Annotated in this window: 61 protein-coding genes (1 of these 61 running past the window's edge); 1 reads left to right on the forward strand and 60 read right to left on the reverse strand. The window is 45.2% G+C overall.

Annotated features, from left to right (window positions below; translation table 11 throughout):
- The 51 genes from gpAD87_RS15025 to gpAD87_RS15275 form a co-directional block, all read right to left on the reverse strand.
- A protein-coding gene (locus tag gpAD87_RS15025) for a phosphatidate cytidylyltransferase (protein ID WP_063566383.1) crosses the window boundary here: on the reverse strand, positions 1-326 show its start. The gene continues 469 nt to the left of window position 1, outside the view; the window shows 326 of its 795 coding nt (coding positions 1-326); its start codon is at positions 324-326; its stop codon lies off the left edge, out of view.
- 16 nt (positions 327-342) lie between these two features.
- Positions 343-1110: an isoprenyl transferase gene (locus gpAD87_RS15030; protein WP_063566384.1), complete on the reverse strand. Its 768-nt coding sequence runs from the start codon at positions 1108-1110 to the stop codon at positions 343-345.
- A gap of 89 nt (positions 1111-1199) precedes the next feature.
- Positions 1200-1754 carry a ribosome recycling factor gene (gene frr, locus gpAD87_RS15035; RefSeq protein WP_053783820.1) on the reverse strand — a complete coding sequence of 185 codons (555 nt, stop codon included), beginning with the start codon at positions 1752-1754 and terminating at the stop codon, positions 1200-1202.
- Positions 1754-2482: a UMP kinase gene (gene pyrH, locus gpAD87_RS15040; RefSeq protein ID WP_024630245.1), complete on the reverse strand. Its 729-nt coding sequence runs from the start codon at positions 2480-2482 to the stop codon at positions 1754-1756. Before pyrH ends, frr begins: the two co-directional genes overlap by 1 nt.
- Before the next feature lie 229 nt (positions 2483-2711).
- On the reverse strand, positions 2712-3362 hold the full coding sequence (gene tsf, locus gpAD87_RS15045) for a translation elongation factor Ts (RefSeq protein ID WP_017689154.1): 651 nt from the start codon (positions 3360-3362) through the stop codon (positions 2712-2714).
- A 115-nt stretch (positions 3363-3477) separates the two neighbouring features.
- The gene (gene rpsB, locus gpAD87_RS15050) at positions 3478-4176 is read right to left on the reverse strand and encodes a 30S ribosomal protein S2 (protein WP_017689155.1); all 699 of its coding nucleotides are present in this window, start codon (positions 4174-4176) and stop codon (positions 3478-3480) included.
- 241 nt (positions 4177-4417) lie between these two features.
- Positions 4418-5050, reverse strand: coding sequence for an endolytic transglycosylase MltG (locus gpAD87_RS15055; RefSeq protein WP_064639051.1), 633 nt, complete (start codon positions 5048-5050; stop codon positions 4418-4420).
- A 3-nt stretch (positions 5051-5053) separates the two neighbouring features.
- A complete protein-coding gene (locus gpAD87_RS15060; RefSeq protein WP_063566387.1) occupies positions 5054-5626 on the reverse strand; it encodes a DUF6115 domain-containing protein in 573 nt (190 codons plus the stop codon).
- 66 nt (positions 5627-5692) lie between these two features.
- Positions 5693-6007, reverse strand: a complete 315-nt coding sequence (locus gpAD87_RS15065; protein WP_063566388.1) for a hypothetical protein — start codon at positions 6005-6007, stop codon at positions 5693-5695.
- A gap of 52 nt (positions 6008-6059) precedes the next feature.
- Positions 6060-7469, reverse strand: a complete 1410-nt coding sequence (locus gpAD87_RS15070) for a DUF342 domain-containing protein (protein WP_064639052.1) — start codon at positions 7467-7469, stop codon at positions 6060-6062.
- Positions 7470-7543: 74 nt separating this feature from the next.
- Positions 7544-8332, reverse strand: coding sequence for a FliA/WhiG family RNA polymerase sigma factor (locus gpAD87_RS15075; RefSeq protein WP_064639053.1), 789 nt, complete (start codon positions 8330-8332; stop codon positions 7544-7546).
- Positions 8333-8347: 15 nt separating this feature from the next.
- Entirely contained in the window at positions 8348-8791 is a 444-nt protein-coding gene (locus gpAD87_RS15080) for a hypothetical protein (protein WP_064639054.1), read from the reverse strand.
- A 3-nt stretch (positions 8792-8794) separates the two neighbouring features.
- Positions 8795-9292 carry a chemotaxis protein CheD gene (locus gpAD87_RS15085; protein ID WP_063566391.1) on the reverse strand — a complete coding sequence of 166 codons (498 nt, stop codon included), beginning with the start codon at positions 9290-9292 and terminating at the stop codon, positions 8795-8797.
- A complete protein-coding gene (locus tag gpAD87_RS15090; RefSeq protein ID WP_157258533.1) occupies positions 9285-9905 on the reverse strand; it encodes a chemotaxis protein CheC in 621 nt (206 codons plus the stop codon). Before gpAD87_RS15090 ends, gpAD87_RS15085 begins: the two co-directional genes overlap by 8 nt.
- Before the next feature lie 10 nt (positions 9906-9915).
- Positions 9916-10377 (reverse strand): chemotaxis protein CheW, encoded by a 462-nt coding sequence (locus gpAD87_RS15095; protein ID WP_063566392.1) that lies wholly within the window; start codon positions 10375-10377, stop codon positions 9916-9918.
- A gap of 42 nt (positions 10378-10419) precedes the next feature.
- The gene (locus tag gpAD87_RS15100) at positions 10420-12495 is read right to left on the reverse strand and encodes a chemotaxis protein CheA (protein ID WP_064639056.1); all 2076 of its coding nucleotides are present in this window, start codon (positions 12493-12495) and stop codon (positions 10420-10422) included.
- A gap of 32 nt (positions 12496-12527) precedes the next feature.
- The gene (locus gpAD87_RS15105) at positions 12528-13964 is read right to left on the reverse strand and encodes a protein-glutamate methylesterase/protein-glutamine glutaminase (RefSeq protein WP_064639057.1); all 1437 of its coding nucleotides are present in this window, start codon (positions 13962-13964) and stop codon (positions 12528-12530) included.
- Positions 13965-13997: 33 nt separating this feature from the next.
- On the reverse strand, positions 13998-14885 hold the full coding sequence (locus tag gpAD87_RS15110) for a MinD/ParA family protein (protein ID WP_064639058.1): 888 nt from the start codon (positions 14883-14885) through the stop codon (positions 13998-14000).
- The gene (gene flhF, locus gpAD87_RS15115; RefSeq protein WP_064639059.1) at positions 14882-16237 is read right to left on the reverse strand and encodes a flagellar biosynthesis protein FlhF; all 1356 of its coding nucleotides are present in this window, start codon (positions 16235-16237) and stop codon (positions 14882-14884) included. The genes gpAD87_RS15110 and flhF overlap by 4 nt, the downstream gene beginning before the upstream one ends.
- Complete coding sequence (gene flhA / locus gpAD87_RS15120; protein ID WP_063566397.1) at positions 16234-18267, reverse strand: flagellar biosynthesis protein FlhA; 2034 nt, start codon at positions 18265-18267, stop codon at positions 16234-16236. Before flhA ends, flhF begins: the two co-directional genes overlap by 4 nt.
- Positions 18268-18292: 25 nt before the next feature.
- The gene (gene flhB, locus gpAD87_RS15125) at positions 18293-19375 is read right to left on the reverse strand and encodes a flagellar biosynthesis protein FlhB (protein ID WP_063566398.1); all 1083 of its coding nucleotides are present in this window, start codon (positions 19373-19375) and stop codon (positions 18293-18295) included.
- A gap of 23 nt (positions 19376-19398) precedes the next feature.
- Positions 19399-20187, reverse strand: coding sequence for a flagellar biosynthetic protein FliR (gene fliR / locus gpAD87_RS15130; RefSeq protein ID WP_063566399.1), 789 nt, complete (start codon positions 20185-20187; stop codon positions 19399-19401).
- Between the two features lie 10 nt (positions 20188-20197).
- Positions 20198-20467, reverse strand: a complete 270-nt coding sequence (fliQ, locus tag gpAD87_RS15135) for a flagellar biosynthesis protein FliQ (protein ID WP_024630226.1) — start codon at positions 20465-20467, stop codon at positions 20198-20200.
- A 25-nt stretch (positions 20468-20492) separates the two neighbouring features.
- Complete coding sequence (fliP, locus tag gpAD87_RS15140; protein WP_064639060.1) at positions 20493-21248, reverse strand: flagellar type III secretion system pore protein FliP; 756 nt, start codon at positions 21246-21248, stop codon at positions 20493-20495.
- Positions 21245-21781 carry a flagellar biosynthetic protein FliO gene (locus gpAD87_RS15145; protein WP_064639061.1) on the reverse strand — a complete coding sequence of 179 codons (537 nt, stop codon included), beginning with the start codon at positions 21779-21781 and terminating at the stop codon, positions 21245-21247. The genes fliP and gpAD87_RS15145 overlap by 4 nt, the downstream gene beginning before the upstream one ends.
- Positions 21782-21792: 11 nt before the next feature.
- On the reverse strand, positions 21793-22158 hold the full coding sequence (locus gpAD87_RS15150) for a response regulator (RefSeq protein ID WP_017689175.1): 366 nt from the start codon (positions 22156-22158) through the stop codon (positions 21793-21795).
- A gap of 28 nt (positions 22159-22186) precedes the next feature.
- Entirely contained in the window at positions 22187-23449 is a 1263-nt protein-coding gene (gene fliY / locus gpAD87_RS15155; RefSeq protein WP_063566402.1) for a flagellar motor switch phosphatase FliY, read from the reverse strand.
- Entirely contained in the window at positions 23439-24437 is a 999-nt protein-coding gene (gene fliM, locus gpAD87_RS15160; RefSeq protein ID WP_024630222.1) for a flagellar motor switch protein FliM, read from the reverse strand. Before fliM ends, fliY begins: the two co-directional genes overlap by 11 nt.
- Positions 24438-24476: 39 nt before the next feature.
- Positions 24477-24938, reverse strand: coding sequence for a flagellar basal body-associated FliL family protein (locus gpAD87_RS15165; protein ID WP_064639062.1), 462 nt, complete (start codon positions 24936-24938; stop codon positions 24477-24479).
- Complete coding sequence (locus tag gpAD87_RS15170; protein ID WP_024630220.1) at positions 24938-25159, reverse strand: flagellar FlbD family protein; 222 nt, start codon at positions 25157-25159, stop codon at positions 24938-24940. Before gpAD87_RS15170 ends, gpAD87_RS15165 begins: the two co-directional genes overlap by 1 nt.
- 66 nt (positions 25160-25225) lie before the next feature.
- On the reverse strand, positions 25226-26044 hold the full coding sequence (gene flgG, locus gpAD87_RS15175; RefSeq protein WP_064639063.1) for a flagellar basal body rod protein FlgG: 819 nt from the start codon (positions 26042-26044) through the stop codon (positions 25226-25228).
- An 82-nt stretch (positions 26045-26126) separates the two neighbouring features.
- Positions 26127-26510: a TIGR02530 family flagellar biosynthesis protein gene (locus gpAD87_RS15180; protein ID WP_064639064.1), complete on the reverse strand. Its 384-nt coding sequence runs from the start codon at positions 26508-26510 to the stop codon at positions 26127-26129.
- Positions 26507-27052 (reverse strand): flagellar hook capping FlgD N-terminal domain-containing protein, encoded by a 546-nt coding sequence (locus gpAD87_RS15185; protein ID WP_064639065.1) that lies wholly within the window; start codon positions 27050-27052, stop codon positions 26507-26509. The genes gpAD87_RS15180 and gpAD87_RS15185 overlap by 4 nt, the downstream gene beginning before the upstream one ends.
- A gap of 19 nt (positions 27053-27071) precedes the next feature.
- A complete protein-coding gene (locus tag gpAD87_RS15190) occupies positions 27072-28442 on the reverse strand; it encodes a flagellar hook-length control protein FliK (protein WP_064639066.1) in 1371 nt (456 codons plus the stop codon).
- Positions 28443-28484: 42 nt separating this feature from the next.
- Positions 28485-29420 carry a MotE family protein gene (locus gpAD87_RS15195; RefSeq protein WP_064639067.1) on the reverse strand — a complete coding sequence of 312 codons (936 nt, stop codon included), beginning with the start codon at positions 29418-29420 and terminating at the stop codon, positions 28485-28487.
- Positions 29421-29462: 42 nt separating this feature from the next.
- On the reverse strand, positions 29463-29915 hold the full coding sequence (gene fliJ, locus gpAD87_RS15200; RefSeq protein WP_064639068.1) for a flagellar export protein FliJ: 453 nt from the start codon (positions 29913-29915) through the stop codon (positions 29463-29465).
- Positions 29916-29926: 11 nt separating this feature from the next.
- Positions 29927-31246, reverse strand: coding sequence for a flagellar protein export ATPase FliI (gene fliI / locus gpAD87_RS15205; protein ID WP_053783794.1), 1320 nt, complete (start codon positions 31244-31246; stop codon positions 29927-29929).
- The gene (locus gpAD87_RS15210; RefSeq protein ID WP_064639069.1) at positions 31233-32093 is read right to left on the reverse strand and encodes a FliH/SctL family protein; all 861 of its coding nucleotides are present in this window, start codon (positions 32091-32093) and stop codon (positions 31233-31235) included. The genes fliI and gpAD87_RS15210 overlap by 14 nt, the downstream gene beginning before the upstream one ends.
- A complete protein-coding gene (fliG, locus tag gpAD87_RS15215) occupies positions 32086-33102 on the reverse strand; it encodes a flagellar motor switch protein FliG (RefSeq protein ID WP_063566412.1) in 1017 nt (338 codons plus the stop codon). Before fliG ends, gpAD87_RS15210 begins: the two co-directional genes overlap by 8 nt.
- Positions 33103-33113: 11 nt before the next feature.
- On the reverse strand, positions 33114-34697 hold the full coding sequence (fliF, locus tag gpAD87_RS15220) for a flagellar basal-body MS-ring/collar protein FliF (RefSeq protein WP_064639070.1): 1584 nt from the start codon (positions 34695-34697) through the stop codon (positions 33114-33116).
- A 137-nt stretch (positions 34698-34834) separates the two neighbouring features.
- Positions 34835-35146: a flagellar hook-basal body complex protein FliE gene (gene fliE, locus gpAD87_RS15225; RefSeq protein ID WP_064639071.1), complete on the reverse strand. Its 312-nt coding sequence runs from the start codon at positions 35144-35146 to the stop codon at positions 34835-34837.
- A 57-nt stretch (positions 35147-35203) separates the two neighbouring features.
- Entirely contained in the window at positions 35204-35656 is a 453-nt protein-coding gene (gene flgC / locus gpAD87_RS15230; protein ID WP_063566414.1) for a flagellar basal body rod protein FlgC, read from the reverse strand.
- 5 nt (positions 35657-35661) lie between these two features.
- Positions 35662-36069 (reverse strand): flagellar basal body rod protein FlgB, encoded by a 408-nt coding sequence (gene flgB / locus gpAD87_RS15235; protein ID WP_053783790.1) that lies wholly within the window; start codon positions 36067-36069, stop codon positions 35662-35664.
- A 989-nt stretch (positions 36070-37058) separates the two neighbouring features.
- On the reverse strand, positions 37059-38459 hold the full coding sequence (hslU, locus tag gpAD87_RS15240) for an ATP-dependent protease ATPase subunit HslU (RefSeq protein ID WP_064639072.1): 1401 nt from the start codon (positions 38457-38459) through the stop codon (positions 37059-37061).
- 138 nt (positions 38460-38597) lie between these two features.
- Positions 38598-39140, reverse strand: coding sequence for an ATP-dependent protease subunit HslV (gene hslV / locus gpAD87_RS15245; protein ID WP_024630205.1), 543 nt, complete (start codon positions 39138-39140; stop codon positions 38598-38600).
- Positions 39141-39166: 26 nt separating this feature from the next.
- A complete protein-coding gene (gene trmFO, locus gpAD87_RS15250) occupies positions 39167-40504 on the reverse strand; it encodes an FADH(2)-oxidizing methylenetetrahydrofolate--tRNA-(uracil(54)-C(5))-methyltransferase TrmFO (protein WP_064639073.1) in 1338 nt (445 codons plus the stop codon).
- Between the two features lie 29 nt (positions 40505-40533).
- A complete protein-coding gene (topA, locus tag gpAD87_RS15255) occupies positions 40534-42624 on the reverse strand; it encodes a type I DNA topoisomerase (RefSeq protein ID WP_064639074.1) in 2091 nt (696 codons plus the stop codon).
- Positions 42625-42744: 120 nt separating this feature from the next.
- The gene (gene dprA, locus gpAD87_RS15260; RefSeq protein WP_064639075.1) at positions 42745-43875 is read right to left on the reverse strand and encodes a DNA-processing protein DprA; all 1131 of its coding nucleotides are present in this window, start codon (positions 43873-43875) and stop codon (positions 42745-42747) included.
- Between the two features lie 247 nt (positions 43876-44122).
- Positions 44123-45052: a succinate--CoA ligase subunit alpha gene (gene sucD, locus gpAD87_RS15265; protein ID WP_063566419.1), complete on the reverse strand. Its 930-nt coding sequence runs from the start codon at positions 45050-45052 to the stop codon at positions 44123-44125.
- A gap of 79 nt (positions 45053-45131) precedes the next feature.
- Positions 45132-46292: an ADP-forming succinate--CoA ligase subunit beta gene (gene sucC, locus gpAD87_RS15270; RefSeq protein ID WP_064639076.1), complete on the reverse strand. Its 1161-nt coding sequence runs from the start codon at positions 46290-46292 to the stop codon at positions 45132-45134.
- Positions 46293-46543: 251 nt separating this feature from the next.
- Positions 46544-46999, reverse strand: a complete 456-nt coding sequence (locus gpAD87_RS15275) for a MarR family winged helix-turn-helix transcriptional regulator (RefSeq protein WP_063566420.1) — start codon at positions 46997-46999, stop codon at positions 46544-46546.
- Positions 47000-47526: 527 nt separating this feature from the next.
- Between gpAD87_RS15275 and gpAD87_RS15280 the strand changes: the two genes are divergently transcribed.
- A complete protein-coding gene (locus gpAD87_RS15280; protein ID WP_064639077.1) occupies positions 47527-49131 on the forward strand; it encodes a YifB family Mg chelatase-like AAA ATPase in 1605 nt (534 codons plus the stop codon).
- A 220-nt stretch (positions 49132-49351) separates the two neighbouring features.
- On the opposite strand, the gene gpAD87_RS15285 is transcribed toward gpAD87_RS15280, so the two are convergent.
- The 9 genes from gpAD87_RS15285 to lepB all read right to left on the reverse strand — a co-directional run bounded on the left by gpAD87_RS15285 (position 49352) and on the right by lepB (position 57631).
- Positions 49352-49903, reverse strand: a complete 552-nt coding sequence (locus gpAD87_RS15285; protein ID WP_064639078.1) for a nitroreductase family protein — start codon at positions 49901-49903, stop codon at positions 49352-49354.
- Positions 49904-50172: 269 nt separating this feature from the next.
- On the reverse strand, positions 50173-51384 hold the full coding sequence (locus tag gpAD87_RS15290) for a carboxypeptidase-like regulatory domain-containing protein (RefSeq protein WP_064639079.1): 1212 nt from the start codon (positions 51382-51384) through the stop codon (positions 50173-50175).
- Between the two features lie 64 nt (positions 51385-51448).
- Positions 51449-51610, reverse strand: coding sequence for a paeninodin family lasso peptide (locus tag gpAD87_RS31830; RefSeq protein ID WP_231952583.1), 162 nt, complete (start codon positions 51608-51610; stop codon positions 51449-51451).
- A gap of 496 nt (positions 51611-52106) precedes the next feature.
- Entirely contained in the window at positions 52107-52505 is a 399-nt protein-coding gene (locus tag gpAD87_RS15295) for a YraN family protein (protein ID WP_064639080.1), read from the reverse strand.
- Positions 52499-52807 carry an EscU/YscU/HrcU family type III secretion system export apparatus switch protein gene (locus gpAD87_RS15300; protein ID WP_064639081.1) on the reverse strand — a complete coding sequence of 103 codons (309 nt, stop codon included), beginning with the start codon at positions 52805-52807 and terminating at the stop codon, positions 52499-52501. Before gpAD87_RS15300 ends, gpAD87_RS15295 begins: the two co-directional genes overlap by 7 nt.
- On the reverse strand, positions 52804-54846 hold the full coding sequence (locus gpAD87_RS15305; RefSeq protein ID WP_064639082.1) for a hypothetical protein: 2043 nt from the start codon (positions 54844-54846) through the stop codon (positions 52804-52806). Before gpAD87_RS15305 ends, gpAD87_RS15300 begins: the two co-directional genes overlap by 4 nt.
- Before the next feature lie 30 nt (positions 54847-54876).
- Complete coding sequence (locus gpAD87_RS15310; protein WP_082935136.1) at positions 54877-55581, reverse strand: ribonuclease HII; 705 nt, start codon at positions 55579-55581, stop codon at positions 54877-54879.
- A 399-nt stretch (positions 55582-55980) separates the two neighbouring features.
- The gene (gene ylqF, locus gpAD87_RS15315; RefSeq protein ID WP_063564655.1) at positions 55981-56844 is read right to left on the reverse strand and encodes a ribosome biogenesis GTPase YlqF; all 864 of its coding nucleotides are present in this window, start codon (positions 56842-56844) and stop codon (positions 55981-55983) included.
- A 166-nt stretch (positions 56845-57010) separates the two neighbouring features.
- Entirely contained in the window at positions 57011-57631 is a 621-nt protein-coding gene (gene lepB / locus gpAD87_RS15320) for a signal peptidase I (RefSeq protein ID WP_063564656.1), read from the reverse strand.
- Positions 57632-57671 lie beyond the last annotated feature (40 nt).

The raw sequence follows: 57671 nt of genomic DNA on the forward strand, positions 1-57671 counted from the left end.
AGCATGGCAACAGTGTTTACAGGAATCTTGTTTTTAGTTACCACAGAGGCCGTCATTAATACAAGCATCACAAGCCATCCGATCTGGAATAACGTTAGTGGTCTGGCTTCCCAAACCATTTCCCAAGGAAACACAATCGCAAAGATACCTGCATAACCGATTAGGGCTACACCTGAAAAAGGCTGTACCCCGGTCATTTTTACAAATTCATAATAACCGATGAGAGCCATAAGCAGTACCAAGCCATGGTACCAGGGTCCGCCCAGCATGCAAAAACCCAAAAACAATACACCTGCTATGATTCCTGTCGTTAATCGCTGTTTCAACGGCTTCATCCTCCATCTATTTCAAACCGCCGTAACGCCTTGTTCTGCGCTGATATTCGGCTACTGCTTCAAGCAAATGCTTTTTGCCAAATTCGGGCCAGTATATATCCGTAAACCATAATTCGCTATATGCAAGCTGCCAAAGCATGAAATTGCTTAATCTCAACTCTCCGCTCGTCCGGATCAGCAAATCCGGATCAGGCATATCTCCAGTGAGCATATGTCTGTCAATGAGTTCAGGCGTAATGTCGTCTGCCGATAGTTCCCCCGACTTTACCTGCAGAGCGATCTGTTTGACACAGTCCGTCATTTCGCGACGACTTCCGTAGTTCATTGCAAAATTCAAAACAAGCCCTGTGTTATGTTCCGTAAGACGAATAGCTTCACGCAAAGCATTAATGGTATGGGAAGGCAAATGCTCCTCCTGGCCCATCATACGGATGCGCACATTTTTTTCTATAAGTTCATCCAGCTCTATCGCCAAAAATTCTTGCGGAAGCCGCATCAGAAAATCCACTTCTTCTTTTGGACGCGTCCAGTTTTCTGTCGAAAAAGCGTACATCGTCAGATATTTGATGCCCAGTTCATCCGCCGCGATGGTCGCACGTTTGACCGCCTTCATCCCATTCTGGTGGCCAGCTATTCGTGGGAGACCCAAACGTTTCGCCCATCGTCCATTGCCGTCCATAATGATGGCGACGTGCTGCGGGATATTATCCTCGGATATAGTCAGCGTTTCCTGCTTGTCAGCCCCATTCCACCACGACCGAACCCGTTTGATCATTCCTGTTCCTCCAAAATCCCTGAAGTTTCTTCACCTGAAGCTTGGAAAAAGAGACAAAACCCCACCGTATTGGAGGGGCTGCGCTTGTCTTACACTTCCATGATTTCTTTTTCTTTGGCAGCGAGTACCTTATCGACTTCAGCAATAAACTTGTCGGTCGATTTTTGGATGTCGTCTTGATGTCTCCGGGACTCGTCCTCGGAAATGTCTGACTTCTCCATTTTTTTAATATCATCATTCGCATCACGGCGAATATTACGAATGGCTACTTTGCCTTCTTCACCGAACTTTTTCGTCAACTTCACCAGTTCTGATCTGCGTTCTTCCGTAAGTGCCGGAATGGACAGACGAATCATAGTTCCGTCGTTCGCTGGCGTAAGGCCAAGATCGGATTTCATAATCGCACGCTCAATGTCCCCCATGGAGGATTTATCCCAAGGCTGGATCATCAGTGTCCGGGAATCCGGTGTACTGATATTAGCCAATTGGTTGAGCGGAGTCATTGCACCGTAATACTCCACTTGAATCCGGTCGAGAAGAGCCGGAGTTGCACGACCTGCACGCAAAGTGGCAAGATCACGTCGTAACGCTTGAATCGCTTTATCCATACGTTCTTCGGCATGTTTTTTAACCGCTTGTGGCATTAATCTACACTCCCTTTAACGATTGTCCCGATGCGTTCACCAAGAACAACACGTTTGATGTTACCTTGTTCCGTAATGGCAAATACAATCAACGGAATGTTGTTGTCCTTACAAAGTGAAGACGCCGTTGAGTCCATTACACCAAGATCTTTGTTAAGTATATCCATGTAAGTCAACTGATCAAACTTGACAGCCGTGCTGTCTTTAAACGGATCTGCTGAGTATACACCATCAACTTTATTTTTGGCCATCAAGATGACTTCTGCTTCGATCTCTGCTGCGCGCAGTGCTGCTGTAGTATCGGTGGAGAAGAACGGGTTACCTGTACCTGCTGCAAAAATAACGACCCGGCCTTTCTCCAGATGACGAATAGCTCTACGACGAATATAAGGCTCTGCAATTTGTTGCATGGCAATCGATGTCTGTACGCGTGTAGGCACTTCAATCTGTTCCAGTGCATCTTGCAGGGCGAGCGAGTTCATAACCGTCGCCAGCATCCCCATATAATCGGCAGTTGCTCTATCGATGCCGTTTTCGCTACCGGCAATTCCGCGCCAGATGTTTCCGCCGCCGCATACGATAGCAACCTGTACACCTAGTTCAACTACTTCTTTTACTTGCTGGGCAATCGACGAGATCGTCTCTGCATCAATACCGTAGCCATTTTGACCGGAAAGAGACTCTCCGCTGACCTTTAAGACAACACGTTTAAATACTGGCTGTTCCAATTATTCACCCTCCACTTTGAATTGAACACCCTCGGCGTTCAACCAACAAAACTTCTCGCGCATGGCCTCCTGCTTAAAAAGAAAGGAACACAGTTGTGTTCCGCTCTTTTAGGAAAAACGTTCACCCGGTAAGGCATTGTTTTCCTAGGATATAAGGGAGTAGCGCTTCGAAGTTTCATCATTCTTATATCTTCGAAAATCATTCTTGCTTGCCGGTTTGAAAACCGTCTTATTTGTTTACTTGGGACATTACTTCTTCTACGAAGTTGTCTACTTTTTTCTCAAGACCTTCACCCAGTTCGTAACGAACGAAACGACGGATGGAGATATTTTCACCAATTTGGCTGATTTTTTCGTTCAGCAATTGGGAGATCGTTTTGTCTGGATCTTTAACGAAAGTTTGTTCCATCAGGCAGTACTCTTCGTAGTATTTACCGATACGGCCTTCAACCATTTTTTCAATGATTTTCTCTGGTTTGCCTTCATTAAGAGCTTGAGCTTTCAGGATTTCTTTTTCTTTTTCCAGCTCATCTGTAGGAACTTCTTCGCGTTTAACGAATTTAGGATTAGCTGCAGCGATTTGCATAGCTACATCTTTAACGAAATCCTTAAATTGATCCGTTTTACCAACGAAGTCAGTTTCACAGTTAACTTCAACCAAGACACCAATGCGTCCACCAGCGTGGATGTAAGATTCTACAACGCCTTCAGTTGCTGCACGGCCTGCTTTGCTTGCTGCTGCAGAAAGACCTTTCTCACGCAACAATTCAGCTGCTTTTGTTACATCACCGTTTGCTTCTTCCAGTGCTTTTTTACAATCGAGCATACCAGCGCCCGTTCTTTCGCGAAGTTCTTTTACTGCACTCGCATTAACTGCCATTATAAATTCCCTCCAACATTAAGTATTGTACGTACACTCTAAAAAAAGGGCAGTGAGAGGTTATCCACCTGCCAACCACCCTTTTCATTTAGTTTATAACATATGTTCGAATCTATTAAGCGGAAGTTTCTTCGCCTTGGTTAGCTTCGATTACTGCGTCAGCCATTTTACCTGTCAGCAATTTAACAGCGCGGATCGCGTCGTCATTACCTGGGATAACATAATCGATCTCGTCCGGATCGCAGTTAGTATCAACGATACCTACAATTGGGATACCCAATTTGCGAGCTTCCGCAACAGCGATACGCTCTTTGCGTGGATCGATGATGAACAGGGCGCTTGGCAGGCCTTTCATATTTTTAATACCGCCCAAGAATTTCTCCAGACGATCTTTTTCTTTGCGAAGCAAGATTACTTCTTTTTTAGGCAATACAGCGAATGTACCGTCTTCTTCCCAAGCTTCCAACTGTTTCAAACGATCAATACGTTTTTGAATAGTTTGGAAGTTAGTCAGGGTACCGCCGAGCCAGCGTTGGTTAATGTAGAATTGACCAGCACGTTCAGCTTCTTCTTTAACGGAATCTTGAGCTTGTTTCTTAGTACCCACGAAAAGAATTTTACCATTCTCTCCTGCGATTCCTTTAACGAAATTGTAAGCCTCTTCGACTTTTTTCACCGTTTTTTGCAAATCGATGATGTAAATTCCGTTTCTTTCAGTGAAGATATAACGATCCATTTTTGGGTTCCAACGACGAGTTTGGTGACCGAAGTGTACCCCAGCTTCGAGAAGCTGCTTCATGGAGATTACTGCCATCTTCACACACCTCCTAATATGGTTTTTATTGTGTCCTCCGCCGGCATCATTTTTCGCCAAGACTCTCCATCAGGAAAGCACCCTCAACAAAATTAGCACATGCGTGTGTTTTAACACCGTTATCTAATATAGCATAACTGATTGCCTGATGCAACAGTCTTTCAAAGCAAATTTCCGTTCCTTCATGGCGACACAAAACTTGTCATTATTTATACAAAAAAACCGCCCTGCCTGAGCGCACTCAGTTTGACGGTTCTTTTGTAATCTTGGCAATAATAGATTTGAAACTTTCGCCTTTTTCCAAGTCATAGGTCCCGACTTGTATTTTGGTATTAATTCGCTCTGCTCTGCCAGCCTTAATAAAAGCTTGTGCACTATCTACAATACCGGCTTTCTCCAAATTCCCCGCCACAATGGCCAGACTGTTTCCTGAACGTACTTTGAAAGATACGGTAGCCGCAACTTCGGGACTGTTAAGAGTTGACGGCTCGATCGTCTCTGGCTGAGTGACTTCGTTCTGTTTGTCGCTTTCATTGTTGACAGGTTGCTTTGGATTGTCGGGTTGCTCCGGTTTCACAGCAGAATCTGTGGCTTCAGGTGCCGTTGCCGTTTTTCCCTGTAGTTCACTGCTTTCCTGTTTCTTCTTATTTACCCACTCAGCCTCTGTATACAGCTCATCATCAGAAGCTACAAGCTTCATATCCATGCTCTTGGCGGCCGCTTCCAGCTGTTCCTTCGTCAGGTTGGCTGTAGCCAGCTCGGGGTCGAGACTACTCTCAGACAATGCGTTTTGTCCAACCGTTGCCAGCTGCAGCAATACCGCACCAACAATCATGCCACTTCCAAGTCCAATCCATAAGGAGCGCTTGTCCATCTGTTAGCTCTCCTCCCGTTCTGCCAGCTGCAAAATCAGCTGTACTTCTCCACGTTGTATGCCCGTCTGCTTGGCAATAGCATCCACTGACTTTCCTTCGGCATATAAATTAAACAACTCTGCATATCGGTCCTTAATGGATTCACGTAGAGGCGTAGATTCTTGTTCAGAGGTCTGCTCTTCTGCTTCTGACACCTGTTGGGCCGAATCTGCTCGCACACTGTCTACAAGCGCTTGAGCTTGCAATCCGCTTGTGCTATGTACCGGAATTATATTGGAGGATGCGTCTGCTTCTGTCGTTTTACTTTCTTCCAGTTGATCCAGCCTCCGCTGTAATTCCTGAAGCTGTGATTGCATACGCTGATCTGCCGCCGTCGCCTCACCCTTCATTTCAGCAACACGCTGAATGAGAGCATCATTGTCGTTTTCTATCTCAGCCATATAATGTTCAAGCGTAGATTCCATCTCTTGCACCAGGTGATGCCCAGGCTCCTGCACTTTGTTTTTCTTGGGCATGATAAGCGCATATGCAATTGCGCAGGCTCCTAATATGACAATAATGATCCATGGTGACAAATTGGGTTCTCTCCTTTTAATGCAGCCATCGGTGCTCAAGACTACATGTGAGTCACATGTCATCCATTACAACGACAGGTCAATATGTTTTCCTTTGTATGGATGCTCGGCAGGTTTGACAGTTTCCAGCGCTGAAGTAGCTTCAGGTTCGTTGGAGCCGCTCTGCTGCTCTTTGTTTCTAGATTGACCATCGCGTACATCTGTGTGCGCTGTTTCATCCAGCGCCTCGCTTCGTTGCCTTGCTTCATTTGCTTCTTTGGCCGTTTGTTCCGCTAGCAGGGTCTGGTCAATGACCGGTCTCTGCTGGGCTTCATTCTGATAACGCCCCGCCTCACTTGTTCTAGGTACGGCAATCTGCAACTCAACCGCTTTGAAACTCATACGCTCACCTCACGGTATCGAATGGATTTCTTCATGTGCTTGAATGCTGTACTTAAACGAATGGAACCATTGTTATATCCCCATCATGATAATAAAAAGATATTCGACTTACCGGATCTTTAATAAATTTGGTGTATCTGCCGATAACTATTCTAGAGCCTCCATAAATCATCTTATGAATATCAACGCGAGCCCTGCTTGTATCTTCAAGAACCTTCTCAATTTCAAAGATACGTGTTTTGGTTTCCTCGCTAAGACGAAGGGCAGATTTTTGTGTAGCACTCAGTTTGATTCGCATGGACATTCTATCCGGGCTCAGTTGGCCTGCAGCAGCTAACTGATCCAATAATGTCAAAGCTTTTTTCGTTTTATCCAAAGCATCCATCTGCTCTCTGACTTCCTTACGCAAGTCACTCAACTCATTACGGAGTTTAGGCAATACCCCTACTTCAATGGAAGTCACAGTAGACATACTGTTGCCGACGACGCGTGCTGAGACGTTTTCTCCAGCCTGGATCGACCCGCCAACGATAAGTCCTTTGGTGCCTTCACAGATTACCGCATGACCTGCACGAATCGTGGAATGCATAATACTTTGGGATACCAGGACATTTTCAGCCGCATCGACGTTGCCTTCTTGAATAAAGGTACATTTCACATTATGTCCTGCTTGTATAAGCCCTTTGTTATAACCAATAATACCGCCGGTAATTTCGACAGAGCCACCTGCTTCCAGCTCCGCTCCCTCGACACCTCCGACGACACGTATATCCCCTGCCGCTTTTACTTTAAATCCGGTAAGCACATTGCCGCGAATGACAACTGTACCCACAAAATCGATGTTACCGGTGTTATAATCCACATCGCCATTGACCTCGTATACCGGAAACACATTCAATTTGTTGCCGTCTGTTTTGGTAACCAATCCATCCAGGGCGGCATACATAGCAGATCCATCAGGGTTAACGACAACATTTTTCCCCACTTTGAAGCGTGCTTCTTTCCCTGGACGAAATGGTATTTCTTCACCTGTTACAGCCCTTCCCACCGTGCCGTCCACAGGAGGAATTCGTTCGGCAATGATTTGACCTGTTCGAACATTGTTTAAGCGAGTCACTTCTTTGTAATCGACTGTTCCGTTTTCTGCTTCCAAAGGTCGCCGTTCATTGGAATCGTCCATGCCCACTAGCACTTTAATAAAGCCATTCGTTCCCGGTACTGGTTTAATACCTTCGGCAATCTTGTATTGATCCTTCACATAAGTCTCAGGATGACTCACAAAAACAAGCAACGCTTCGCGCAGCACACCATACTTAATACCCTGACTCGCTATAAATTTTTCGAGTTCATCCGGTGTACAGGTAAAACCTTCTTCCTGTTTGGAAAATTCAAGGTAGGCCGTACTTTTATCATCTGATAAAACAATGCTCAAACACTGTTCCAAAACAGTCTGCTGTGTCAATGCATTTCTTCCCCCTTTAGACTTTCCACTCCCCAATATCCAATGTTAAAGCTCTCTATTCATATATTACTATATTAATCTTTACGCATAAGCAAGTCTTTCTGTTTATCCAATGTTCCACGTAACCGTAAGATGGCCTTTGAGTGCAGCTGCGAGATACGTGACGGAGAAAGAGACATTACCTCAGCAATTTCACTAAGAGAGAGATCTTCATAATATAAAAGTGAAACAACCGTTCTCTCTTTGACCGTCAATTTTTCAAGCCCTTGCACTAAAGCTTCTTTTAAGTAGAATTCATTTACTTTATAATCCGGGTTTTTGGCTTTTTCATCGACCATTAATGAAAGTCGAGTCTCAGACTCTTCTTCACGAATCGGGTCTTCCAGAGAGCAAAGCGACATAACAGCCACTTCCTGAAGCATATGTTGAAAGTCTTTCGTAGACACGTCGAGATATTGACTCATTTCTTCGTCACTAACAGAGCGCAAATATGTCTGCTCTAGTTGCTGGTAAGCATCTTCAATCCGCTTCGCTTTCTCCCGCACGGAACGAGGAACCCAATCTCCCTGACGCAAACCATCAAGGATTGCACCGCGCACCCGCCAGGATGCGTACGTCTCAAATTGAAGACCACGTTCATAGTCAAATTTCTCCAACGCATCAATCAATCCCATAACTCCATTGCTCTCCAGATCATCTTTCGGGACATTTTTGGGCAGACCGACAGCCAAACGCCCGGATACATAGTTTACAATATGAAGATATTTTTCGATCAAACTTTTCTTGGCATCAAGATCGCCTTGTTCTTTCCACTTTTCCCACAAGTCAGCATGGTTCAAATGTGAAGCTTTACGCTCGTTCAATTGCTTTCACCCTCCTTATTTGTCTGTCAGGTGACGAACGGCCTGCGCCAACTCCTCCGGATCTTTGGTCCGGACAAGTTTAGGCGGATCCAAAGGGGCAAATCCCGTTGGAGCTTTCGTCTCAGATGGTGGAAGGTTCTCCCCAGAGGAGGCGTTCTGTCCATGTTTGAGCAAGTCGTTCAGCTCTTGTCCATCGTCTTCGAGTTTAATGTCCACCTGTGAACCTCTTAGTTCTTGAGCGCCCGGTGAATCATAACCATACCCATTCCCCTCTGATGAAGGGTTCAGCAGCAATCCCAGTCCCCAGCGTAAACCATAAGCAAGGACAAACCAGGCTACAAAGCCGATCAACCCGCGTATTAAGCTGGTCATCAACACATTGCTGCTGTATGCTACAAAAAAAGTCAGAATAAATCCGACTATGCCTGCTCCAAGATTAATACGGTAGTTTCCTATCATGTCTTATAGTTCCTTTACACCCATTTGGACACTTCGAATAGTCAAAAGTCCAGTTTCACAGTCCATTTCAATCGTTCGTCCGTAATTCCCACCGGTATCTTCGGCAAGAAGTGGAATCCCAAGCTTTTCTAACCATTCCCGACAAGAATCCGCATTCCTAGGTCCGATACGCATCGTATCCCCTGCCCCCGCGAAGGCAAACATCTGAGACCCTCCAGCCATTTTGGACACAATACGTGAACGAGATGCACCGAGTTGTATCATTCTTTGTAACAATTCCGGCAATGCCGTATCCGCATATTTGGCTTTGTTCAACGTTCCTTCACGAGCTATCTCTGAAGTGGGGAGCATGACATGCGCCATTCCGGCAAGCTTCAAATGCGGGTCATACATCGTTAATCCCACACAAGAGCCCAAGCCAGTCGTACGGATTACGCCGGGTAGATGAGCAATGTTCAAATCCGCCATACCGACTTTAACGACGCTTTTGTCTTCAATCATGATCCAGTGGCACCCCTAGAGATTCAAATATCTTAGCAAATGAAGGCGGATCCGGAATCAGGAAAAATTGACCCTCTACCTGATCTTCACCTTCAAAGAAAGAAGTGTCAATCAATAATGCATCGTCGCCCATTTCACCAAACTGCAACAGACCATAACTCAAAATGGCACCTGCCATATCAATAGCAAGTCCGGGAACGGTCGGATACATAGATAGTTTCGTGAAATCTGCCAAAGAAGAAAGGTATGAACCGGCCAATATATTCCCGATTTCGGATAGAGCCGATTGTTCCATTTCCGTGAATGCAAGGCCTTCCTTCAAATCAAAACCGGCAAGCCGGTTCAGCAGCATTTTGGCAGCCTCAGGTGCCATCATAAAGAACAGATTGCCTGGTGCTTCGCCTTCAACACGAAGAAATACGGTAACAACAATACGTTCATCTCCGCCCACTTTTTCAGCAACTTCTTCAAAAGGAAGCATCTGTACTGTAGGTACACCCATGTCAATCGGTCTATTGAGAAGCTGAGACAACGCCGTTGCGGCGTTGCCTGCTCCAATGTTACCGACCTCTTTGAGCACATCCATTTGGAATCCCTCAAATCGGTTGAACATTTCCACGGTGTTAGCCCTCAATACTTTCCAGCTGTACAACCTCGCTTTTATTTAATACTTCGTTCAGGTTAAGCATAATCAACAAGCGCGCATCCTCCAACTTGGCTACACCGCGCAGGTATCTTGCTTTAACTCCACCAACCACTTCAGGCGGACTATCAATAGCATCACGCTTGATGTCAATAACATCATTGGCAGAGTCAACGATAAAGCCAACTTGCATATCGTCCACACCTACAATGACAATACGAGTTTGATCGGTGTATTCTGTTTCTGGTAAAGAGAATCGACCACGTAGATCAATGACGGGAATAACGACACCACGTAAGTTAATAACTCCTTTTACAAAAGAGAAGGTCTTGGGTACACGGGTAATTGGCATCATACGCTCAATCGTCTGAACCTTGTCTACTTCAATACCGTACTCTTCGGAACCTAATTTAAAGACAATGACTTTCAACTCTTCTTCCATGGAAAAAACCTCCCTATTAAATGTAAGACTTATCTTGCGCGCTTATTTAATAAATGCATTAGGGTCAAGAATCAGAGCTACTTGTCCATCTCCCAGAATCGTTGCACCAGAGATTCCTTCAATGGCAGGAAGATAAGTACCCATCGATTTAAGAACAATCTCACTCTGTCCAATAAATTCTTCAACGGCTACAGCTGCAAGACGTTCACCTTTGCGAATGACCACGATCTCAGTTTCTTGTTCGTCCGCATCATTGAAATCAGGCACTCCGAAAACTTCGCTCAATGATAGGTACGGAATTAGAGACTCACGGAACGTAATCATTTTATTGCCATGAATATTACGAACCTGTTCGCGCTGTACAATGGCTGTCTCTACAATGGAAGACAAAGGAACGGCGTATTTCTCGGATCCAAGTCGAACAAGCATCGCAGCGATAATGGACAGAGTCAATGGTAACTGAACAGAGAAGTTGGTGCCTTTACCCGGTGTCGAATGAATGGTTACATTACCACCAAGAGAAGTGATTTTGGATTTCACAACATCCAATCCTACTCCACGGCCGGAGATATCCGAGATTTTATCAGCGGTACTGAAGCCTGGTGCAAACAATAGCTGGTTCACTTCATCATCGCTCATCTTGGCACCTTGTTCTTCGGTAACAACCCCACGTTTGACCGCTGTTCTCAAAAGGTTATCGCGGTAAATGCCTTTACCGTCATCTTCGATTTCGATAAATACATGATTTCCGCTGTGGAAAGCCCGAAGATTAACTGTTCCCAATTCCGGTTTACCAGTTGCCACACGCTCTGCGATCGATTCAACACCATGGTCAACTGCATTACGCAGCAAATGCACCAGCGGATCGCCGATCTCATCAATTACCGTCCGATCAAGTTCCGTTTCGGCACCCGTAATGACCAGATCAATCTTTTTGTCGAGTGTTTTAGCCAGGTCACGAATCATACGCGGGAAACGGTTGAAAACCGTATCCACAGGAACCATCCGCAATTTCAGTACAATATTTTGCAAATCTGTACTCACTCTGCTCAGATGAGCTACCGTATCCGATAAATCATTATTACCCGTCTCGCTGGCCAACTGCTCCAGTCGTGAACGATCGATCAGTAACTCGCTGAACAAGTTCATCAGTACATCCAGACGTTCTATATCTACGCGGATGGTACGTGAAGGTGCAGCAGCTTGTTTAGGTGCAGCTGTTTTGGTGGCTACTGGTTTCTTTGGTTCTTCTTTCGATGAAGAACTCGGTTCCGATGATGCTTCTACTGGAGCAGGAACAGGTGCAGCTTCCACTTCAGCTGTTGCCGCTGCCTGATTGGTCATCTGCTGAAGAGTCTCTTGATCCAGCTGAATGACTTTGGCACTCTCAATTTCAGAGATGCTCATAATGCCTTTTTCAAGTTCCTGCGCCTCTTTGGTCGTTATGTAATACAACGAGAAACTGCGCTCAAACTTCTCTTGCTCGATATCCTGAACTGTTGGGAATGATTTAACAACCTCACCCGAGCGTTCTAATAGATCGAAGACCATATAAGCACGTACGCCCTTCAGCTGGCTCTGCTCGCTGACAAGAACTTCAACATAGAGCACACGGTGGCCTTCGGCTATGGACTGATCCAATACGGAGTACTGGAATTCGTCCAGTTCAACCGCACTTGGTGTTGCTGTACTTGGTGATTGGTTTACTGCGGCTACGGGAGCAGTACCTCCCGTCCATTCACCACTCTCAATGGCTTGGAGAGAAGCTACGATGGAGGAGACATCCGCTTTACCCTCTCCGCCTTCGGTAATATCCTGAACCATTGTTTCCAAAGCATCCAAACTCTTGAACAGGGTATCAAAAATGAAATCCTGCATTTTTAACTTTTCGTTGCGCACCAGATCCAGCACATTTTCCATTTTGTGCGTCAATGATGCCAAATCCTCAAAACCCATTGTAGCAGCCATACCCTTCAACGTATGAGCAGAGCGGAATATAACCTGAACAATTCCCAGATCCTCCGGACTGCCTTCGAGTTGAAGCATATTTTCGTTAAGGGACTGCAGATGATCATTAGACTCATCAATAAACATAGACAAATATTGATTCATGTCCATTGTGAGGCACCTCCTCCATGAGTTAACTCCGTTTATTTCACAGCTTGAACAAGTTTAGGCGCAATCTCCTGCAATGGCAGAAGATAACGCACGCATTGCAGCTCTACAGCAGAACGCGGCATACCATACACAACACAAGTTTCTTCATTCTCTGCAAAGGTTGATGTGACACCCGCTTCATACAATTTTTTCATCATACGAGCGCCATCACTGCCCATCCCTGTCAGTAAAACCAGATGTCTTTGCAATGACGTGTACGGCAGCAGCGACTCAAACATCGTATCGACTGAAGGCCTGTGTCCATTGACTGGTTCTTCCTCTGTCAGTTTTATGGTGAACCTTCCATCTGCAGTTTTGTTGACTTTGACATGAAAGCCGCCAGGAGCAATATAGGCCGTTCCTTTTCGTAGAACCATGCCTTCCTCAGCTTCAACCACATGCAGTTCACTGAACGTATTCAATCGCTGGGCAAGGGATCGGGTAAAGTTGGGCGGCATATGCTGTACAATAATGACTGGAGCAGGTAAATCACCTGGCAGTTGCTCCAGCAAAGTCTTGAGGGCTCTCGGTCCCCCAGTTGAACAACCAATAGCCACAAGTTTGTTAAATGATCCTTCCGGTCCTCCTGCTCCCTTATGAGACGGGATTACCTTGGCAATATCTTTGGATGGTTCAGCTGAAGCTGAAGCTATCTCCTGTTCTGCCAATCGAGAAGACAAACGGTTTTCCTTGGGAGATTGCGTTGGCTTGTTTGCCTTAGCTATTCTGTCAGTACTGGCATCTGGAGCTCGATTTGAATCTCGCAAAGGCTCCAGCTTTTTGTCCAGACGTCCCGTATTCTGCTTCGTCAGTGGAACAGTAGGTTGCTTCGGTTTTGCTCGTAAGGATTCAGTTTGTCCACTGCCAAATCGTGCTCCTGGCTGGGCAGGTTCTATTTTTTTCTTCAAAGCACCTTTTCGGTCTTGTAAAGGAGATGGATCAACCTGAACTCGCTGGGACTGTTGCAGCAGTTTGCTCTGTGCTTCATCCCGTTTCTTCATCGATGCTTCACGATCGGCTTTTCGCTTGATTTCATCCATAGCTGCTCGCATCCGCTCAACCAGTGCTTTACCTACTTGGGCAATATCCTGATCATGCACAATCGATGGCTTACGAATGAAGTCAAACGCACCGGCCTCGAGCGCCATGATGGTCTCTTTCATGCCTTGTTCATTGATACCCGAGAGCATAATCACCGGGACGAAAGATTGCTTCATGATCGATTTTAATGCGTCCAATCCATTCATTTCAGGCATCTCAACGTCCATTGTAATAACATCGGGCTTCAAATCTATTGCTTTTTGAATAGCTTCCTTACCATTTGATGCTGTTGCCGTAACCTTAAACTCCGAATCTGTTTCAATTAAATCCGAAACAATTTTACGCATAAAAGCGGAATCATCGACAACCAATACTTGATACACCGCCATGTTGTTTCCACCCCTGTTTCCTTTATTCAGAAATCATGTTGTCCGCTTCAGCCACTTTTTCATAAATCCTCTGATTCCTGTCAAGGTTTCGGATCCCGGAGCAGCAGGTGCAGCCAAATAGTGATGTACGAGTTTCTCTATATCCCTGGAAGCTTTTGCATTCGGATATGCCAGACTGTATGGCACTTGCCTTTTAACTGCCTTTACAACCTGAGCATCTTCGGAAATATATCCAAGCAGCGGGATATCGATCTGTAAAAATCTCTTTGCCACTCCAGCTATTTTATCCGCCACCCGTTCCGCCTCTTGCTGGTCTTCAACCCGGTTAACGATCATCCGAAAGGGTGTGGCATTTTCCTGGCCATGCATAACTTTAACTAAAGCATAAGCATCGGTTATTGAAGTCGGTTCAGGTGTGGTGATGATCAGACATTCATCGGCTGCACCGATAAATTTCATATTTTCTCTGGAAAGTCCTGCTCCTGTATCAAAAATGACATAATCCATCTCCTGTGCAATCTCTTCAACTTGTCCAGCAAAAAACTCCAGATCTCGATCTGACAATGAGAACAATTCTTTCATCCCCGAACCTCCGGCGATATAAGGCAACCCGCTTGCACCAAGCTGTATGATTTCCTGTATGGATTTCTGTCGGTATAACAGATGGTACAGATTGTAAGGAGAAGAGGTTCCCATTAGGACATCAATATTCGCCATCCCTATATCTGCATCAAACACCAATACCTTTTGCCCCATTGCCTGTAAGCTCAGTGCAAAGTTAAGTGTAAAGTTGGATTTACCAACCCCTCCCTTTCCACTGGCAACGGTTATGATTTTGGAGGAGCGTGAGTCACGTCCTCTTCCCTCCACTCCGTTAGGCATGGAGACCATACTTCTGAGTGAGGCTGCCTGGTCCTTCATCGTACAAGCTCTCCTAACAATTGTTTGGTCAGCGAATCCGCATCAGGCTTGAGTAGATCATCCGGCACATTTTGTCCGTTAGCCACATAAGCAAGTTTAAGTGGAAAACGATGCAGCAGGTTAAACATCGGGCCACAGCTTCCGGTCTCATCCATCTTCGTAAAAATGACCTTATCCAGCCCATATTTGCTGAAATGCTCCGTTATTTGAACCATATCGGCACTTTTGGAAGTCATGCTCAAAACCAAAAAAGTTTCACTATTTTCCACAGGCGCGAGTAAGCTTTGCAGTTCTGAAACAAGCAACTCATTTCTGTAGTTTCTTCCGGCTGTATCCATGAAGATTAGATCACATTCCTCAAGACGGGAGATCGCACGTTGTGTATCACCTGGGGACTGTACGACCTCAAGCGGGACATTTAAAATGGATGCGTACGTTCTAAGTTGTTCTACCGCTGAGATACGATAAGTATCCGAAGTGATGAACCCTACCTTTCGCTGATTGTTGAACATCTGTTCAGCAGCCAGTTTGGCAATGGTCGTTGTTTTACCAACGCCAGTTGGCCCAGCTACATAAACAATGCGTGTAGTTGGCAAAATACCCACGTCGATACGTTTCTCCAAAAAATGTGATATTTCCAATTGCACTGCCTGAACTGCTTCTGCTTCATCTAATTCTTTTTCAGAGAGCTTCGTCTGAACAACGTCAAACCAAGATTCCCATACTTCTGGCCAAATGTCTTGCTCCATCAACCTTTCTCGAAGAGCGTGGAACTCCTCTGGTAACGGATCTGCCGTTGCTCCTTGCTTAGACAACTTGGTCATCATCAGTTTGAGCTCCTGCAATTCAGACATCAGTTGGCCCTGCTGCGGATCGTTCGCCTGCTCCTGCTGCCCACTGGCGGATGTTAAACCCGAAAAATCCGCCCCTTGCGGTCGCGGTTTATGCTCGATACTCAAAGAAGATCTGCCGTTGCTCATGTCTGAACCGAGTTTACTCGATTCAGACACAGCTGTGGCATCCGTAGTTTTCTCTTGCACATTTTTTTCAGCGATACTCGCAGCCGATTCGTCAGAAGCAACGACAAACGAACGAGCCGTTTGTCGATATGCTTCAGGTACAAATGCGCGAGGTACGGGTGTAAATTGGTTTTGCACTTGCTTTGTTGCCTGTTTTTTTTCTTCCTTATCCACTGCTGCTACAACTTCGATCCTTTTCTTACGGAACATCCCCAGCACACCGCCCACCTTGATTTCCTTGGTGGACAGAATGACGGCATCACTTCCCAGGTCTTTGCGAATTTGAAGCATAGCTTCGGGCATGGTCTCAACGACGTATTGTTTTACTCTCATAAGTTCACCACCCCGACACTTTGGATTTCAACATTCGGCTCCAACTCACTATAGGAAAGTACTGGTATATCCTGCATGGTGCGTTCAATCACCTGGCGCAGATACATACGAATGGTTGGAGAAGTTAATACAACAGGCTGCTGGCCCGACTGGATCAATCGATTAACTTGTTCAGTCAACTTTTGATATACACTTTGTGTTGAAGCTGGATCTAATGCAAGGTAACTGCCTTGATCCGATTGCTGTACACTCTCAGCAATTTTCTTCTCTAGACCAGGTCCAACAGTTATTACTCTGAGAGTCTCCCCTTTTTGGGAGAATTGCTGGGTAATCTGACGAGAGAGGGATTGTCTCACGTATTCCGTCAGCACATCCGGGTCTTTGGTATACGTTCCGTAGTCCGCCAGTGTCTCGAAGATTGTAACCATATCACGAATGGAAACTTTCTCACGCAACAACTTGGCGAGCACTTTCTGTACATCTCCGATGGACAGGACGGATGGGATGAGTTCATCCACCAGCGCAGCATAATTCTCTCTGAGATTATCCACAAGTGCTTTCGTTTCTTGTCTGCCAAGTAACTCATGCGCATGCTTCTTAATCAATTCAGTCAGATGTGTGGCTACAACTGAAGGAGGATCTACAACTGTATATCCTGCAAGTTCAGCTCTGTCTTTGGTTACTTCATCTATCCATAACGCTGGAAGACCAAAAGCTGGCTCTGTCGTTTCAATCCCTGTAACAGATTCTTCTTCATAACCCGGACTCATGGCCAGATAATGATTCAACAACAGTTCTCCGCCGCCAACAACATTACCCTTAATTTTGATGACATATTCATTCGGTCTTAATTGGATATTATCCCGAATCCGGATAACCGGAACGACTAACCCCAGTTCAAGAGCACATTGCCTACGAATCATAATGATCCGATCCAATAAGTCTCCGCCCTGCTGGTTGTCTGCCAGAGGAATCAAACCGTAACCAAATTCAAACTCAATAGGGTCAACCTGAAGAAGGTTGATTACACTCTCCGGACTTCTAACTTCTTCAATCTGCTGCTCCTCTTCCATTTGCTCCTCTGCCTCTTGCTTCTGATTCAGATTATTCTGCATCCTCCATCCAGCAAAAGCCAGCAAACCTGCAAGCGGCAACGTTGTAATAATATGAATCGGTGTGAAAAAACCGAGCATTGCTATTACAAAAGCTACAATATAAAGGAGCGTCGGGTATGTAAACAATTGTCCCGTAATGTCATCGGCCAAATTCCCTTCCGATGATGCTCTAGTTACAATAAGACCTGCTGCTGTAGATATCAGGAGTGCAGGAATCTGGCTTACCAGTCCATCCCCGATCGTTAACACAGAGTAGGTAGACAGTGATTCTGCAAAATCGAGACCATGAACCGTCATTCCGATGATAAATCCACCAATGAGATTAATCAGGAGAATAATGATGCTCGCAATAGCGTCTCCTTTTACAAATTTACTCGCTCCATCCATGGCGCCGTAGAAGTCAGCTTCGCGTTCAATTTTGGAACGACGTTCACGTGCTTGCTGCTCGTTGATCAGACCAGCATTCAAATCTGCGTCGATACTCATCTGTTTACCAGGCATCGCATCGAGGGTGAATCGTGCTGCGACTTCAGCTACACGCTCTGATCCCTTCGTAATAACGATAAATTGAACCACGACGAGAATCAGAAACACAATGAATCCAATTGCGATCTGTCCACCAGCTATCCAGCTACCAAAGGTAGCGACTACCGAACCTGCGTCTCCTTCTCCCAGAATCAGTTTCGTTGTCGATATATTGAGTGCTAATCGAAACAACGTCGTGATCAGCAACAATGCAGGAAAGATGGAAAATTGCAGTGCCTCTTTGCTGTTCATTGCAACAAGCAATATCATCAGTGCAATTGAGATATTGATGACAAGCAACATATCCAACAACCAGGTTGGGATCGGGAGAATCATCATCAACACGATGCCGATGATACCCGCAAGGACAGCTATATCTTTTGTTTTCAATGAATGTACGGCCTCCGATCCCTTGTTATTTCGTTCTGCCCTTTAATTTATATACATAAGCCAGCACTTCGGCTACCGCTTGAAACAAATCAGCCGGTATGGCGTCACCAATCTCGGCTCTCTGGAACAATGCCCGTGCCAGCGGCTTGTTTTCCATTGTAATGACACCGTGCTCTTTGGCAATTTCCTTAATACGTAAGGCGACGTAATCCTGACCTTTGGCTATAATCTGCGGCGCTTCCATCTCCGAGCCTTCATACTTAAGCGCAACGGCAAAGTGAGTTGGGTTGGTGATAATCACATCCGCTTTGGGAACTTCCTGCATCATACGCTGAACAGCCATACGACGCTGACGCTCCCTGATTTTCCCCTTGATCAGTGGGTCACCTTCCATTTTTTTGTATTCGTCCTTGATGTCTTGCTTGGACATCCGAATGTTTTTCTCATAATCATACTTCTGATACATGTAATCGAATACTGCAAGTACCAGGAGTGCTACGGCAATTTTAATTCCCAAGTTTAAGGTAATCGAAGCAGCAAAATGAAGAATCGCATCCAGTGAAAAATGTGATAGTGAAGCAATATCTGATTGGTAACTTGTGATTGTACTGTAAACGAGAAAACCGATAATTGACATTTTTAGAATCGATTTAGCGAATTCCACCAAAGAACGGAGAGAAAAAATATTTTTGAACCCTTTGATCGGATCCAACTTCTCAAGTTTTGGCTTCAAACCTTCCCCTACAAGAAGAAAACCAACCTGCATGTAATTAACGATTAACGCAACAAGTACCGCACCTAGCAAAGCAGGAGCAAGCAACAGCATTATCTCGATACCATATCGCATCATCAGAGCGACAACATTCTCCCCGGTGATCTCCATACTGAGTCGATTTATGAAGATGTCCGTAAACAGTCGAACTATTCGTTCTTTATAAAAGTTACTGAACATCATCATGATCAAAAACGTAAATAGGAGAATGGATGCGCCGGACAGCTCCATACTTTTGACAACCTGTCCTTTTTTTCGCGTATCCTGTCTTTTTTTCGGGGTAGCCTTCTCTGTTTTTTCCCCCGCAAACATCTGGAGGTCGAGTTGATATTTCATTCGAATCTTGTCCTCCGTTTCACTCAGCCCGGCCTCTGTCCAATGGTCCCAAGCAAGTTTTCCATGGATCTGAACATTACTTCGAACAATTGACTAAACACAAAGGCAAAACTGGGAACCAGCAAAAGCAAAATAGCAAGCCCTACGAGTACTTTAAGTGGCATTCCGACGGCAAATACGTTAAATTGAGGAGCCGTCTTTGCTAAGAATCCCAATCCTACATCTGTCAAAAACAGAGCAACTACAATCGGCGCAGACATCTGAAAAGCCAACATAAATGATTGGCCTAATGTACGCACCAAAAATTCAGCAATACTTCCATCTGCCAATCGTAGAAAGAATACATTCGACAACGGAATCCAGCGATAACTGTATACAATGGCATCGAGCAGATAATGATGTCCGTTCATTGTCAGAAAGAGCAATACCGCAAAAGCATATTTGAAGTTACCTGTAAGTGGTGCAGAAGCGCCTGTCATTGGATCATATACATTGGCCATACCAAAACCAATCTGAAGATCAATAAAGGTTCCTGCGGTCTGTATAGCCGTCATTAACAGATAAGCAACAAAGCCTAAGAGCAAGCCAATCAATATCTCTCGGATAACCAGCAGGATATAACTCAGATCTGTAGGTACAACCTGGTCTATGCCGTATACCATATACACAGTAAAGGTTACGAATGCCGATAAACCAATTTTAAGAGAATTCGGCACATTCCGAGCCGAGAAGACCGGCGCAGTTACAAAAAATGATGCTATTCGACAAAACATAAGCAGAGCGACAGGAAAACTTTGCAACAATGTCTCCATCTGCAACAGCCTACCCTATGTATCTGTATAAATTATCGAGAATGTTATACGTGAAATCGACCAGTATATTCAATATCCAAGGACCAAACAAAAGTACTGCCAGAAGTACAGCAATGATTTTAGGCACAAAGGCCAGGGTTTGCTCCTGAATTTGAGTAGTTGCCTGAAACACACTGATAATGAGTCCTACAACCAGAGCTAGAATAAGCATGGGTGCGCTGGCCAGCAGTGAAGTATAGACCGCTTTCCCGGCCAGACCGATAATAAACTCCGAAGTCATGACCGTCCTCCTTTAATATGCCGGCTCAAGTGTTAAAACTCAGCAACAGTGACTTCACGACCAGATACCAGCCATCGACAAGTACAAATAGCAGTATTTTGAAAGGTAATGAGATCATGACAGGTGGAAGCATCATCATCCCCATAGCCATGAGTGTACTCGCAACTACAATGTCTATAACCAAGAATGGAATAAAGATCATGAATCCCATCTGGAATGCTGTCTTCAACTCACTGATTGCATATGCCGGTACCATCACAGTAATCGGAATATCCTGGTATGTGTTTGGCTTTTCCGTTTGATTGTACTTCATAAACAGCAATAGGTCTTTCTCCCTAGTGTGGGAGAACATAAACTTCTTCATGGGGTCTGCAGCTTTTTCCAACGCTTCGGTTTGTGTGATGTCACCCTTGAGATAGGGCTGAAGCGCTACCTGATTGATGGATGACAACGTCGGAGACATGATGAACAGTGTTAGAAAAAGTGCCAAACCGACCAGCACCTGATTGGGTGGCATTTGCTGCGTACCCAAGGATGTCCGCACAAAACCGAGAACGATAACAATCCGGGTAAAGCTGGTCATCAGTACCAGCAAAGCTGGTGCGATACTAAGTACCGTGATCAGCAGGATAAGGGACAGTGAACTCGTGCTTGGTGTGCTCCCATCTCCGTTTCCAATTTGAATATCAATATTCGGAATCGGTTCGGCAAAGGCAACAGTGACGGAGGCCAGACTGATAAGTCCTATGAAAAAACACGCTAACCAAATCTTTTTCTTCATGAATCCCTCGACCGATCTGTAGTATTGTCTTCTTCCAGGACCTTCTCCATCTTCTCTTTACGGTTAGGCATCTGCCGAAGTTTAGATTCAAACAGTTCGTGAAAAGAGGTTGTATCCTCGAGTTCCATTTCTTGAGGCGGTTCATCTTTGCGCAAGCGGGCTGCAAGCTTTGCAATAAGAGGCGAAAGGCTTCCCTGTTGTGCTGAAGCATCCCGTTCAAATGAATCAATGATTCGTTGTGCCTCTTCAAGATCCGAAACCTTATCCACCAGCTGTATGTCATCACCCACACCGAGTAGATAAACGCTACCGCCAATTTCTATAATTTGCAGCGACTTGTTTGGTCCCAGTCCGACCCCACCCAAAATACGAATTGTGCCGTTCCGGAACCATCGCTGATTCCGTTTGTTTAGAAAACGAATCAGATAGACTATAAGAACCAGAATGACGGCCAGGACAACAATCACCCATACAAGCTGAAAATAATAATTGACTCCCGCGCCCACATCATCTGGAATCTTATCCTGAGCCATCATCATGTCTCTTAAACGCCCAGCGTTTTGCTGATTGCTTCGATAACCCGGTCAGATTGGAACGGCTTCACGATGAAATCTTTAGCCCCAGCCTGGATTGCATCAATAACCATCGCTTGTTGACCCATCGCAGAGCACATAATCACTTTTGCGTTAGCATCAATTTTTTTGATTTCTTTCAAAGCTGCAATACCATCCATCTCAGGCATGGTAATATCCATTGTGATCAGATCAGGACGAAGCTCCTTAAACTTCTCAATTGCTTGTGATCCATCCTGTGCTTCGCCAACGACCTCGTATCCGTTTTTGGACAAAATGTCCCGGATCATCATTCTCATAAATGCAGCGTCGTCCACGACTAAAATTCGGTTTGCCATCTTGATTCAAGTCCTCCCTAAATTGTGCTTATTGTAATTTCTGAATTCGGTCCCATTGGCTTACGATATCTATAACACGAACACCAAAGTTTTCGTCGATTACGACAACCTCACCTTTGGCAATCAACTTGTTATTCACCAAAATATCGACAGGTTCACCGGCCAGCTTGTCCAGCTCGACAATTGAACCTTGTGACAGTTCTAAAATATCCTTAATTTGCTTCTGGGTCCTTCCTAATTCTACGGTGACTTTAAGGGGAATGTCCATCAATAAATTCAAATTGTTTTCGTCTACCTGGCCGAACGCCCCATTTTGCAAATTGGCGAATTGAACCGGTTGTACGTTTACATTCCTATTCGGCACACCGCCGTAATGCTGCGGTACACCATAAGGTTGCTGCGGAGGCATGCCATAAGGCTGCTGTGGCGGCATTCCTTGCGGCATCCCCATTGGAGCCTGTCCATAGCCATTATAATCTTGAACAGGCGGCTGTTGTGCCTGTGGTGGTACCTGTTGCTGAACTGGAGGTTGCTCAGGGGCAACCGGTACTGCTGCTGGTACTGGCTCTGGAGTAGACGCAACTGGTGCACTAGCAGTAGACTCTTGGGCCCCTCCAATCAACATCTCTACCATTTCTTTGGCAAAATGCACTGGAAGCAGCTGCATGAGATTGGAATCAATCAGGTCGCCAATCAACAGACGGAATGATACCTGGATCAACGTCTCATCTTCTGGAAGATTGCTGACTCCCTCACCACTTTCCATATTGAGAATATCAATTCCCGGAGGAGAAATATTCACGAAACGGTTAAAGATTGTGGACATGGAAGTAGCAGACGAACCCATCATCTGATTCATCGCTTCCTGTACTGCACTGATATGGATTTCATTTAGTTCTTCATCAACCGGATTTCCTTCGCCGCCAAGCATCAGATCAGCTATGACTTGAGCATCCCGTTTTTTGATGACTAGCGAGTTGATCCCTTCAAATCCATCCACATAATTCACATGTACTGCAACGTGAGGTTTAGGAAAGGCTTCATCAAACTGTGTCCGACTGATGATGGACACCTTAGGTGTTGTAATATCTACTTTTAGGCCCAATAGCGTGGACAAAGCTGTCGCCGCACTACCAAAAGTAATGTTACCAATTTCCCCCAAGGCATCCTGTTCCAGCTCGGTCAAAAAATCATCAACTGTTTTCTCAGCCGGTTCCGAACTGTTCATCGATTCCGATTGTCTGAGCAAAGCATCGATTTCTTCTTGGGATAAATAATCCTTACTCGTCAAATTCTTCAACTCCTTCGGTGACAATCTTGTCTATTTGCACAGCCACACGATCCTTGATCGTTCCCGGGCTACCCATATACTTCAGCCTATCTCCAACTTTAATGGACAGTCCCTCATCAACGGGTTTGTTCAACGTAATGACATCGCCAACAGACAGACCCAAAAATTCAGCAATCGAAATCCTGGATTCTCCCAACTCCGCAACGACGGGCAATTTGGCTTTGTTCACACGCTCTTTGAGAGCATCATATTCTTCCGGAGCTCTCGTCTTTTTCTCCGAAACAAACCACTGATGAGTCGACAACCGGGACATAATAGGTTCAAGAACGACATGCGGGATACACAAATTGATCATGCCTGTGGTGTCACCGATTTTGGTACTCAGTGAGATCAAAGCGATGGTCTCGTTGGGTGATACAATCTGCATAAATTGCGGATTGGTCTCCAGTGCTTCCATCCTTGGAGAAATATCCAACACCGTCTTCCATGCTTCCTGCAAACTCTCAAACGCACGGCTGAAAATCCGCTCCATAATCGTCGTCTCAATTTCCGTCATCGATGCGATCTTTGTCGGTGCATTTCCTGTTCCGCCAAGCAGACGATCCAGCATTGCATAACCCACGTTGGGATGAACCTCCATCACCATCCGTCCCTGTAATGGCTCCGCCTCAAATATGTTCAATATCGTCATCTTCGGAATAGAACGGATAAACTCGTCATAAGGCAACTGTTCAACCTGAACGACATTGATCTGAACGAACGTCCGCAGTTGGGCTGAAAAATAAGTGGTGAGAAAGCGTGCAAAATTTTCGTGAATACGGGTCAAGCTTCGAATATGATCTTTGGAAAAACGAACCGCCCGCTTAAAATCGTACGATCTAATTTTCTTTTGAGTTTCTTCCTTTTTCAATTCCTCAGCATCCATCTCACCAGAGGAAAGGGCAGCTAATAGGGCGTCAATCTCATTTTGTGATAATACATCCACCATGTTCTCACCCCCTTACAGATTTACAGCGTGTCCTGTTCATTACATTGGCGCCATCACAAAAGCAGAAAAACTAGTGCTGGCCAGCTTACCTTCTGGCAAAGCTTCATTAATAAGGTCGGTCAATTTTTTATTAAATTGAATGCGACCTTTTGCTGTAGCCAGCTCATCCGACTTGGTATCCGCAAAAGTCTGGATGATGATAGGCTTCACCGTGATTTCCTTGATTTTCTCAAAATCTTCTTTAGCCTTTTTGTCGGACAATTTGAAAGAAAAACTTACAACTACAATATGGTCTATATCAGCCAAATTGGTTTTAATTTCTCCAAGCTCTGAGGAAACTGCAACAATCTCATCCGCAGTCATCTTCTTCTCTGCAGCAGCGGCTGCCGTATGTGTATCATTCTTATTCCCGTTCTGTCCTTGCATAAATACAAACACAACCACCACAATGAGTGTTATAGCTAGCAAGCTTGTTGCAAGCCATGGCAACATCTTTTTCATCAGGACTCCTCCGTTTGCTGCACTTTAATAGTGGCTGCCTGAACCCCGATTTCACGGTTGTAATCTTTAATTTTGGAAATAACCTCATCGGCCTTCTCAAGCACAATAAGTCTCTTTCCGGTTACCAGAGTAATATACGTGTCTGGTGTCTCTTCCACAATTTCAACCATCAGCGCATTTAACCACATGGGAGAACCATTTAACCGCGTAACCGAAATCATGCTAAGCCCCCTCGATCAGAGTGGAGGAGCAAGCTCCCCCACACATTAAAAATTGCTAATCAGTTATTAACGTTTCAGGTTAACAACTTCCTGAAGCACTTCATCGGACGTTGTAATAATACGTGAGTTCGCCTGGAATCCACGTTGAGCCACGATCATCTCTGTGAATTCACCTGTTAGATCCACGTTGGACATTTCGAGTTGTCCTGCAATAATTGACCCCGTACCATTCTCGGCATCATTTGCTGTTAAAGGATCAAGTGTGCCATCAGGATTGGCATTGGCTGTCATCCGGTAAAGGTTACCCCCTATTTTTTCTAGACCTTCCGGGTTGACAACTTTCCCAATACCCAGTTGAGTTTCACTTTCAATTGTTCCGTCAGCCATCGTCTGGTTAATCATACCGTTTTGGCCGATTGTAAAGGAAACGACATCATCAGCAATTGTGATTGGTGCACCTCCACTGTCTAAAACAAAGAGGCCGTCAGATGTAACCAGATTACGATCCGCATCTACGTGAAAATCCCCAGCACGAGTTAAGAATGGAACTTCCTGATCCTCCGACATCGCAACCAGAAAGAAGCCATCTCCATTAATGCGCAAATCTGTTGGATTGTTTGTTGTCATAGGACTTCCTGCAAGATGCAATGTGTCAATAGACCCTACAGATACACCCAAACCGATTTGCTTCGCATTCACACCACCTGTTGGAGTATCCGTCGGTGCAGTCACCCCTGCTGTGGTCTGACTCATAATATCTTTGAACATGACACGGCTACCTTTAAAACCAACCGTATTCACGTTCGCAATATTATTACCGATAACATCAAGTTTCGTTTGAAAACCCCGCATCCCGGAAACGCCTGAGTACATTGATTTCAACATTTTTTAAAAATCCTCCCAGCCTTAATTTGGTTACCGCGTCAGTCGGTCAGCGGCATTCCGGCTCCCGAGAAGGGCCAGCCGGTCAAGAAATGATTACAGCACTGTCAATCTGAGTGAATACATTATCTTTCATGCTTTCACTATCCATGGCTGTAACGACAGTACGATTTTTGACATTAACGATAAAAGCCATATCTTTCATCAAAATCAAGGACTCCTTGGCTCCTTTGGCAGCAGCCTTATCTAAAGCAGTTCCAATCTGCTGCATCTGCTCAGTCTTGAGCTCAATACCGCGCTGTTCCAACCTTTTGGCAGCATGATTACTCAATTTCAGGAGGTTATCTTCCAATACCTGTGCAAAAGGGCGTTCAGGTACATTGGATGCTTCTCCCGCTTTGGAGCGATTATGCAAATTGGATGTAATTGGACCTGTGTACAGTTGGCCAACTGTTATGCGGTCACTCATAACATGTTTCCATTGTCTTCAGGCTGCGCTGATGCTTCTGGTTCCTTGCTTTCATTTGTTACAGCTGAATCTGCAGCGTTCTGAACTGGAGTTTCATTTTCCTCAGCCTGTGTTGGATTGGTTACCTGAATAATTTCATCCAGCTTGATTTCGTCATTGCCCACTTTTGCGTATTGAACACCATCTCGTACGATGATGGAATCCACAATACCTTGACGGAGGGTTCCGTTATCCTCTTTATTAGAAGAAAGCCAACTGATCTCGCGGCCAATCATGCCAGACACTGTTCCAAGAGACTGATTCAAAGTCTTGAGCTGAGACGAAATATTCACCAGTTGTTCTACCGAACTGAACTGAGCCATCTGAGCGATAAATTCCTTATCTTCCATCGGCTGCATCGGATCCTGATTTTGTAGCTGAGTGATCAATATTTTAAGAAACTGATCCTTTCCCAGCTCTTTTGTTGCAGCGCTTGTTGTAGCCTTATTCGCTGCAGAATAGTTAGGCCATGTATTATTGGTAGAAATCGCTTCATTAGCCATATTTTCACCTCATTTCTGTTTAAGCCTCTGCTGTAAACGTATCTCTTCGCAGGTCGTTTCCTTCCTCATGCTCACTGCGCCAGTTGCGCAATTCTTCCTGGAGAGTTGCTGTAGTTACAGCATCATCCGATTGTTCTTCACGTTCACGTGAGCGACGTTGCTGCTGAGAATTGCTACCTGGCTGGCGTCCGCCATCCTGGTACATTTGTGAACCAAGTGAGCTGTTCTGAGTCACCTCAAGTCGTTCCACTTGAATGCCTTGAGCTTGAAGCGAGCTACGCAGTTGCATCATTTGCTGTTCCAACATGTCTTTCGCCATCGTGTGCTCGGTCATAAAACGTGCAACCAATTGTCCGTTTTGCAAAGTAATTTGCACATCCAGCTTACCCAGGTGCTCCGGACGTAGTGAGATAGTCGCTTCCGAAAATCCCTTTTGTTGCACAATATCCAACTTGTTCACAACAAACTGTGTCATCTCTTTTGCAAACTGGGAGGCTTGCATGACAGGTTCAGCCGGTTTACCCGCTGATGTTCCTGATGAACGTAAGGACAACTCTCCTGCCGTAATGATACTTGAATGGTCCACTTCTCCCACTTCATTCACTGTAGGTGCTGAATCCGTTTCAACTGAAACTTTAGGTCCAGTATTTGAAGCGGCCGCAACAAGAACTTGTGATGCCACTGAGTCTTGCTTGGACGTTTGATTTGTTGGAGCCCCTTGCACAGACTGATCCTTAGCCACCGCTAATGTATCCAGAATGGATTTAAGTTCATTCCACCCTTTGTTAAGACTGGTGTCAACGCCAGCATCTTGCAACTGACTTTGAAGAGATTGAAGCAGGTGCTTGAATTCTGGAGCGTTCTTGACAACAGTACTATCAGGCTCATTCATACCCGCAATTAACTGTGTGAGTACATCCTGTAATACAAAGCGCACTGCTGCTGGATGTTCCGCCAGATCAATTGCTGATGCTGCATTTCCCGCTTCACTTGTAGGCTCATCAGAACCTTCGGCTTGAGTACCAGGATTATCTAATTGAGCATACATCTGCTGAATCAGACTTTGTAAATCCCCTAGTAGTGACGGATCATTTTCCAAAGCTTCATCTAGCGAATCCAAATCTGCGAATAACGAACTCAAGATATCGGTGATCGATGTTTGTTCTCCATCTTCACTAGCTGCAAAGGTAAACATAAGCGGATTCGCTGTTAAGCTCCCTGCTGCAGCCGAGCTGTTCTCCCCCGTTGCACCACCATTCAATGATTGGGCAAGAGTTTGTAGAAAATCACCGCTACCAGCAGTTGCACCTTTGGAACCAGTTCCAGCTGTCTGAGCTGCTCCTGTTGTCTTGGCGGATGATGTGGATGTCATTTGATATACAATCGACATTTGTTTTCACCTCCTCTCCTTAATAAACAGACGCTACTAATCTTACTTGTTACCCATTAATTTATTTAATATTTTAGCAGTTTCAACTGAATTTTCAGTCGACATATTTTCAAGCAATTGAGAGCGTGTAGCATCGTCTACAGAATTCAAAATGGTCAAGGTTTTGTCCGGACTCAGCTTATAAGTTTCGAGTAACAGCTTGGCTCCACTAGAGGCCGACATGGAAGCAAACGTTTGACTAAGCTGATTTTTATCCAAATTTTTGGAGTTAGTTGTAGAAGCCGTAGATGTAGTTGTAGTTTCTTTCTTTAAGCGGGATTGCAGTGCATCCAGGGCCAGATCACCGGATGGTTTTGCATCCTTCATCATCATCGTGACATCAGCCGCTGTTTTTGGGTCCATCTTTTCCAGCACCTTGGTTCGTGCAGCCGATTGCATCGCACTCAGAAGCAGCACCATCTCTTCATTCGTCATATTTTGCAAAATCGGTGCGGCCTTACTGGGACTCATGTCCGCATACATCTTCGCCAAATCTTTAATTTGTTTCTGATAATCAGACTCGGTCTCTGGATTCTGCACAGCGGTTTCAGCCGCTTTTTCCGCATCATCCAATTTCTTTTGCAGATCACTTGCTTTTTTCGCCTCTGTGGTCGTGGCATCCTTCGCTGCTTTGAGCTCTGTTTCTTTCTCGCTTACTTGTGCCTTCAGCTTATCTATTGTCGCTTCTGCACTCTCGACCTGCTGCTCGCTCTTCTCCAGTTTCTTTTTCTCCGGATCTAGCACAGGATCAGGCACCCAGTCCTTTACGATAGGAATTTTGTTAGCTACTTCAAGCAGGTTGTTGCGAATATCTACATTAAATAGAGTGAGCAAAACACCCAACAAAACCACAGTGAACACAATTGGGATTGAAATCATCAGAAACTTTTCCCAACCGCCGCTCGACTCTTTTTCCATATCTGTGTCTTTAACAGCCATTGTTCTTTCCTCCTTCACGAGACAACTTCGCGTCCGGCCACATCAATTCGCGCGTCCGGCTTTGGCAGCGAAGCGTACAGTAGCCATCTCGTCCAGATCGTTCTGTTCCCGGAGGAGCATCTCCTGCTGAAATTTGATTTTGGCCTTGTCTCTCGCCCCAAGCCATACTTTTTCGTCCATCATTTTGCCGTTCAGAAACGTCTGATTCCGTTGCACATTGACCTCAGCATGTCTGACATCACTACTTTTGCGTGAAATGCACTCGTCAAGGTGATGGACATACCGCTGCATCTCCTGCAAGCTGGATACGGAAGCCGTACTTTCCGTAGTGGATTGAATGACATCAATCAGTTCCTTTTTATCATTCAATAGTTGTAAAAGATGCTCTTCCTCAGTCTGAAGTTTCCCGATCGCAGTGGATAACATCCACTCCGCTTGCGTTTTTTCATTGCTTTTCAGGTCAACAACCTTCTGGAAATGATATCGAAATTTCATCGTTTACCCATTCATCTCCTTGCAAATTCAAGAATCAAACGTTCCTGCACTTCACTCAACGTTACTTTTTCATCGACTTTCTGCCTTGTAAAATTCCAGATGCTATCAATCTGGTCTATCGATTCATCAATGGCAGCATTTGAACCTCTTTGATAAGCCCCAATGTTAATTAAATCCTCTGATTCCTTGTACACAGCCATCAGTCTCTTCATATTATTAACGGCTTCCAGCTGCTCTTCAGGAGCAATATCCTTCATAACCCGACTAATGCTTGCAAGCACATCAATGGCAGGGAAATGACCTTTGTTTGCGATGGACCGATTCAGTACAATATGACCATCCAAAATACCTCTTACCGCATCTGCAATCGGTTCGTTCATATCATCCCCGTCGACAAGGACGGTGTAAAAAGCAGTAATCGAACCTGTGGGTCCAGTCCCCGCTCGCTCAAGCAACTTGGGTAAACTCGCAAAAACAGAAGGAGTGTATCCTCTCATTGCAGGAGGTTCTCCCACGGCAAGTCCCACTTCCCTCTGTGCCATGGCATAACGTGTAACGGAGTCCATCATCAACATAACATTCATGCCTCTGTCTCTGAAATACTCCGCAATCGTAGTTGCGATGACCGCGCCCTTGATTCGAATCAGAGCAGGTTGATCAGAGGTAGCGACAATAACGACAGATCGTTCCAGTCCTTCCGGACCCAGATCCCGTTCAATAAAGTCACGAACCTCACGGCCCCGCTCGCCTACCAAAGCAATTACATTGACGTCTGCTGCTGTATTGCGGGCGATCATGCCCATAAGCGTACTTTTACCAACACCCGATCCGGCAAATATGCCGACCCTCTGTCCTTTGCCAACCGTCAACAGACCGTCAATGGCTCTCACACCTACACTCATCGTTTCGAGTACCCGTGGTCGGTCCATCGGATTCACTGGCGTATTGGATGTGGAGTACATCGGCATTCTGGAGGGTAACAAGGAACCGTCCAAAGGTTGTCCCAATCCATCTAACACTTTACCAAGCAATTCTGATCCAACCTGAACCCCAAGTGGTTTACCCGTTCCGACCACATCACATCCAGGACCAATAGATTGAAGTTCGCCAAGTGGCATGAGCAAAACTTTGTTATCCCGAAACCCGACAACCTCTGCCTGAAGTGGCTTCGCAGATTTTCCGGGGTAGATGTAACATACATCACCAATGCTGGCATCCGGACCTTCCGACTCAACCATAAGACCAATGACCTGCGTGACCTTACCGTTAATGCGAACGGGATCAAATTGCTTAAGATGTTCCATGTATCGCTGTGAGCTAAGAATCTTCATGTTGATTTTTTCGCCCCTCATCCTCAAGTGCTATGCGGATCAGTTCTTTTTTAATTTCAGCGAGCTGGGTATCAATTCTGGCATCTACGCTTCCAAACGACGAACGTATAACACATCCCTTGTCTTTTACCGTAGCATCAGGTAAAATCTGCAATTCTGCCTGAGAGTCAATTGCCATAGCCAACTCTTCACGTGCAGCCTGCACAAAAGCAAATTGATCAGGTGCCACACATAAGGTGATCATCCCCTGTTCACGTTTGCGAGACAAACTCTGACGAATCAGTTCAAGCGTGTGTTCTGGTTCAACCGAAAGTTGTTTGTCAATCACCTTCTCAGCGATACCACAGGCGAGATCCACAAGGAAAGGCTCTGCTTCCTGAATAATCTGATCTTTGGCGACGTAAGCTTCTTCAAGCACCCCGCGTGCTTCCTTCATCATCTCTTCGATCTTCACCTGGAGATCCAGTTCAGCCTGTACTTTGCCTTCTTCAAAACCCTGCTGGAAACCTTGTGAACGAAGCGCTTCAGTAAGATGTTCATCCTGCTGACGCTGCTCCTGCCACCAGCTATCTATCTGTTCACGGGCTTCTTGAAGCAATCGCTCCGCTTCCTCCGAAGCATCACGTACCTGCTTTTCTGCAAACTCCTTGGCATCCTCCAGCATCTCCGCGGTAAGACGTTGTGTTTCTTCGTCCACGCGTGCCTGAAGCATCTCAGCTTCAGAACCTTCAGCACGTTCACCATCTAACTCCGCATCAGACTCGGGTCCACCATAATGATGATGATTTTCGAGTCGTTTGCGGTCATCAACCGGTACATACTGGAAAGATTTAATCAAATTAGACAATGATATCATCTCCTCCACCGCGAGCGATAATGATCTCACCAGCTTCTTCCAATCTACGGATCGTTCCTACGATACGGGTCTGAGCTTCCTCAACATCACGCAACCGAACGGGTCCCATGAATTCCATTTCTTCCTTGAATGTCTCGGACATCCGTTTCGACATATTTCGGAATATAGCATCCCGTACTTCTTCGCTTGCCACTTTGAGTGCCAACTGCAAATCTGCGTTGTCGATATCCCGGATAATACGCTGGATCGAACGATCGTCCACATTGACGATATCTTCGAATACAAACATGCGTTTTTTGATTTCTTCTGCAAGTTCCGGATCTTGAATTTCCAACGAGTCGAGAATAGTACGTTCCGTACCACGGTCAACGCCGTTCAAGATCTGAACGATGGATTCGATACCACCCGCATTTGTATAATCCTGCGTAACAGTAGAAGATAATTTCTGCTCGAGCACCCGTTCCACTTGAGAAATGACTTCTGGAGACGTACTGTCCATAACAGCAACTCTGCGTGCTACATCGGCTTGCTTCTCTTGTGGTAACGAGGACAAGATTGCTGCTGCCTGCTCAAATTGCAGATACGATAATACCAGAGCAATCGTTTGCGGGCTTTCGTTCTGAATGAAGTTCAATATTTGATTCGGATCCGCCTTACGCGCAAAGTCAAAGGGTCTAACTTGCAGCGTAGCCGTTAAACGGTTAATAACTTCAAGTGCTTTTTGCGACCCGAGTGCTTTCTCCAGAATTTCTCTCGCGTAAGTAATACCGCCCTGAGAGATATATTCCTGTGCCAGACAGATCTGGTGAAACTCAGACATAATCATATCTTTTTCAGAAGCATCCACTTTGCGAACATTGGCAATTTCCAACGTCAGTTGTTCGATTTCCTCGTCCCGCAGATGTTTGAAGATTTGCGCGGATACTTCCGGACCTAATGTAATCAACAAAATTGCTGCTTTTTGTCTTCCAGTCAGACCTTGACTGCTTGCCTTCGCCAATGCGTTCACCTCTATTCGTCAGCCAGCCACGTACGCAGCAGATTGACGAATTCGTCTGGCTTTTTCTTGGCCAAACTCTCCAATTGTTTGCGCACTTGACTTTCGTTCGTTACACTGTCCAACGTAATGGACGGAAACTCTGTTGCTACTGGAAGAGGAATGTCCTCTTCTTCTATTTCGTTTTGTTTGCGACGACGGCGCACTAACAAAATAACAACCGTTGCAATCAATGCTGCCACCAGTGCTCCTATGCCCCACATCATTCCGGTGGAAAGCTTGAAGCCTGTATTTGTTGCCGCAGCAGTCTGGAAACCTTGAGACATTACCGAAACTTTTTTGGCCAAGTCTGCGTCACTTATTACAGTGCCTGAGTCCGCCAATGATGCACGAACAATGTTAACCAAGATATTTTCAATTGCATCCTGAACCGGAGCTTGTAATTCTGTTTGTCCTGCAGGTGGTTCAACCGCGACGTTAATGGTTAAATCTTTTACAGTATATGGACTGGAAACGATATCTTTAACAATTCGGTTGACATCGTAGTTTTTGGTGCTGGATGTTTCCTCCGAGGTTGAGTTGCCTGATGCATCCGATGATGGATAACCCGGAACTTCCTCTTGGCCTGTGCCAGCAACACCGCCTGTCGGATTGCTTGCCCCTGTGTAACTCTTTTGAATCTCTTGCACACTGATCTCGATGCCTTTCATATTATCTACATCGACCGGTGTGACCAGGTTTTCTTTCCGCGTTTCCTTGTCAAAATTAAGCTTGGAAGCAACCAGAACATTGACGTTCTCGTCACCCACAATCTGTGAAAGAAATTGTTTCACATTATTGCGAACATCATTTTCGAATTTCTTCTGTAACGCCATGTTTTCTTGGACTTCAGAAGATAATCCCCCGCTACCACCTCGGGCCGTCGGAATCAGTTCCGCTTCATCCGTGTTCGTAATCGTTATGTTTTCAATAGGTAGATTGGGAATGGCTGTTTTGACCAAATTAAAATATCCATCTACCGCAGCCTGATTGGGGTGATAACCCGGTTTAAACTGCAGGGCCACTGATGCTGATGCTTTATCCTGCTCTTCTAGGCCAGCAAAGATATTATCTTTTGGCATATTGACCAGTACTTTAGCATCCTGTATGCCTTGCATCCGTTGAAGCAACTGCTCCACTTCTCCGTTCAATGCGTTGTTATACTTCACATCGAACTCTTTATCCGTCATCCCGATTGGAGATGATGACTCCTCAAATGACTTATATCCTAATGAACCATTCTGAATAATGCCTTGTGATCCGATATTTACTTTTGCAATAGCAACATCCGTGCTCGGTACAGATATGGTCTTACCGTCTGCACTTAATTTGTATGGAATACTGGAGGAATCAAGATAACTAATGACGCCTGCAGAGTCACTTGCATTCAAATCCGTGAACGCAACTTCATATTCCGTCTTTGACAATTGCATGGTTAGTACAACTGCAGCCAAAATTAAAAACAGGAATGTGGAAATAAATAATACTTTTTGCTTTTTGCTAAAACTATTCCAATACTGGGATGCCTTATCCCTGTATTGGGCAATTCTCTCATTCACTCTGTCACCCCATCCGAAACTTTGCTTGGTCTGTCCATCCGCAATCTCTATAGGTTCTAAAGTTTAACGGTCAGGAGCAGCATCGCAGCTGCTTGTTGTAGTAATCAGCGCTGTTGTCGAAGCGCATTTAAGCCAATTTACAATTGCGTACGCATAATCTCCTGATATGCTTCGACTACTTTGTTTCGGACTTGAGTCGTAAGTTGAAGACTCAGCAGGGCCTGTTGAGAAGCGATCATCACCTGATCAACGTTCACTTTTCCAACCAGGAATTGGTTTGACATTTCATGTGCTTGGGTCTCCTGTGCAGCTACAGACCCTAGCGCATCCTGTAGGTATGTACCGAAGCTCTGAATGGTTTCGGCTGGTGTAGATGGTTTACTTTGTGCCGTACTTTGCATCTGAAGCGGTTGAATCCCCTGTGTGCTAAACATGTTGTTCTGAATCATTAATGTCCCTCCCTTTCATTTGTGTTCTTTGGTTTTATGGCCACCTTAAGCCGTTAACTAGGCTCTTCCAATCTCCAATGCTTTGGATATCATTGCTTTGGTTGAGTTCAAAGCTGTGACGTTTGCTTCATATGAGCGTGAAGCCGAGATCATGTCCACCATTTCTTTCGCGATATCCACGTTAGGCATGTACACATACCCCTCAGCGTTGGCATCCGGATGTGTAGGGTCATAGACTGGTTTCAGAGGGGACTGATCTTCACGAATCTCCGATACTCTAACTCCCTCTCCAGACCCACTGCTTTTCATCTGATTTTGAAGCAAGCTGTTGAAAGAAGTTTTGTTGGGTTCAAGCACAACCATCTTGCGCTTGTAAGGAACTGCCTCGCCGTTGGTTACACTCGCGCGCGTCGTCTCCGCGTTGGCAATGTTGGAAGATATAACGTCCATCCGCAAACGCTGAGCCGTTAGAGCCGATGCACTAATACTGAAACTGTTACTGATGTTCACCTAAGTTATCTCCCTTCGACTCCAACACGCATCATTTTGATCTGTTCATTCACTTGCTGAATATAAGCGTTGTAACGTAGCTGGTTCTCCGCCAGAAGACTCATTTCTTTGTCTACATCGACGTTGTTCTGATTGTTATTCATGGATGTTGACTGGTCCATATTAACTACTGGTGTAGGTATGGAAGAGGAAGGACCTATGACAAAATGCCTTGAATCCGTTACTTTCCCTTTAAGAACAGGCATATCTCCATTCATTTGTTCCTGTAGCATTTCTTCAAAAGCAACGTCCGAACGCTTGAAATACGGGGTGTCTGCATTCGCAATGTTGTCAGCAATTGTTCGTTGTCTAATGTTGGAGGCATCGAGTGCACCTTGTAACCTTTGAAAACTAATATCATTCAAAAGATTCATAATCGCCCTCCTCTCTTTAGAAATTATGGAAATAGATTCAATCTTTTCCCGTCAGGATGCTTATGTTTTTTCGACAAAAAACATTCGCTTTTACACGGTTTTCTAGGACTTAAGTAGAATTAACTCTGATGTTGTCGTATAACATAAGTTTCTTCGAGATTGGGATATATTACAATAAGAAAAAAGCCCTATCTTTTCTGAAAGACAGAGCTTTTTGTGTATTTTCTGCAAATTATGAATTTTTTCGTAAATGTTGGGGCCCAAAACAAAAATAAGCTTAAGTGCTCAATATGAGCTCTTAAACATTCTTAAAATTTATACTATGCTTCTATACGATTCAGTACATCATAATAATACAAACAAGGAATCCAACGAAAAGCTTCAAACGATTTCCTGTTAGAAATATTTACCGATATAATAAGCTTTCTTATAATTTTCCTTAGAAACTTTTCTATTCTATGAAATTGCTAATTGACAAAATATCCATTTCGAATTATTTGTTTCAGCTTAATATCTAAAACACTTTTTTAACATTTAAACAGAGCAAGCTTATTTAAATTTCACAAGAATATTTTGTCACATCCGCAATACCATCTCATTCACTTCTTGCGTATTTATGCAAATTTTTCTCAAGCTTCTGATTAAACCGATAACCAGACTTGGAAAAACAAAATCCTTTTATTGGAATTTATAGTATTATCAAATATGTGTTGTCAGCACGTCTTTAGGGTTTAATTACATTATCTCTGCGGCACAAGTCCTAGATTATCTTTCATCTTATACAACTCCATCTCTTTTATCGGTTGCAATACGGCATTATATTAGGCTAAAACAAAAATAAACGGCATACAGATGGATTGAATAAAGTCTACTACAGTCAGAACCAGGACCGAATATCCTATTTCCGTGTAGTCGTTTGATCTTTAATCATCCATTGTATACCGTCATTCAACCTTCAAACACGCTCTGAACAGAGCATTACACCTATGTTACAAGATATATTGACTTAAATCACGATCAAGTGCAATGTCATTCAATTTCTCACGTACATATTCCGGAGTGATTACCATACGCTCCAGCGTAAGTTCTGGCGCTTCAAAAGACAGATCCTCAAGAAGTTTCTCCAGAATAGTATGCAGGCGCCGCGCACCAATATTTTCGGTATTCTGATTCACGGACTCAGCCAGCTTGGCAATCTCACGAATGGCATCATCCGAGAACTCAATCTCAATATTCTCCGTACGCAGCAAATCCACATACTGCTTGGTTAACGCATTTTTAGGTTCTGTGAGGATCGATACAAACTCATCAAGCGTCAGGCTGTTCAGTTCTACACGGATCGGGAAACGCCCCTGGAGCTCTGGAATAAGATCTGAGGGTTTTGCTACGTGAAATGCACCCGCTGCCATAAACAGGATGTAATCCGTTTTGACAGGGCCATACTTCGTCATTACCGTAGATCCTTCCACGATTGGCAGAATATCACGCTGTACACCTTCACGGGATACATCGGGGCCACTGCCGCGTCCCTGACTGGCAACTTTATCAATTTCGTCAATGAATATGATACCTGTCTGTTCCGCCCGGCGGATGGACTCCTGAGTAACATCATCCATATCGATCAACTTGCCCGCTTCTTCCTGAATTAATACTTTGCGAGCTTCCTTAATCGCTAGTTTACGTTTTTTGGTACGACGAGGCAACAAACTGCCAAACATCTCCTGCATGTTCATCCCCATCTGATCATTTCCTTGACCAGCGAACATGTCCATCATGTTAGGCGTGGTATCTTCCACATCAATTTCGATAACGTCATCTTCCAGCTTGCCAGATAACAAATCGAATTTGATTTTCCGTCGCCGCTCAGCTACTCCGGTATCCGGTTCTTGCTCATCGGTTTCTGGCGTGTTGTTGCCATTATTGCCAAAAATCATTTCGAACGGATTCCGCTGATTTTTGGATTTGGATTGTGAAGGGGCCAAAATATGTACGATCCGCTCATTGGCAGCCTCTTCCGCTTTGTCCTTGACCTTTTCTGTACGTTCCAGCTTGACCATCCGCAGGGATGTTTCAATCAGATCACGAATCATAGATTCCACATCACGGCCAACATAGCCCACTTCCGTGAACTTCGTAGCTTCTACTTTTACGAATGGAGCTCCTACCAACTTAGCCAGTCGGCGTGCAATCTCAGTTTTACCAACACCAGTAGGTCCAATCATCAGAATATTTTTAGGTACAATATCATCTTGGGTATTTTCGGGCAAAAGGCTACGGCGATAACGATTGCGAAGGGCGACCGCTACCGATTTTTTAGCCTGTTTTTGACCCACAATGTACTTATCAAGCTCTGCAACGATTTGTCTTGGCGTTAACGCTTGAGTATCCATATAGCTTCCCTCCTACCAGTATGTGAACCTTGTTTATGAGATAGAACGTTATAAATCTTACCTACAAGAACAAAGAATCTCCACGAAGTAACTGGAGCCGATTTAATCATCATGCCCCATAACGGGAGATTGCTTTCCTTACAACTCTTCAACAATTATATTATTGTTGGTATATACGCATAACTCTGAAGCAATCTGGAGTGATTCACGAGCAATGTCTTTTGCTTCCAGATCCACTGCATGACGTTTTAACGCACGTGCAGCAGATAACGCGAAGTTTCCTCCCGAGCCAATAGCGATAACATCATCATCCGGCTCGATTATTTCGCCACCACCAGAAATCAGCAGCATACCTGTTTTATCCATAACAATAAGGAGTGCTTCCAGTTTACGCAAAATCCGATCCTGGCGCCAATCCTTGGCAAGTTCTACCGCTGCACGCTGCAGATTACCATGATGTTCCTCCAGCTTGCCTTCGAATTTCTCAAACAAGGTAATGGCATCCGCCACGGAACCGGCAAAACCGGCCACAACCTGTCCACGATATAAACGTCTTACCTTTTTGGCTGTATTTTTCATCACAACACTTTGCCCCATGGTCACCTGACCATCACCGGCAATGGCTGCTTTGCCATTATGACGAACTGCACAGATCGTTGTAGCATGAAATGACATATCCATGATATCAGCCTCCTCCCACGATTAATTTACACGCGTTCCGGAACGGTTAGACCTTCTGCTGCTGCAAAACGGGCAATGCCGTCCAGTGCACGCTGCGCAAGTGCTTCATTCTTTTCCTTTTTGTTGCGTATTTTAGTTTCCAGCTTCGGCAGTAATCCGAAGTTTGCGTTCATTGGCTGAAAGTGTTTGAAATCAGCTGTTGTAATATATTGTGCCATACTGCCCAGCGTGGTCTCCACCGGCAATACCACCAGTTCCTGTCCAAGCGCTGCTTTGGCTGCATTCATACCCGCGATCAAACCGGATGCCGCAGATTCTACATAACCTTCTACTCCCGTCATTTGACCTGCAAAGAACAGGTTCGGACGCTCTTTGAACTGATACGTTGGACGAAGCAGTTTGGGAGAATTGATAAATGTATTACGATGCATAACGCCATAACGGACGAATTCCGCATTTTCAAGTCCAGGGATCAAAGAAAAGACACGCTTTTGTTCTCCCCACTTCAGATGCGTCTGGAATCCGACCAGATTGTACAGCGTTCCTGCTGCATTGTCCTGTCTAAGCTGAACAACAGCATGAGGCAGTTCTCCAGTATGCGGATTGACGAGTCCTACAGGTTTCATCGGACCAAACAAAGCCGTTTGTTTACCACGTTTCATCATGACTTCAATTGGCATACAGCCTTCGAAGTAAATTTCTTTCTCAAACTCTTTCAGTTGAGCAACTTCCGCTGTGATTAACGCTTCATAGAATACATCGAATTCCTCTTCTGTCATCGGACAGTTCAAGTACGCTGCTTCGCCTTTATCATAACGTGAAGCCAGATAAACTTTATTCATATCAATGGAATCTTTTTCGATAATTGGTGCAGCCGCATCATAGAAGTAGAAGTATTCTTCACCCATAAGAGCCTTGATTTGCTCTGACAATGCTGGTGAAGTCAAAGGCCCCGTTGCAACAACAACTATTCCGTCTTCCGGCAAGGAAGTCAGCTCTTCATTAACTACTTCGATGAGTGGATGCTGATGAAGCGTAGATGTGATCTCGCCTGAGAATCCGTCCCGGTCCACAGCAAGTGCTCCACCTGCTGGAACAGCATGACGGTCTGCTGCACCCAATACCAGAGAATTAAGCATTCTCATTTCTTCCTTCAATACACCAACTGCGTTAGTCAACCCATTCGCACGAAGCGAGTTGCTGCATACCAGTTCTGCAAATTTATCTGTATGGTGAGCCGGTGTTTTCACAACCGGTCTCATCTCGTATAGTTTTACGCGCACACCGCGACTTGCGATCTGCCAAGCTGCTTCTGTTCCTGCCAACCCGGCACCGATAACGGTTACTTTTTGTTCATTCGTCAAAATCATTTACCCCCATTATGCTAATCCGCTCAATCTTCTTCCGGTTCCTCTACCGGCTCTTGATGATCACATGAAGTACACTGTAATCGTGTTCCCTGTTTGTTCCGTTTCTCAATCATTAGTGATCCACAACTTGGACATGGTTTCGCTGACGGTCTATCCCATGATACAAAATCACATTCAGGATACTTGTCGCAACCATAAAAAATACGTCCCTTTTTACTGCGGCGTTCAACAACATGCCCTTCCTTACACTTCGGACAGGTTACACCGATATCCTTGATGATCGGTTTGGTATTCCGGCAATCCGGAAATCCGGAACATGCGAGAAACTTGCCGAAACGACCCAGCTTATAAACGAGCGGTTTGCCGCACTTCTCACATATTTCATCCGACACTTCATCTTCAATCTCGATTTCTTTCATTTCTTCTTCTGCAAACTCAAGCCGTTTCTCAAAAGATTCGTAGAATTCTGCGAGTACTTTGACCCAATCCTCCGACCCTTCCTCCACATGGTCAAGATCACCTTCCATGTTGGCGGTAAACTCCACATTCAGGATCTCCGGGAAGAACTCCTCCATCTGTTCGATGACCAGTTCGCCCAGTTCCGTTGGCATGAATTTCTTCTCTTCAATAGCAACATATCCGCGCTTCTGAATGGTCTCCAGCGTTGGCGCATATGTACTCGGACGCCCTATGCCCAGCTCCTCAAGTGTTTTAACCAACCTTGCTTCCGTATAACGTGGTGGCGGCTGTGTAAAGTGCTGTTTCGGCTCGATCTCCCGATTCTCCAGCACATCTCCATTTTTCAGCGGAGGCAGCAGACGATCTTCTTCCGTTGTACCGTCATCGTTACCTTCTACATACACCTTCATGAATCCCTGGAAACGAACCTTCGAACCCGCTGCCCGGAAAATCGTATCTCCTGCAGCAATGTCCACGGAGAGTGTATCCAGAACGGCAGATGACATCTGGCTCGCTATAAAACGTTCCCAAACCAATTTGTACAACCGGAATTGATCACGACTCATAAACGATTTAATGGAATCCGGATCACGCAAAATCGACGTTGGACGAATCGCTTCATGCGCGTCTTGAGCATTGGCTGCTTTTTTGGAATAGTTTCTAGGCGTCTCTGGTGCAAATGGCTCACCATACTTGCCAATAATGTATTCCTTGGCTTCTTCCTGAGCCGATGCTGCAATTCGGGTAGAGTCCGTACGCATATACGTAATGAGACCGACTGTGCCTTCTTTTCCGAGGTCTACGCCTTCATACAGCTGTTGGGCGACAGACATCGTTTTGGAAGCTCTGAAATTCAATTTACGTGCGGCTTCCTGCTGCAAGGAACTCGTTGTAAACGGAGCAGAAGGGTTACGGCTGCGTTCCTTCTCTTTAACTTCTTTGACTGTAAAAGAAGCGCCCTCGATCTGTTTTAAAATGGCCTGTACTTCTGCCTCACTGCCAAGTTCGGTTTTGGTACCGTTCAACTGATGGAACTTGGCTTCAAACGGATTTCCGTCCGCAGTCAGTTTGGCAGTAATGCTCCAGTACTCTTCCGGTTCAAAATCATTGATTTCATTTTCACGATCCAAAATGATTTTGACGGCCACGGACTGAACGCGACCAGCGGACAATCCTTTTTTGACTTTCTTCCATAATAACGGACTAATTTTATATCCTACAAGCCGATCCAGAATACGTCTGGCCTGCTGCGCGTTAACCAGATCCATATTGATCTTACGCGGCGTTTTGAACGCATCTTTGACAGCCTGTTTCGTAATTTCATTAAATACTACTCGGCAATCCGCAGTTTCATCCAGTTCAAGTGCATGGGCCAAATGCCAAGCAATAGCCTCACCTTCGCGATCCGGGTCAGCTGCGAGATACACTTTTTTCACTTTCTTTCGTGCATCCTTCAGTTCTTTTAAAATTGAACCTTTACCGCGGATCGTAATATATTTCGGATTAAAATCATTCTCTACCTCAACGCCGATCTGACTCTTTGGCAAATCGCGTACATGCCCCATCGAAGCTTTGACGATGAACTTGCTGCCTAAATATTTGCCGATCGTCTTCGCCTTTGAGGGCGACTCCACGATTACGAGTGCATCCGCCATAGGTCCATCCTCCTCTCAGTCATGAAACTGCTGCTTGTTTTTATGATTCATACTTCATTAGCAGCAGGACTAACTTCCGCTAATAATCTATTTTCACATGCTGCCTTGATCGCAGCATCGTCATACCCTCGCGTATTTGGTTCCAGGTAATTGGCTAATCTGCTTTTTTATGATTAAAGATAACAGAACTGAATGCAAATGTCCAAAATCCCAGTTGAGCTGTTCCACAAGTTGATCCAGTGATTGCTCTTCCTGCTCTAGCAGATAAATAACACGTTGTTCATCTGAAGATAGTTTTACGACAGGGAATATTCCTTGATTGGAAGTTTCACTGCTTTCCGCCGAACGTCCTCTATTGTAAGGAAGTTGCTCGGCTTTTGGCAAGTCCAATCGAAACTCTTCCAATAAATCTGTGGCACAGGTCACCAATTTTGCCCCCTGACGAATCAGATTGTGCGAGCCTCGGCTTTTGGGAGATGTAATGGGACCTGGGACTGCAAACACGTCTCTTCCCGCTTCGAGTGCAGCATCTGCTGTAATGAGTGATCCACTTCGGATATCAGCCTCAACGACTAGCGTACCGAGAGTTAACCCTGCAATGATCCGATTACGTTCCGGGAATAATCCCTGACGCGCACGTGTACCCGGAGGATATTCTGATAAAAGCAGCCCTGTTTCGGCAATTCGTTCGGCAAGACTTGTATTTTCCGGCGGATAGATGTTATCAATTCCTGTCCCAAATACCGCAATGGTTTTGCCGTTTGCACGAAGAGTTGCATAGTGGCACACACTATCTATTCCTCTGGCAAGCCCGCTTACAATGGTCAGCCCTGCCTTGCATAGTTGCTCTGCCAGCTTTTCACCAATTTTACGTCCGTATACAGTAGGCATACGTGTTCCTACCATTGCAATGGATTGAGCGTGCAACAGATTCATATCTCCTCGACCGTACATTACCCAGGGTGGCTGAACGGTTTCCTTCATTAATATGGGGTAGTCTTGATCCAGATAGGTAACGATCTCAATTCCCTGTTTATAAACACCCTCTTGTCTCTGCTCAATCCAGTCGATATTGAATTGCTTGGTTAGACGCACAGCCTGATCCTTGCGTAAACCCGCGGCAATCCAATCTCCTTCTTTATAATCTAGAAAATCCGTCAATTGATGTTGTCCTGATAGCAGTTTCGAGATTGTTTTCTTACCAATACCATCCGTTTCATGCAGTCCAACCAAAATCCATCTCTCTTCCATAATCAGAAACCTCCCATAGCGGGAAGAAAATCTTCCCTCATATTGTGTGTTAAGTGACAACGGATTGCAAGCGTTTACTCTTACAGGCAGACAACAGCTCCCTTTTACACCCCATAAAAAAACGCAAAAAAGCAACCCTTCGCCCTGTTCAGGACAAAAGGTTGCTTACCTTTTCCGTATTATCAATAGTCGGCTCACCAGAAAAATAATTTCCCTGCACCGTTTCTTCTATTATAACGAAAAAGAATTAATGTGTCGTGCACAAATCCAGAATTCCGCGTTCTTCAAGTACGCTCACAAGAGTCGAGCCCATTTCAGCTGGCGTCGGAGCAACTTTGATTCCGCAAGATTCCAGTTTTGCAATTTTTTCTTTGGCTGTACCTTTACCGCCAGAGATAATAGCACCCGCATGACCCATACGTTTGCCTGGAGGCGCCGTAACACCACCGATGAAGCCAACTACCGGTTTGGTCATGTTATCGCGTACCCACTCTGCAGCATCTTCTTCAGCCGTACCACCGATTTCACCAATCATGATAACAGCACGTGTCTGCGGATCTTCATTGAACCGTTTCAGGATATCAATGAACTCGGATCCTTTAACCGGGTCACCACCGATTCCCACAGCAGAAGATTGTCCAATTCCACGCGCAGACAATTGATGAACGGCTTCATAGGTGAGTGTTCCACTACGGGAAACCACGCCAACGTGACCAGGCATATGAATATAACCTGGCATGATGCCGATTTTGCATTCACCTGGTGTAATAACGCCCGGACAGTTTGGTCCGATCAGAACGGTATCTTTTCCTTCCATGAAGCGGTCAACCTTGACCATATCAAGTACCGGGATACCTTCTGTAATACAGATCACGAGATCCAGCTCTGCGTCAACAGCTTCCATGATGGAATCCGCTGCAAATGCCGGAGGAACGTAGATGACGCTCGCTGTTGCGCCAGTAGCTTCCTTCGCTTCCTGTACTGTATTAAACACCGGCAGACTGACTACTTTGCCATCTTCCAGCGTGATATCAACATTGGTTCCGCCTTTACCCGGTGTAACGCCACCTACCATCTGGGTTCCGTAGTCCAATGCGCCCTTCGTGTGGAACATTCCCGTTGAACCCGTAATGCCTTGCGTAATGACTTTTGTATTTTTATCAATCAAAATACTCACGTTGCTTCACATCCTTACGGTTATTTTTCAAGTGCCGGACAGCTCCGGAACTAAGGCAGCAATTTGCCCAGGAATGAACTTATTTTACGAGGGCAACAATTTTCTGTGCACCATCTGCCATGGAATCAGCAGGAACGATATTCAGGCCGGATTCACCCAAAATACGTTTACCAAGCTCCACGTTAGTTCCTTCAAGACGAACAACCAGCGGTTTAGTCAGGCCAAGCTGCTTCGCGGCTTCAACAACACCATTGGCAATGACATCACAACGCATAATGCCGCCAAAAATGTTAACGAAGATACCCGCTACTTTGGCGTCAGATAAAATGATTTTGAAAGCTTCGGTTACTTTCTCTGTTGTAGCACCGCCCCCAACATCGAGGAAGTTAGCCGGGTCGCCGCCATAGTATTTGATGATATCCATCGTCGCCATCGCAAGTCCCGCACCATTGACCATACAGCCGATGTTGCCATCAAGTGCTATGTAGCTCAGGTCGTATTTGGAAGCTTCGATTTCTTTCTCGTCTTCTTCATCCAGGTCACGCAGTTCCAGAATGTCTTTGTGACGGAACAAGGCGTTGGAATCAAAATTCAATTTTGCATCCAGCGCGATAACGTTTCCATCTCCGGTAACAACAAGTGGATTGATCTCAGCAATGGAGCAATCTTTTTCGACAAATGCTTTGTACAACGCAAGCATAAACTTAACTGCTTTGTTCACCAATTCATTCGGAATACGAATGCTGTAGGCCAGTTTACGTGCCTGGAACACTTGCAATCCAATTGCAGGGTCAATAACTTCTTTGAAAATTTTCTCAGGTGTAGCTTCAGCTACTTCTTCGATCTCTGTACCGCCTTCTTCGGAAGCCATCATTACGACGCGGCCTGTGGCACGGTCCACAACAACACCCACATAATACTCTTTGCGGATATCGCATCCTTCTTCAATCAGAAGACGCTTCACTTCTTTACCTTCAGGTCCAGTCTGGTGTGTTACCAATACTTTTCCCAAAATTTCGGATGCGTAAGCACGAACTTCGTCGATACTTTTCGCTACTTTCACACCGCCGGCTTTCCCCCGGCCACCTGCATGAATTTGCGCTTTGACTACAGTCACTGGACTGCCCAGTGCCTCTGCGGCCGCAACCGCTTCATCGACTGTATAAGCAACCTTTCCGTTTGGAACGGTGACTCCATACTGTTTCAGTACTTCTTTTCCTTGATATTCATGGATATTCATTCTCGAATCCTCCTATCAACATGACTGCAACAAGGCGGGTTGGTAGACTAACAAAAGACAAATGTTGACTATTTTCACTTAAACCCAATTCATTGTAACATGTTTTTAAAACGCTTTCCTTAAAAAAGTAATGGTTAATAGACAGTATTTTGATATGGGTATGATCCCATATTGTGAATGCTTGGATATTAATGGAAAAAACCTTAGCTAATAAGCCAAGGTTTTTTTAATAGTATTACTAATGATGCATTTTATTTTCTGGCTACTTTGGTATTGGTCTGATGGACTTTCTCCAGAAGGCCTTTGAACTGTCCCAGTAGAGATTCAAACTCTGAACTGTTCAGACATGCATCTTCCTGAATCGCTTCAGGTATAGACAAAGCTTTATGGCGAAGTTCCCGCCCAGCGTCTGTAAGGGTAATCAATACTTTCCGTTCGTCCTGAGCTGAACGTTCGCGATGAATAAGTCCTGCTGACTGCAAACGTTTCAGAAGAGGCGTCAAAGTCCCTGAATCGAGGTAAAGTGCCTCTCCGATTTCCTTAACCGTACATTCTTCACGTTCCCACAATACCATCAAGACCAAGTATTGAGAATAAGTTACACCAAGCACCTCAAGGTAGGGCTGGTACATCTTCGTAATTTCACGTGAACAAGCGTATATGGCAAAGCATAATTGGTTATCCAGCTTCAAACTTTCATTCTGCATATAACTGTCTCACCTACCTATTGTGCATTCTATATACCTTAATAATAGAGGCTTACAACTGTTATATCCGCTATAATTCGGCGAATTATAAGGAGCCCTTCATCTATCTTATCATAAATTAGAAAAAAAACAGAATAATTGAGCACAAATGATTTTACTTTTCAATTTAATAGCATTAAATTTAATTGTATAAAATATAATTTGGGGCATAGACGATCGAAATCATATGACAACGTAACAAAAAACTCTTGATATGTTGAAACAACTAAACCAGCGTCTACATCCTTTTTTCCTAACAGTACGACATTGATTCAGAACTGAACATTCTATACTTCTGCTAGAAACTTCATGCGGTAACTGCAAAAAATTTAGGAGTCAGGGATAGATATACAGCAGCTATGACAATGACGGGTTGACGCCCTGATTTCTTTTATATAAAATGCTTGTTAGAAGCTGAGGAAGCACCTTAATTCGTAGACTGGCCTGTATTATGCGCGCCAAGGACGAAGTGAGGTGTTTCTTTTATTATGTACGGAAAACTGCATAGTGCCTGTTTATATGGAATTGACGGCGTTTTAATTGAAGTGGAAACAGATTTGTCGAATGGGCTACCCCAGACGTCTATTATCGGATTGCCGGATTCGGCTATTCGTGAAGCGGTTGAACGTGTTCGTGCCGCTATAAAAAACTGTGGTTACCAGTATCCGTTGCAGCGTATTACGATTAATCTGGCCCCCGCTGATCTGCGCAAGGAAGGATCTTCTTTTGATCTTGCCATTGCTATTGGTTTACTTACGACAAGTGGTCAGCTAGTACTTCCTGCACAGGAACGGACATTGGTGGTGGGTGAGTTGGCATTGGACGGTTCAGTGAGATCTGTGCCTGGCATTTTGTCCATGGTAGATTTGGCGAAACGGCTAGGCTTTACCTCCGTTCTTCTGCCCGCCGATAATCTGGAAGAGGCTTCGCTAATTCGGGGTATCCAGATATATGGTATTCGTCACTTGCAAGATATCGTACCTGAACAGGAAACGAATTCAAAGAACAAGGAAGGACTGCTGCAAAATACTGGGCCTGTTGTTTTAAAAGATTACGCCCATCTGTCTGCTCTGCATCCCAATGTCGGTGATATGGAGCGCCATGAGCGTCCAATGCGATCTCCATCGTTGGACGATGATTATAGTGATGTACTGGGACAGCATCACGTAAAGCGTGCACTCATGATTGCCGCAGCAGGCATGCACAATATTTTGCTCGTCGGACCACCAGGAACAGGGAAAACGATGTTAATTAAACGGCTGCCTACGATTCTCCCACCATTGTCCGAAGACGAAGCGCTGGAAGTAACTAAAGTGCTAAGTGCCGCAGGCAAGCTTAAAGATACCTCGAATGGTCTCATCGCAGACAGACCCTTTCGCTCTCCACATCATACGATCTCCACTTCAGGTCTAATTGGAGGCGGCGGCATCCCCAAACCGGGTGAAGTAAGTCTTGCCCACCGGGGTATATTGTTTCTGGATGAGCTGCCTGAGTTTCAGCGGCAAGTCCTAGAAGTGTTAAGACAACCATTGGAGGATCGTAAAGTCACCATTAGCCGGGCGAGAGCCGCGTTCACATTTCCAGCACAATTTATGCTCGCCTGTTCTATGAATCCTTGTCCTTGCGGTTATCTCTCTGCCCAATTGGAGGATCAAAGATGTATATGCAGTCCTGCACGCGTGGCTGCGTACCGTGCCAAAATCTCGGGACCACTACTAGATCGCATCGACCTTCAGGTCGAAGTTCCTCCCCCTGGGGAGTGGCGTAAGGCTGGCGCGTCTCCTTCATCTGCGGAAATGCAGGCCAAAGTCATTCATGCTCATCATATTCAGGCCGCACGATATGCGAATAGTTCTGTTCGCTGGAACAGCCAGCTATCAGGAACCCTTCTGCGTCGAACGATCCGTCTGCCTGAAGAAGCAGACCAACTGCTCCAGCAAACACTGCAAGCACTGAACCTGAGCATGCGTGCACATGATCGAATTATTAAGATGGCCCAGACGATCGCAGACTTGGACCATGAAGGCGTCATTTTGACAGCTCATGTGGCTGAGGCGATACAGTATCGTCAACTGGATTTGAATTTATTTTGAGCGAGAGTCATCCAGGCGATAAATGCTATATGGGGAAATACGTGCCTTCACCATTCAACATTATGATAGGTTCAAACGAGATATCTGTAGATTTCAAATTCATGGTTAAATAGATTTACAAATCAAATACCCCTGCATATATATCCTCTGTATGAGAGGCATACGTGCAGGGGCTTTGCATATAGCATCATGTTCGAAAGTATAGCGAACAAGAAATCAATTATTCAAATAAAGTCAGCTTGTCCTTAGCTGGTGTACGTTCTTTGGCAGAAGGAATAACATCTGGATACCCCATGTAAACCATGCCTATAATTTTTTCCCCAGCCTGAATCCCAAGTGTCTTACGGAATTTGGGTCCATAGAGGAAAGGCTTGGTTACCCAGAACGTACCAATGTCTTCACTCCATGCCGCGAGTAGGAAGTTTTGCACCAATGCACTTACTGCTGCAAAATCTTCATCCCAGATATTCTGGCGCGGATCTTCTTCCATAACGACAAGCATGACGGCAGGGACCTGCTTGATATTGGCAGAGAACTTGTTATCCTCTCCCATCTCTGCATCAATAGCGTCTGCCAGCTTGTTCAGTCCATTTCCGCTAAACAACAAAAACCGCCAAGGCTCACGCAATTTATGATTGGGTGCCCATACGGCTGTGTCCAACAAATCAATAATCTGCTGTGTGGGAACAGCTTCTTTTTTAAACTTTTTGACTGTACGACGATTTTGAATGGCTTCTCTTACGGCGTTACCCGTTTGGGTAGATTTACTCATGACCATGCCTCCCAGATTATAAAAAATTATCCGTGACCGCAGTTCAAGCCTGCGATATGAATCAACTCATTTATGAAAAATCAAACGGTGCAGCAAAACTGGATTACCCTCTTGATTATACACTGATCTGTTCATTGGATTCAAAGGAATGCGGATAACATTATCTCGTTCTGGTTATTTCGGATGCAAAAGGCGACTTCGACTCTTCCCTCCGCCGAGGGAAACTTTAGAGTCAACGTCGCCTTTCTTCATTATAAATAGCTATTTAATCAATAAGGGTATGATCCTGCTCCTTCATATTTCCCATTCACAAAATCCATTTTGTTTATTTTTTCTTGGTTGCCGGCGATATCCGTGCTGAAATACTCCACTGATTTGACATCAGGAGCATAGATTTTTATTGGTACGGTAAACGTGATCCATTCACCCCCATTGATTCTGTACTGGGTCATTTTCAAGCCAGATCCGTTAACTTCGTCCGTTGCCTTCAACTTAAAATTAAATCCATTAATATATTGTTTTCCGTTGGATACCTCTGTTAGAGGAATTAAAGCATATTTGGTTACAGGAGGGGTTTTGTCTACATTACTCTTGAGAATAAAATCAAAAGTATTTTTAGGTCCTTTGACCAAAGTTACCCTAATCGTTTGCTTGATATAACCATCCGCTTCAACAGAGATTGTGCTTGATCCCGGAAGCTGCTGTTTCATCGTATACTTACCTTGTTTGTCTGTTGTTGTCTGTAAACCATTGATTGTCACTTTGGCGCCTATGATCCCCTTTCCACTCTCATTGATCACCACGCCGTTTACAGCTGCCGCCTCTTGCAGATAGAAATTCAATTTATTCGTAGTTCCATAGGATACTGTCACATATTTCGTGTAAGGAACATAGTCATTCGCATTGACCTCAACATCAATGTTTGTGGTTTGATATGCGTTAATCCCCGTGATGGCGTAGTTGCCATCCTTGTCTGTTTTAATTGTTTGGCTTACCGTTGTAGCTTTTACAATCGCACCCACAATAGGTTTGCCCGTTTGGTCAGTCACTGTACCTACGATGGTGGCAGGCTCAAAGAGTACTAAATTCACTACTTTCGTATCCCCCGGATTTAAGGTTACATAACTAAAATTCATTCCTGAATCCAAGTACCCCTTCGCTACCGCTTTAATGGAGAAATCTGTACTTTCACCTATTGCCGTTTCAAACCGAAAATCTCCTTTCGAATCGGTCTTCACTATTTGTTTTTGTTCCCCACCCGTTTGCTGCGCAATATGTACGTTCACATCTTTTACTGGAAAACCATCGTGATCAGTAATTTGTCCAATAATATACGCAGTTTGAGCGAAACGATTCCCCATTTCCCTGACAGAAGCATCTTTGGATGCTGCATATGTCGTTTCAGAATGCAGCAGACCAAACACCCCAGAAAATAATAAAAACACACTTAAACGAATCATCCATTTCCATTGAATACTCATGACAATCGTTCACCTCATCCAAATATAATAGTAAATTTTAAAAATATGAAATTGTTATATCTATCTAACTGACTAACATTTCGAGCTTCCAAAATTCCCCGCCCCATACATATTGCCAAATCCCCTCGCCACCGTTCATGGTTTCACTAATATCCAACACTTCCAATTGCGGTGTCACCCACTCCTGTTTCATTTTCATTACCGCAGCAGATTGAATTTCTTTCATAATTCACACCTCTTTTTTATATTTTCTTTTCTTATTTTATTATAAATGATACATTTTGTATCTATTTATTTTAAGTACTTTAATCTCTTTTGTCGTCTAGCAACAAGTTAGAACACATAGCGAAGCTTTATTGTTTATGGAATTAGAATGAACTCCGGAATGGACATATATGGCAAGGAGAATGAGTGCACTTTATAACAAGCAACTCAGTAGCGTAGACTGGATTGAAACACATCTTTTGAGCTCTTATATAGAGAATTATTAATGAGATGTAGTCCATTAACGATCGGAAAAGGAAATATTAACAACGAGGATAATTTCAATTACTCACTTTTAGATACAAATTGTATCACCATTACTGCATGTGAAGCAGTTATGTTCTTAATTTCTTTTTTCCTATAACCAGCCCCAAAAAAATAACCCACAGGAGAGTCACTTTTTCAAGTGTCTTTCCTGTGGGTTAACACATCAGAAGAATCCCTTATATAGTAGGAACTCAAAATGCATTAATAATATGATCAACCGTGACGGTTTCGCCTGCTTTATCCAGCATGACTGCGATCACATCAAAACGAATTTGATGATTTGTCTCTCCCGTCATTTGCAAATATACAGATGCAGTTGCACGTACCTGCTTCATTTTACGGATATCTACCGACTCCTGGGGTGTACCATACTGCACAGTTCCGCTTCTACTGCGGACCTCAATAAAAATGATCATCTCTTCACGAGAAGCAACGATATCAATCTCTCCGCTACGGCAACGCCAATTGCGCTTCAAAATGTGATAATTATGCTCCTGAAGCCAGTCGCAAGCAACTTCTTCACCCAATCGTCCTTTTTGCTGACGTGTCAGTTTTGAAGCTGGACCTTGTTCTGATCTGCGCTCTACCATGATTCATCTTCCTCTCGTCCAGAAGCCAGACGGTCAGCACGATAAATGTAGGTCAACACTTCGGCTACCAGTTGATACAGTTCGGACGGAATCTGTTCATCCAAATCCAGCTTGGAAAGCACTTCAACAAGTGCGGCATCCTCCTGAACCGGCACACCATTTTCCTTGGCTTTATCCAGAATGGCCTCTGCTACTTTGCCACGGCCTTTGGCTACGACCACTGGCGCTTCGCTCTCACCAGGTACATATTTTAAAGCAACGGCCTTTTTGGATATCAGGTCCGGTTGCGAATCCTCTTTCATACCCGCATGTCCACCCCTTTGTATCGTTCAGGACTGTAGTCCGAGGCAGTCATTTTCCGTTCAGCACCCGGTTCCTGGCCAACAGGCCAGGGTTCCGCCTTGAAAGTCAGCAACTGATAACCCAGCTTGTCCAGCGCCCGATGGATCTCTTCACGCCCACTTTCTAGAAGCGGTCCCATTCCTTCACCGTCATTCAGTACACGCAGACTGACGATATTGTTGACAACATGCACATCGACCAGTGTTGGACCGAGACTTTTCATATCCAGATCGAACCACAGGCGACAGTTAGATGCATCCAACTCACCACGTTGTCCGCGGCGTGATTGAATTTGGACGGAAGCCGTCTCTTCTCCATCAGGTCCGGTAATGGGGATAAACCAGTGCATCTGTGCAAAGGTAGCACTGCGATCTGTTGTTAGCAATAACTGCTGACCTGTCAGAAATTGCACAGCCTGTCCGGCGGCATCCTTAAGTGCCGCCGGAGCACCATCGCTGCTGGCAAGCTGCAGCAGCAAGCCCTTGAGCGTGTCCGCGGTTCCCGGGCTCGCCACTTCCCCCACGCGCGCCTGCGCAGCCGCGCCGTGCACTGCCTGCTGCTCGTGCTCCGCACCGAGCAGCTTCAACACGCGCCCCACCCACGGGTCCCCCTCGTGGGTGACGGGCGCCGCCGCAGCTCCCGCAGGTGCTGTGGCACTACCGCCAGCCGGCAGCGCACCCACGCCGGCTGGCAAAGGCTGCGGCGCGCCTCCGGCAGCCGCAGCCGCCTGGCCGCCCTGCGATGCAGGGGCGGCCTGTGTCGCCGCACCCGGCTGTGCCGGTGCGGCTGTGGACGCGCTGCGCAGCGCGTCCAGCAGCGCCAGCAGCTTGGGCGCCAGCTGCGCTGCCGATGGAGCTGCTGGCGCCGCCTGCCCTGCTGCGACCGAAGGCCCCGCAGCAGCAGGCGTTTCACCGCGGCCGTCGGTTCGTCCGGCCACACTACCCTCAGGCTGGCCTGCAATCACTCGGCCAGCCACAGCATCCACAGCCGCCCCCGTCGCGCCCGGGCGGCTCCCAGCAACGCCCGCGTCAGCTGCACGCGGGCTCTCGCCAGGTATTCCGGTTCCTGCCGGAATACCTGTACCCACCTTGCCAGCAGTTTCAACATGGCTGGCCCCTGCTTTAAGCCCAGCATTCTCTGCATTTCCTGCACCAGTCTGTCCATTGCCTTTAACCGCGCCACCAGCAGTATCCACAGATCCATCTGCCATTTGAGCATCACCAGCGACTGCACCAGGCACGAGTTGCGCGGACAATCCGGTTGCCCCTCCTACCTGACGGTTACTGCCTGACGCAGCTACCGTTTCTCCCGCCAGCTCTCCGTTTAACGGTACAGGCACTCCAGCCATAATGTTATTCTTAACCGTAGCTGCCTGTTCACCAGTCGGCAGCGTTTTACCCGCGGTTTGTGTCAGCATGGACTCCAGCTGTTCAGCCAAGCCCTTCAACAACTGATGTAATGGCGGGCCAAAAACAGCCTGATGCAAGCCCTTTACCGTTTCCGCTGTAACCGGAAGACCACGCTGAAAAGCAATACCTGTTGCCTGCACCCATTCTTCAACAGGCACCTGTGCAGGTTTGGCTGTCATCATATTTTGAACCATGGCTACATTATCCTTGGTCAAAGGTAATCCGCTTCGCTGCATAGCTAACAGCAGTTCCCGATTCCCCTTGGTATCCGGCAAACCTACCTCCTGAAGCAAATTGTTCAGAGACGCCTGTGGCAGTTCTGCCAATGTACCCGTCAGTGGTTTCATTACCGTTACGCCATTTTCACCTGGAGGCTGTACCTGAAGCAGTGTTGTTTCACCTGGGCGAAGCGGGGTTTCCAGTTTTGCACGCACCTGTACACCCTGAATCTGAAGAACCGCATCTGCTCCATCATCGGATACACTAACCACAGAACCCCGTACAACCTGACCTTCCTTTAACTCCAGTGGTTTGGCATTTCCCGGTTTACTATCTCCCAGCAACCCACGAATCACGGAACTTATATTCATACCCTTCACCCTCCCTCCGTGTATGGTTAATTAAAATAAAGTATGCTGTTCTCCGAGCAGATTGCCGAGAAAACTGCGACGATGCATGGGTGTAGCACCAAGAGCCATAATCTGTTCACGATGAAATTTCGTTGCATACCCCTTATGTATCGATAAACCATATTCCGGATATAACGTATCCCAATCTTCCTTGCAAAGCCTATCCCGGGTAACCTTCGCAATAATGGATGCTGCCGCAATGGATTGACTGTTGGCATCGCCTTTAATAATAGACAACTGCGGTATATTCACATCTACCTTTTCGGCATCTACCAACAGGTAGTCCGGAACGCCCTCAAGCGCTTCTACCGCACGTTTCATGGCAAGCCTTGCAGCCTGTTTAATATTCAATTGATCAATCGTTTCAGCATCTGCATAACCGATTCCCACTGACAACGCCTTTTCCATTATGATGTCATATAATGCGTCGCGCTTTTTCTCCGTTAATTTCTTGGAATCATTAACCCCTTCCAAAATCAGATCACGAGGTAAAATAACGGCTGCCGCTACTACATCTCCAAATAAACAACCTCGTCCCACTTCATCAATACCGGCAATACGTTCAAATCCGCTTTCCCAATATTCACGCTCATAGATCAGCAGATCTTTGGCCTCCACCATTTCTTTTTTCTTCTTTTTCGGTTCAACCAGGGCATCCAGTTGCGTCAATTCAATTAACTCATTCATTTCATTCATTATGGTATCATCTCCTCTGCCCACTCTTGCTTCAACACATCACTTTTATATCATTTTATTATATAGACGTAGATTCCCGATTTTTGTTCTATCAGATCCTATTAAATAAGAAATAAGCTTCTGTAAAGCATATGATAATACGATGGTGAGTTATTATTTTATCGGTATCTGATGGCTTAAATTGAAGATATTCAGCATTGAGCAGGCTAAATCTTCATCCCTCATCATAGCATGTTTTAAGAGACCCAGATATACGTACAATACAATCCCATAAAGTGCAATTTTCTAGAATGACCTTCCAGATCAATCACGATTCCTCTATTTTAATTAAAGTACGACAAAAAGCGACCGCTCCCGGTAATCCGGTAACGGCCGCTTCTTTCGGCAGTTGTCTGTTATTTAATAAGGAGCTTCCATAGAGAAACGTCCCATTTTGCCCGCACGCAGTTCACGCAGAAATGCTCGCGATGCCTTTTCCAAATCGATACGCCCACCACTTACCACACAACCACGTATACGCCCAACCTGTTCCATGATCGCAACAACGCTGTCAGAATCATCCGCATCCTTGGAGAACTCCTGAAGTCCGTATCGTTCTTCAAGAGAATCCCAGTAATAACGCATCAGATAACTGATGCCAAAAAAGGCGATGTCTTCTGCATTCAGAATCTCTTCCTTAATTGCACCTGTTACCGCAAGACGATAACCCACGTTTTGATCTTCAAATTTCGGCCAAAGAATACCCGGGGTATCCAGCAGTTCCATTTCTTTACCAACTTTGATCCACTGCTGGCCCTTCGTCACACCAGGACGATCTCCCGTTGCCGCAATGTTCCGTCCAGCCAGTCGGTTAATTAGCGTGGATTTACCTACGTTTGGAATACCAACAATCAGTCCACGAACCGCTCTAGGGTTAATCCCTTTAGCTATTTGACGGTCAATTTTTTCTTTTAGGAGAAGCTTCGCTTGTGTTGGGATGTCTTTCACGTTGGTACCTGTTGAAGCATCTACAGGGAAAGCAGTGATTCCCTCTTTTTTGAAATATTCAATCCATTCTTGCGTTACTTTCGCATCCGCCAAGTCGGACTTATTCAACAAAATCATCCGGGGTTTGCCCTGTAAAATCTCGTCAATCATCGGGTTGCGGCTGGAGACAGGCAGACGGGCATCCAGCAGTTCGATGACCACGTCAATCAGCTTTAACTTATCCTGAATCTGGCGTCTGGCTCGGGTCATATGACCTGGAAACCATTGAATCGTCACCTTGTCTTCACCTCATTATTTGTTGATATACAAGCTTTTTCTATAACATGCACACCACATCATTTCGCTGGCAAAACAATCTTAGATCTCTATTATCCCCAGATTAGTTCTGCCCTCTACGTTTTGGTGTACATTTTATATCTTGCTTATATATCCTGCATTCATATTAATGGTTAATCCACTTGATATCGCCGATTGGCCAGAAAATCACATCTGCACGACCTACAATATCCGTCAATGACACATAACCGATCATACGGCTATCTGTACTGTTCGGACGGTTATCCCCCATTACAAAAACATGACCTTCAGGTACTTTCCCATCCGGGAATTGTTCATTAGGGAAGTCCTTCACGTTATAGGTTCCACCGTTCGCTTCAGCAGCATCGATTGCTCCCTGAATGTAAGTTTCATCGACTTTTTTACCATTGACTAGAACTGTATCGTCCTGAACCTCAACGGTATCACCAGCGACAGCAATGACACGTTTAATAAAATCACGGCCTTCGGTTGGAACGTGGAATACGATTACTTCTCCGCGCTGTGGTTCCCTAATATCGTATAAAATTTCATTGACGATCACACGTTCACCTGTATGAAAATTCGGCTGCATGGAAGGCCCGTCCACAACAAACGGTTTGAACAGCAACCACCGAATCAAAATAACAAGTACTAGTGCGATCACGATGGCTTTGAGCCATTCGAAAATTTCATTTTTGGCTTTTTTGGATCGACTGCCTTTCTCTTCGGCAGTATTGCCCTGGTCCTGTTGAACTTCCTGTTCCATTAATGATCTTCCTCTCTTCACAGTACATGTTATAGCAGTT

The organism is Paenibacillus sp. AD87, from assembly GCF_001659845.1.
GTDB lineage: Bacteria > Bacillota > Bacilli > Paenibacillales > Paenibacillaceae > Paenibacillus > Paenibacillus marchantiae.

What these genes read in the sequence shown, in the direction of transcription:
- gpAD87_RS15030 (WP_063566384.1), bottom strand. Translation starts at nt 1,110, where the DNA reads ATGATCAAACGGGTTCGGTCGTGGTGGAATGGGGCTGACAAGCAGGAA.
- frr (WP_053783820.1), bottom strand. Translation starts at nt 1,754, where the DNA reads ATGCCACAAGCGGTTAAAAAACATGCCGAAGAACGTATGGATAAAGCG.
- tsf (WP_017689154.1), bottom strand. Translation starts at nt 3,362, where the DNA reads ATGGCAGTTAATGCGAGTGCAGTAAAAGAACTTCGCGAAAGAACGGGC.
- rpsB (WP_017689155.1), bottom strand. Translation starts at nt 4,176, where the DNA reads ATGGCAGTAATCTCCATGAAGCAGCTTCTCGAAGCTGGGGTACACTTC.
- gpAD87_RS15055 (WP_064639051.1), bottom strand. Translation starts at nt 5,050, where the DNA reads ATGGACAAGCGCTCCTTATGGATTGGACTTGGAAGTGGCATGATTGTT.
- gpAD87_RS15065 (WP_063566388.1), bottom strand. Translation starts at nt 6,007, where the DNA reads ATGAGTTTCAAAGCGGTTGAGTTGCAGATTGCCGTACCTAGAACAAGT.
- gpAD87_RS15080 (WP_064639054.1), bottom strand. Translation starts at nt 8,791, where the DNA reads ATGATAGGAAACTACCGTATTAATCTTGGAGCAGGCATAGTCGGATTT.
- gpAD87_RS15085 (WP_063566391.1), bottom strand. Translation starts at nt 9,292, where the DNA reads ATGATTGAAGACAAAAGCGTCGTTAAAGTCGGTATGGCGGATTTGAAC.
- gpAD87_RS15090 (WP_157258533.1), bottom strand. Translation starts at nt 9,905, where the DNA reads ATGTTCAACCGATTTGAGGGATTCCAAATGGATGTGCTCAAAGAGGTC.
- gpAD87_RS15095 (WP_063566392.1), bottom strand. Translation starts at nt 10,377, where the DNA reads ATGGAAGAAGAGTTGAAAGTCATTGTCTTTAAATTAGGTTCCGAAGAG.
- gpAD87_RS15100 (WP_064639056.1), bottom strand. Translation starts at nt 12,495, where the DNA reads ATGGACATGAATCAATATTTGTCTATGTTTATTGATGAGTCTAATGAT.
- gpAD87_RS15105 (WP_064639057.1), bottom strand. Translation starts at nt 13,964, where the DNA reads ATGGCGGTGTATCAAGTATTGGTTGTCGATGATTCCGCTTTTATGCGT.
- gpAD87_RS15110 (WP_064639058.1), bottom strand. Translation starts at nt 14,885, where the DNA reads ATGAAGGACCAGGCAGCCTCACTCAGAAGTATGGTCTCCATGCCTAAC.
- flhF (WP_064639059.1), bottom strand. Translation starts at nt 16,237, where the DNA reads ATGAGAGTAAAACAATACGTCGTTGAGACCATGCCCGAAGCTATGCTT.
- flhB (WP_063566398.1), bottom strand. Translation starts at nt 19,375, where the DNA reads ATGAAATATCAACTCGACCTCCAGATGTTTGCGGGGGAAAAAACAGAG.
- fliR (WP_063566399.1), bottom strand. Translation starts at nt 20,187, where the DNA reads ATGGAGACATTGTTGCAAAGTTTTCCTGTCGCTCTGCTTATGTTTTGT.
- fliQ (WP_024630226.1), bottom strand. Translation starts at nt 20,467, where the DNA reads ATGACTTCGGAGTTTATTATCGGTCTGGCCGGGAAAGCGGTCTATACT.
- fliP (WP_064639060.1), bottom strand. Translation starts at nt 21,248, where the DNA reads ATGAAGAAAAAGATTTGGTTAGCGTGTTTTTTCATAGGACTTATCAGT.
- gpAD87_RS15145 (WP_064639061.1), bottom strand. Translation starts at nt 21,781, where the DNA reads ATGGCTCAGGATAAGATTCCAGATGATGTGGGCGCGGGAGTCAATTAT.
- gpAD87_RS15150 (WP_017689175.1), bottom strand. Translation starts at nt 22,158, where the DNA reads ATGGCAAACCGAATTTTAGTCGTGGACGACGCTGCATTTATGAGAATG.
- fliM (WP_024630222.1), bottom strand. Translation starts at nt 24,437, where the DNA reads ATGGTGGATGTATTATCACAAAATGAGATTGACGCCCTATTAGCTGCC.
- gpAD87_RS15165 (WP_064639062.1), bottom strand. Translation starts at nt 24,938, where the DNA reads ATGAAAAAGATGTTGCCATGGCTTGCAACAAGCTTGCTAGCTATAACA.
- gpAD87_RS15170 (WP_024630220.1), bottom strand. Translation starts at nt 25,159, where the DNA reads ATGATTTCGGTTACGCGGTTAAATGGTTCTCCCATGTGGTTAAATGCG.
- flgG (WP_064639063.1), bottom strand. Translation starts at nt 26,044, where the DNA reads ATGTTGAAATCAATGTACTCAGGCGTTTCCGGGATGCGGGGTTTTCAA.
- gpAD87_RS15180 (WP_064639064.1), bottom strand. Translation starts at nt 26,510, where the DNA reads ATGAGTGACCGCATAACAGTTGGCCAACTGTACACAGGTCCAATTACA.
- gpAD87_RS15185 (WP_064639065.1), bottom strand. Translation starts at nt 27,052, where the DNA reads ATGGCTAATGAAGCGATTTCTACCAATAATACATGGCCTAACTATTCT.
- gpAD87_RS15190 (WP_064639066.1), bottom strand. Translation starts at nt 28,442, where the DNA reads ATGTCGATTGTATATCAAATGACATCCACATCATCCGCCAAGACAACA.
- gpAD87_RS15195 (WP_064639067.1), bottom strand. Translation starts at nt 29,420, where the DNA reads ATGGCTGTTAAAGACACAGATATGGAAAAAGAGTCGAGCGGCGGTTGG.
- fliJ (WP_064639068.1), bottom strand. Translation starts at nt 29,915, where the DNA reads ATGAAATTTCGATATCATTTCCAGAAGGTTGTTGACCTGAAAAGCAAT.
- fliI (WP_053783794.1), bottom strand. Translation starts at nt 31,246, where the DNA reads ATGAAGATTCTTAGCTCACAGCGATACATGGAACATCTTAAGCAATTT.
- fliE (WP_064639071.1), bottom strand. Translation starts at nt 35,146, where the DNA reads ATGATTCAGAACAACATGTTTAGCACACAGGGGATTCAACCGCTTCAG.
- flgB (WP_053783790.1), bottom strand. Translation starts at nt 36,069, where the DNA reads ATGAATCTTTTGAATGATATTAGTTTTCAAAGGTTACAAGGTGCACTC.
- hslU (WP_064639072.1), bottom strand. Translation starts at nt 38,459, where the DNA reads ATGGATACTCAAGCGTTAACGCCAAGACAAATCGTTGCAGAGCTTGAT.
- hslV (WP_024630205.1), bottom strand. Translation starts at nt 39,140, where the DNA reads ATGGATATGTCATTTCATGCTACAACGATCTGTGCAGTTCGTCATAAT.
- topA (WP_064639074.1), bottom strand. Translation starts at nt 42,624, where the DNA reads ATGGCGGATGCACTCGTAATCGTGGAGTCGCCCTCAAAGGCGAAGACG.
- dprA (WP_064639075.1), bottom strand. Translation starts at nt 43,875, where the DNA reads ATGGAAGAGAGATGGATTTTGGTTGGACTGCATGAAACGGATGGTATT.
- sucC (WP_064639076.1), bottom strand. Translation starts at nt 46,292, where the DNA reads ATGAATATCCATGAATATCAAGGAAAAGAAGTACTGAAACAGTATGGA.
- gpAD87_RS15275 (WP_063566420.1), bottom strand. Translation starts at nt 46,999, where the DNA reads ATGCAGAATGAAAGTTTGAAGCTGGATAACCAATTATGCTTTGCCATA.
- gpAD87_RS15280 (WP_064639077.1), top strand. Translation starts at nt 47,527, where the DNA reads ATGTACGGAAAACTGCATAGTGCCTGTTTATATGGAATTGACGGCGTT.
- gpAD87_RS15285 (WP_064639078.1), bottom strand. Translation starts at nt 49,903, where the DNA reads ATGAGTAAATCTACCCAAACGGGTAACGCCGTAAGAGAAGCCATTCAA.
- gpAD87_RS15290 (WP_064639079.1), bottom strand. Translation starts at nt 51,384, where the DNA reads ATGAGTATTCAATGGAAATGGATGATTCGTTTAAGTGTGTTTTTATTA.
- gpAD87_RS31830 (WP_231952583.1), bottom strand. Translation starts at nt 51,610, where the DNA reads ATGAAAGAAATTCAATCTGCTGCGGTAATGAAAATGAAACAGGAGTGG.
- gpAD87_RS15295 (WP_064639080.1), bottom strand. Translation starts at nt 52,505, where the DNA reads ATGGTAGAGCGCAGATCAGAACAAGGTCCAGCTTCAAAACTGACACGT.
- gpAD87_RS15300 (WP_064639081.1), bottom strand. Translation starts at nt 52,807, where the DNA reads ATGAAAGAGGATTCGCAACCGGACCTGATATCCAAAAAGGCCGTTGCT.
- gpAD87_RS15305 (WP_064639082.1), bottom strand. Translation starts at nt 54,846, where the DNA reads ATGAATATAAGTTCCGTGATTCGTGGGTTGCTGGGAGATAGTAAACCG.
- gpAD87_RS15310 (WP_082935136.1), bottom strand. Translation starts at nt 55,581, where the DNA reads ATGAATGAAATGAATGAGTTAATTGAATTGACGCAACTGGATGCCCTG.
- lepB (WP_063564656.1), bottom strand. Translation starts at nt 57,631, where the DNA reads ATGGAACAGGAAGTTCAACAGGACCAGGGCAATACTGCCGAAGAGAAA.